The organism is Enterobacter sichuanensis, from assembly GCF_002939185.1.
In the GTDB taxonomy this organism is placed as follows: Bacteria; Pseudomonadota; Gammaproteobacteria; order Enterobacterales; family Enterobacteriaceae; genus Enterobacter; species Enterobacter sichuanensis.
Genome location: NZ_POVL01000013.1, coordinates 1 through 57,671 on the forward strand (window position 1 = coordinate 1; position 57,671 = coordinate 57,671).

Consider the following 57,671-nt stretch of genomic DNA (forward strand, 5'->3'; position numbering starts at 1 on the left):
ATATCTCTCGCTATCATCATTAACTTTATTTATTACCGTCATTCAGTTTTGAATGTCTGTTTATCCCTAATTCAACCGGATGCTTCGCATTCGGTTTTTTTTTACCTTTCTTTACGTAACCTTTCTTTTTTTGTGCTACCGCCGCGTAATTGTAACGACTATTAACTAAACGTCCGCCGGATCGCTGTCGAAAGCCCGTAATTGTCGAAAAACTTAATTTCTTGTTAATTCGTGCTATTTGCCGACTGGTGATGCGCCATATTTGTACGACTCTGACGACTTTGTACATGTCTGGAGCCCGTCTGGCGACGATATTGTCCGTTGAAAAAGTCGCCTGTTCCAGGACAGTGGCGCTGGAAATTCAGTTATTACCCTTTATACTGCCCTATCGCCACAGAGCACGACCATAACGGGTTAAAGATATCAATGAGTCAGACTGAAACTACCGCCCCGAGCAAATTCTCCCTCCTTCCCGGGAGCATCACCCGTTTCTTTCTTCTTTTGATCGTTGTGCTGTTAGTCACAATGGGCGTTATGGTCCAGAGCGCGGTGAACGCCTGGCTGAAGGATAAGAGCTATCAGGTCGTTGATATCACCCACGCCGTACACAAGCGCATTGATACCTGGCGCTACGCCACCTGGCAGATTTACGACAACATCGCGGCAGCACCGGCCTCGTCATCCGGCGACGGACTTCAGGAGACGCGGCTTAAGCAGGATGTCTATTATCTTGAGAAACCGCAGCGTAAGACCGAAGCGCTTATTTTTGGCTCTCACGACAGCGCCACACTTGAGATGACGCAGCGAATTTCAACCTATCTGGATACCCTCTGGGGCGCCGAGACGGTGCCGTGGTCGATGTACTACCTGAACGGTCAGGACAACAGCATGATCCTGATTTCGACCCTGCCGTTAAAAGATCTCTCGTCCGGGTTTAAAGAGACAACCGTGGGCAGCATTGTTGATTCCCGCCGCGCTGAGATGCTGCAGCAGGCGAACGCCCTCGATGAACGGGAAAGCTTCTCGTCCCTGCGTCGGCTGGCCTGGCAAAATGGCCACTATTTTACCCTGCGTACCACCTTTAACCAGCCGGGGCATCTGGCAACGGTCGTGGCCTTCGATTTACCGATTAATGATTTAATCCCGCCGGACATGCCGCTCGACAGCTTCCGTCTGGAGCCAGACAACAGTACCCAGAATATGCGTTCGGCACCTGATAAAGAGGCCGCAGAGAGCGTATCGATCTCCTTTAATGGCTCGAAAATAGAGATTGCCTCGTCGCTGAACTCGACCGGCATGCGTCTGGTGTGGCAGGTGCCGTTTGGCACCCTGCTGCTTGATACCCTGCAAAATATCCTCTTGCCTCTGCTGCTGAATATTGGCCTGCTGGCGCTGGCCCTGTTTGGCTACAGCACGTTTCGTTTCCATCCAGGGCGCCAGAGCGACGCTTCTGCGGTTCCGGCCGGAACCAGCAATGAGCTGCGCGTACTCCGCGCGCTGAATGAAGAGATTATTTCCGTACTGCCGCTTGGGGTGCTCGTTCATGATCAGGAGGCGAACCGTACGGTGATGAGCAATAAAATTGCCGATCATCTGCTGCCGCATCTTAATCTGCAGAACATCACCACCATGGCGGATCAGCATCAGGGCGTCATTCAGGCCACCATAAATAATGAACTGTACGAGATCCGTCAGTTCCGCAGCCAGGTCGCCTCCCGCACGCAGATCTTCATCATCCGCGATCAGGACAGGGAAGTGCTGGTGAATAAAAAGCTCAAGCAGGCGCAAAGGCTGTATGAGAAAAACCAGCAGGGACGTGCCGCCTTTATGCAAAACATCGGCGATGCCTTCAAGCAGCCGTTAAGGGCGCTGGCAAGCCAGGCGGCGGCGTTGAACACGTCTGAAAGTCATCAGCTTGCCTGCCAGGCCGACTCGCTGGTGCGTATGGTCGATGAGATCCAGCTGGCGAACATGCTGGAGAATGATTTCTGGAAGGGAACGCCAACCCTCTTCTCCATCCAGGATCTGATCGATGAAGTGGTTCCGGAAGTTCTGCCCGTGATTAAGCGGAAAGGGCTGCAGCTGCTGATCAATAACCATTTGTCCGCGAATGACGAACGCCATGGCGATCGAGAAGCGCTGCGTCGCATTCTGTTGATGATAATTCAATATGCCGTCACCACCACGCAGATCGGCAAGATCACCCTGGAAGTGAATACAGACGAGTCGGCTGAGGATCGCCTGACGTTCCGCATTCTGGACACCGGGGAAGGTGTCACAACAAGTGAAATTGATAATCTCCACTTCCCGTTCCTGAATGACACACAAAGCGATCGCTACGGCAAGGCCAATGCCCTGACCTTCTGGCTGTGCGACCAGCTGGCACGTAAGCTTGGCGGCCACCTGAATATTAAAGCCCGCGAATCCCTCGGCACCCGTTATTCTCTGCACGTGAAAATGGCCGCCAATCCGCAGGAAGAAGACGAAGAACGTCTGCTGGATGATGTCGTGGTGATGGTTGATGTGACCTCAAATGAGATCCGCAATATAGTGGTTCGTCAGCTGGAAAACTGGGGTGCGGCCTGCATCACGCCGGATGAAAGACTTGCAAGTCAAGAATTTGATCTGTTTTTAACGGATAATCCGTCTAATCTTACTGCCTCAGGCTTGCTTTTAAGCGATGATGAGTCAGGCGTGCGAAAAATCGGCCCAGGCCAGTTGCGCGTCAACTTTAATATAAGCAATGCGATGCAGGAAGCTGTACTACAACTAATAGAAGAGCAACTGGCGCAGGAAGAGATAGCGGAATCACCGTTAGGCGGCAATGAAAATGCCGAGCTTCACGCCAGCGGATACTATTCACTCTTTGTTGATACAGTACCAGATGATGTTAAGCGGTTGTATACTGAGTCCGCTGCGAATGATTTTGCAGCGCTGGCACAGACAGCACACCGGCTTAAAGGGGTGTTTGCCATGCTTAATCTGGTTCCCGGCAAGCAGTTATGTGAAACGCTGGAACATCTAATTCGTGAGAAAGATGCCTCTGGCATTGAAAAATACATCAGCGACATTGACGCCTACGTCAAAAGCTTGCTGTAGCAAGGTAGCCTAATACATGAACAATATGAACGTAATTATTGCCGATGACCATCCGATTGTACTGTTCGGTATTCGCAAATCACTTGAACAGATCGAGTGGGTGAATGTAGTCGGTGAATTTGAAGACTCTACAGCACTGATCAATAACCTCCCAAAGCTTGATGCACACGTGCTCATTACCGATCTCTCCATGCCCGGAGACAAGTACGGTGATGGCATCACGCTCATCAAATATATTAAGCGTCACTTCCCGGACATCTCGATCATCGTTCTGACCATGAACAACAACCCGGCGATCCTGAGCGCCGTGCTGGATCTGGATATCGAAGGGATTGTGCTGAAACAAGGCGCACCGACCGATCTGCCAAAAGCGCTCGCCGCGCTGCAGAAAGGCAAGAAGTTCACCCCTGAGAGCGTCTCTCGTCTGCTGGAAAAAATCAGCGCGGGCGGCTACGGTGACAAACGACTGTCGCCAAAAGAGAGCGAAGTTCTGCGCCTGTTTGCAGAAGGTTTCCTGGTGACCGAGATCGCCAAGAAACTGAACCGCAGTATTAAAACCATCAGCAGCCAAAAGAAATCAGCAATGATGAAACTGGGCGTGGACAATGATATTGCTCTGCTGAACTATCTCTCCTCCGTTACGCTGAGCGCAACGGACAAGGATTGATCCCCACTGTAAATGCCGGGTGGCGCTCGCGCTTACCCGGCCTACAGAACCCGTAGGCCCGCGCAAGCGCAGCGCCGCCGGGCAAATAAAAAAGGCCCTTACGGGCCTTTTTTATATTCTGGTTTTTCGTACCCGGTCTGCGTAAATCGACAGTGTCTGCTTCAGCACGTCCAGCGTCACCGGCTTCGACAGACAGCTGTCCATGCCTGACTCCAGACAGCGCTGCTTCTCCTCGGCCAGCGCATTCGCCGTGACGCCCACCACCGGCAACGTCAGGCCAAGCTGTCGGATGCGCTGCGTCAGGCGGTAGCCATCCATGTTCGGCATGTTGACGTCGCTAAGGACGATATCAATGTGATTTTTACTCAGCACATTCAGCGCATCCACGCCGTCATTCGCGGTTTTGCACTGGTAGCCAAGCGATCCGAGCTGGTCAGCCAGCAGGCGGCGGTTAATCGGATGGTCATCCACCACCAGAATCATCATATCGTCATTCACCGACGCCAGCGCCTCCGGTGAGGGCAACCCGCCCGCGCTGTCGCTCTCTTCCAGCTGTACCTTGTAGATCCGCGCCAGCAGGCTCAACAGCTCATGCGGCGTTGCGACACTGTGTACCCACTCCCCTGGCGCACGTTCAACCGGGATGCCAATGTGGCGACGACAGAACATCACCACGCCTCTTCCCTGCCACGGCTGTTCCAGCATCTCGTCGGTAATCAGCACATCGTCGACGTCCGGCGTCTGGCCTTCATAACCCGAGACCCGCACGCCACTGTGGGTCAGCAGTGCCGTCAGATAATCATTCAGCGAGGCATTGTGCACCGCGAGCCAGCAGCGCTTATCGCTGAGCCCGTCAACCGTCGCTTTCGCCGGATACTGCGCCGAATAGAGCGGAATACGGATGGTGAACTGGCTACCCATGCCGGGCTCGGTATCCACCGAGATATCGCCGTCCATCATGCTGACGAGTTTCTCACAAATCGCCAGCCCCAGTCCGGTGCCCTGGAAGTTACGCTGCACGCCGGTCCCCACCTGGAAGAACGGGTCAAACAGACGAACCACCTCCTTCGCCGGGATGCCCACCCCCGTGTCGCGCACGCGGATGCTCAGGTAATCCCCCGCCCGGCGGACGTGCAACACAATGCAGCCGATATCGGTGAATTTAATGGCGTTGCTGAGCAGGTTAGAGATAACCTGCTGCAGACGCATCGGATCGCCGTGCAGCGTCAGCGGTACATCCGGTTCGATAAAGCAGTAAAGCCCCAGCTGTTTACGCACCACCAGCGGCAGATAGTTGGCGCTGATATGGTTCATAACCTCGCGCGGTGAGAACTCCCGCGGTTCGATTTTTAGCTGCTCAGATTCAATTTTAGAGAAGTCGAGAATATCGCTAATGATTTTCAGCAGCAGACTGGAGGAGTTGTTCATCGCCGTCACCAGCCTGTCGACCCCTTTCGGCAGCTCTTTCGTCTGCAGCAGATCGAGGTTACCGATAATCCCGTACAGCGGCGTGCGCAGCTCGTGGCTGACCGTCGCAAGGAACATCGATTTCGACTGGCTGGCCTGCTCGGCAGCCTGGGCCATCTCCTGCAACGACTCTTCCATCTTCACGCGGGCGGAGACATCCACCAGCACGCAAATCGCCACGTTTTCATTGCGATAGCGGGAATGGACAAAGCTGATCTGCAGGTTGGTATGGGTACTGGTGAGCACGTCGACAAAGTTAACCTGCTGACCGCAGATAATCTGCGTCAACCGCTGCCGGTCCTCATGTGTCAGCATATTCAGGTAGTTATGCGCCAGCTCGTTACTCAGAATATTTGTCCCGTCCTGGGTACGCAGAATGCAGATCCCCACCGGGGCAGAGGCAACAATCTTACGGTTAAACTGCTCGTGCTCCTCCAGTCGCTGGGCGTCGCTTTCGGCGGGAATAAAGATCTTTCGCTCATACATGCGTGCCAGGGTAAACAGCGCGCCACCCGCCAGCAGGTTCAGCAGAATGGCATTCATGATAAGAATGCGTATCCGCTCGAGCACCATGTCCACCGGCAGCGAATAGACAATACTCAGCGAAGAAGGCGGCAGACTTTTCTTCAGCACCAGCTCGCGGAAGCCTGAGGTATAACCAAACCATGACCGCTCCTGCATCCATTGCGGTTCAACGTTTAAACGGTTATCGGGTCCGGCAAGGGAGATCAGCTGATGACCGTTTTCATCCAGAATGGTCACCCCCATGGGCAGGCTACCCGGGGTAAAGAAGTTTTCCATGCGAATGGTCTGCTCAATCCCCAGCAGTGCCTGCAGGCGATTGCCGAGATAGACCGGGGTCAGGGCGTAGAAATAGCCCACGCCCGTACGCGGGCCCTGGCTAACCCAGAAGATGTTATTCCCGCGCTCGTCCTGCGGCGCATTGCGATATTTCACGATGCGTTCATGCAGGCTTTTCAGCGCATCATCACGCTCAACGGGCACATCGCGCAGACCAAAATCCGCCATGCAGAGATTTTCACTGCCAATCAGGAATACGCGGTTCAGGTCATAGGCGGCGGAGAAATTATCACGCCAGTAACGCATGAACCAGGCAAGTGATTCCAGCGACCCGCGCCAGGTGTTGCTCAGCGTGGAACAATCGGAATCCGGAAACAGGGGCTGGAAGTCCGGGACTTCGGTTTTATCACTCCGGCCGCGAAGCGCAAGAATACCGTTTTCCGCCGTGAGGCGATTTTCGGCAATATACTTCAGCTCCTTCATCACGTCAGACGTTCGCTGAATGTAGCGCTGGGCCTGGTCGGAGCTTAAATTAAACTCCTGGCGGATCTCCGCTTCTTTCTGGTGCAGCGCGTTAACGATGTAAAACACCGAGAACAGGGCCACCAGCAGCCAAAGCAGGAGCGCCAGCGCCCGAAACAGATAGCGAGAAACTTTCAGCGTAGTACGAAAGGAGACGAGGTATTTCAAAGGGGCGAGGCTCCGCCGTCGGGGTCAAAAGAATGTGGTTAAGGTAGCGGTAAACGCGCCAGGTCGCAACGTTGACTTATCTGCTTGTGCAAAAGAAAAGGGCCGGAATCCGGCCCTTTTTTGCATCAGGAGACATTACTCGTCAGCGTCGTCCGCTGCATCATCATCGGTGTCGGCTTCCGGCGCGATATCATCATCACCTTCCGCGACGCTACCGTCGATGGAGTCGAGCTCTTCGTCATCCACTGGTTCAGCAACGCGCTGCAGACCTACCACGTTTTCATCTTCCGCAGTGCGGATGAGGATCACACCCTGGGTGTTACGACCCACGACGCTGATCTCAGAAACGCGAGTACGCACCAGCGTACCGGCATCGGTGATCATCATGATCTGATCCGCGTCGTCTACCTGCACCGCGCCAACAACGGAACCGTTGCGCTCGGTCACCTTGATAGAGATAACGCCCTGCGTGCCGCGAGACTTGGTTGGGTATTCCCCTTCCGCCGTACGTTTACCGTAACCATTCTGCGTGACGGTCAGGATGGCTCCTTCACCGCGCGGAATGATCAGCGAAACGACGCTGTCTTCGCCCGCCAGCTTGATACCGCGAACGCCCGTCGCGGTACGGCCCATTGCGCGAACGGCGTCTTCTTTGAAGCGCACCACTTTACCGGCGGCTGAGAAGAGCATGACTTCATCGGAGCCCGAGGTCAGATCGACGCCAATCAGCTCGTCGCCTTCGTTCAGGTTCACCGCGATGATACCGGCAGAGCGTGGACGGCTGAATTCGGTCAGCGCGGTTTTCTTCACGGTACCGCTGGCGGTCGCCATAAAGACGTTCACACCCTCTTCGTACTCGCGTACCGGCAGAATGGCGGTGATACGTTCGTTCGCTTCCAGCGGCAGCAGGTTTACGATTGGACGACCACGTGCGCCACGGCTCGCTTCCGGCAACTGATAGACTTTCATCCAGTACAGACGACCCCGGCTGGAGAAGCAGAGGATCGTGTCATGGGTGTTCGCCACCAGCAGACGGTCAATAAAGTCTTCTTCTTTAATACGTGCCGCAGATTTGCCCTTGCCGCCACGACGCTGTGCTTCGTAGTCGGTCAACGGCTGATACTTCACGTAGCCCTGGTGAGACAGGGTCACAACAACGTCTTCCTGGTTGATCAGGTCTTCGATGTTGATGTCCGCGCTGTTGGCGGTGATTTCGGTGCGACGCTCATCGCCGAACTGATCGCGGACCAGCTCCAGCTCTTCACGGATCACTTCCATCAGGCGCTCTGCGCTGCCCAGGATGTGCAGCAGCTCGGCAATCTGCTCCAGCAGCTCTTTATATTCGTCGAGCAGTTTTTCATGCTCAAGGCCAGTCAGTTTCTGCAGACGCAGATCCAGAATCGCCTGGGCCTGCTGTTCAGTCAGGTAGTACTGACCGTCACGCACGCCAAACTCAGGCTCCAGCCACTCAGGACGCGCCGCGTCATCACCCGCACGCTCCAGCATCGCCGCAACGTTGCCCAGATCCCAGGGACGGGAAATCAGCGCGGTTTTCGCTTCCGCCGGGGTTGGCGCGCGACGGATCAGCTCGATGATCGGGTCGATGTTGGCCAGCGCAACCGCCAGCGCTTCAAGAATGTGGGCACGGTCACGCGCTTTGCGCAGTTCAAAGATGGTACGGCGGGTCACCACTTCACGACGGTGACGCACGAACGCGCTCAGGATCTCTTTCAGGTTCATGATCTTCGGCTGACCATGGTGCAGTGCAACCATGTTGATACCGAAGGAGACCTGAAGCTGAGTCTGGGAGTACAGATTGTTCAGCACAACCTCACCCACCGCGTCGCGTTTAATTTCAATCACGATGCGCATCCCGTCTTTATCAGACTCGTCACGCAGCGCGCTGATGCCTTCAACGCGTTTTTCTTTTACCAGCTCGGCGATTTTCTCTATCAGTCGCGCTTTGTTCACCTGATACGGGATCTCGTGAACAATGATGGTTTCGCGGCCGGTTTTGGCGTCCGCTTCCACTTCAGCGCGGGCACGGATGTAGATCTTGCCGCGACCGGTACGGTACGCTTCTTCGATACCGCGACGACCGTTGATGATCGCCGCCGTCGGGAAGTCCGGGCCCGGGATGTGTTCCATCAGCCCTTCAATGCTGATGTCTTCATCGTCGATATAGGCCAGGCAGCCGTTGATCACTTCCGTGATGTTGTGCGGCGGAATGTTGGTTGCCATACCTACGGCGATACCAGACGAACCGTTGACCAGCAGGTTAGGGATTTTCGTTGGCATAACGTCAGGAATTTTTTCCGTGCCGTCGTAGTTATCAACGAAATCAACCGTCTCTTTTTCCAGGTCGGCCATCAGCTCATGGGCAATCTTCGCCAGACGGATTTCCGTATAACGCATTGCCGCGGCGGAGTCGCCGTCGATAGAACCAAAGTTACCCTGACCATCTACCAGCATGTAACGCAGCGAGAATGGCTGCGCCATACGGACGATAGTGTCGTACACCGCGGAATCACCATGGGGATGGTATTTACCGATTACGTCACCAACGACACGGGCAGATTTTTTGTAGGCTTTATTCCAGTCATTGCCCAATACGTTCATGGCGTATAGTACGCGACGGTGTACCGGCTTCAGGCCATCGCGGACGTCCGGCAGCGCACGGCCAACAATGACCGACATCGCATAGTCCAGATAGGAGCTCTTCAGCTCTTCCTCGATGTTAACCGGTGTAATTTCTCTCGCAAGGTCGCTCATCTAACCGCTATCCCTCTACTGTATCCCGGATTCAAAGGTCGCAAATTATAACACAGCCGAGGTGATACAGGTAAACCTATACGCTTTATTCACCGGGATTGCCTGATATACTCATTCGTCTTGCTAAATAAGGAGTAAAAGCGCCCATGAATGCCGAAAAATCCCCGGTGGCTCACAACGTTGACCACGAAGAGATTGCCAAATTTGAAGCGGTGGCCTCCCGCTGGTGGGATCTCGAAGGTGAGTTCAAACCGCTGCATCGCATTAATCCGCTGCGTCTGGGCTATATCGCGGAGCGTTCCGGCGGTCTGTTCGGTAAGAAAGTGCTTGATGTCGGCTGCGGCGGCGGTATCCTGGCTGAGAGCATGGCGCGCGAAGGGGCGAACGTCACGGGTCTGGATATGGGCTTCGAGCCGTTGCAGGTTGCCCGTCTGCATGCCCTGGAGTCGGGTATTCAGGTTGAGTATGTGCAGGAAATCGTCGAGGAACACGCGGCGAAACATGCCCATCAGTACGATGTGGTGACCTGCATGGAGATGCTGGAGCACGTTCCCGATCCGCAGTCCGTGGTGCACGCCTGTGCAAAACTGGTGAAACCGGGCGGCCAGGTCTTCTTCTCGACCATCAACCGTAATGGTAAAGCCTGGCTGATGGCCGTCGTCGGTGCGGAGTATGTGCTGCGCATGGTGCCGAAAGGGACGCACGACGCGAAGAAATTCATCAAGCCTGCGGAGTTGTTAAGCTGGGTTGACCAGACGTGGCTCAAAGAGCAGCACATTACCGGCCTGCACTACAATCCGCTGACCAATAAATTCAAACTCGCACCGGGCGTTGATGTTAACTATATGTTGCACACGACCGCCAAAAACGACTAACGTCATTCGTTATTCTTATAAAGATTGCGCGACATCATGTTGCGCAATTCTGACCACCCGTCGAAGAAATCAGCACTCGATCAAATTTTGAATTTTTTTTCTTAATTATTGACATCTCTTCCAGGCCTTACAGCATGAGGACTTAGCCTTTTTTACCCTTTCACAACCTCAATTTAACGTCAAAATCAACCCTTGTGCTGAAAAGAATCCTTACTAGAATACTCACCATATAGCGTTTTTCTTATCGCAAACCCCCTATATGTAGTATTTATCCACAGAGTTAGTCACAAGACGGTTCTGTGGATAAGCGGGGGATATTTTTTATTTCACGGACAGGTAAACCCCACATGAATCAGAGTCTGCTGGTGACAAAGCGCGACGGTACTACCGAGCGTATCAATCTGGACAAAATCCATCGAGTTCTCGACTGGGCAGCAGAAGGACTGAACAACGTATCTATCTCCCAGGTTGAACTGCGTTCTCACATCCAGTTCTACGACGGCATCAAAACATCTGATATCCACGAAACCATCATCAAAGCGGCGGCAGACCTGATCTCCCGCGAAGCACCGGATTATCAGTACCTTGCGGCACGTCTGGCCATTTTCCACCTGCGTAAAAAAGCCTACGGCCAGTTTGAGCCGCCGAAGCTGTACGACCACGTGGTGAAAATGGTTGAGCTGGGCAAATACGACACGCATCTGCTGGAAGACTATACGGAAGAAGAGTTCGAGCAGATGAACGGGTTTATCGATCACTGGCGCGATATGAACTTCTCCTATGCGGCAGTGAAGCAGCTCGAAGGCAAATACCTGGTTCAGAACCGTGTAACCGGTGAGATCTACGAAAGCGCCCAGTTCCTCTATATTCTGGTGGCCGCCTGCCTGTTCTCCAACTATCCGCGTGAAACCCGTCTGGACTACGTAAAGCGTTTCTACGATGCGGTTTCTACGTTCAAGATTTCTCTGCCTACGCCAATCATGTCTGGCGTGCGTACTCCAACCCGTCAGTTCAGCTCCTGCGTACTGATCGAGTGCGGTGACAGCCTGGATTCCATCAACGCCACCTCCAGCGCCATTGTGAAATACGTTTCCCAGCGTGCCGGTATCGGTATCAACGCCGGTCGCATTCGTGCGCTGGGCAGCCCGATTCGCGGCGGTGAAGCGTTCCACACCGGCTGTATCCCGTTCTACAAACACTTCCAGACGGCCGTGAAATCCTGCTCTCAGGGCGGCGTGCGCGGTGGTGCAGCGACCCTGTTCTACCCAATGTGGCACCTGGAAGTGGAAAGCCTGCTGGTCCTGAAAAACAACCGCGGCGTGGAAGGCAACCGCGTGCGTCACATGGACTACGGCGTACAGATCAACAAGCTGATGTATACCCGTCTGCTGAAAGGCGAAGATATCACCCTGTTCAGCCCGTCTGACGTCCCGGGCCTGTATGACGCGTTCTTCGCCGATCAGGACGAGTTCGAGCGTCTGTATACCAAATACGAAAAAGACGACAGCATCCGTAAACAGCGCGTGAAAGCGGTCGACCTGTTCTCCCTGATGATGCAGGAACGTGCCTCTACCGGTCGTATCTACATCCAGAACGTTGACCACTGCAACACCCACAGCCCGTTTGACCCGGTAGTTGCCCCAGTGCGCCAGTCTAACCTGTGCCTGGAGATCGCCCTGCCGACCAAACCGCTGGAAGACGTGAACGACGAAAACGGTGAAATTGCGCTGTGTACGCTGTCCGCGTTCAACCTGGGTGCGATTAAGAGCCTGGACGAGCTGGAAGAGCTGGCTGTGCTGGCCGTCCGCGCCCTCGACGCCCTGCTGGACTACCAGGATTACCCAATCCCGGCCGCCAAACGCGGTGCGATGGGCCGTCGTACCCTGGGTATCGGCGTGATCAACTTCGCCTACTGGCTGGCGAAAAACGGCAAGCGTTACTCTGACGGCAGCGCCAACAACCTGACCCACCAGACGTTTGAAGCCATTCAGTACTATCTGATGAAAGCCTCTAACGAGCTGGCGAAAGAGCAAGGCGCGTGCCCGTGGTTCAACGAAACCACCTATGCGAAAGGCATTCTGCCTATCGACACCTATAAGAAAGACCTGGATGCGATTGTCAGCGAGCCGCTGCATCTCGACTGGGAAGGCCTGCGCGAGTCCATCAAGACCTACGGCCTGCGTAACTCCACGCTCTCTGCCCTGATGCCGTCCGAGACCTCTTCGCAGATCTCCAACGCCACCAACGGTATTGAGCCACCGCGCGGCCACGTTAGCATCAAAGCCTCGAAAGACGGCGTGCTGCGTCAGGTGGTGCCGGATTACGAGACACTGGGTGACAACTACGAGCTGCTGTGGGAAATGCCTAACAACGACGGCTACCTGCAGCTGGTGGGTATCATGCAGAAATTTATCGACCAGTCGATCTCTGCCAATACCAACTACGACCCGACGCGCTTCCCGTCTGGCAAGGTTCCGATGCAGCAGCTGCTGAAAGACCTGCTGACCGCCTACAAATTTGGCGTGAAAACCCTGTACTATCACAACACCCGTGATGGTGCGGAAGACGCGCAGGACGACCTGGTTCCGTCAATTCAGGACGATGGCTGCGAAAGCGGCGCATGTAAGATCTAAGCACTTTGCCGGGTGGCGCTACGCTTACCCGGCCTACGATTTTGGAGGCCCGGCAAACGCAGTGCCGCCGGGCAATAAAATCTCAACAGGACTCACCGCAATGGCATATACCACCTTTTCACAGACGAAAAACGACCAGCTCAAAGAGCCGATGTTCTTCGGCCAGCCGGTCAACGTGGCACGCTACGATCAGCAAAAATATGACATCTTCGAAAAGCTGATTGAAAAGCAACTCTCCTTCTTCTGGCGTCCGGAAGAAGTGGACGTTTCCCGCGACCGTATTGACTACCAGTCGTTGCCGGATCACGAAAAACATATCTTCATCAGCAACCTGAAATACCAGACGCTGCTGGACTCCATTCAGGGACGTAGCCCGAACGTGGCGCTGCTGCCGCTGATCTCCATTCCTGAGCTGGAAACCTGGGTAGAAACCTGGGCGTTCTCCGAGACGATCCACTCCCGCTCTTACACCCATATCATCCGCAACATCGTCAACGATCCGGCGGTGGTATTTGACGATATCGTCACCAATGAGCAGATCCAGAAGCGCGCGGAAGGCATTGCCCATTACTACGACGAGCTGATTGAGATGACCAGCTACTGGCATCTGCTGGGCGAAGGCACTCACCATGTGAACGGTAAAACCATCACCGTGAACCTGCGTGCGCTGAAAAAGCAGCTGTATCTGTGTCTGATGAGCGTCAACGCGCTGGAAGCGATCCGCTTCTACGTGAGCTTTGCCTGCTCCTTCGCCTTTGCCGAGCGCAAGCTGATGGAAGGTAACGCCAAAATCATCCGTCTGATCGCCCGTGACGAAGCCCTGCACCTGACCGGTACCCAGCACATGCTGAATCTGCTGCGCAGCGGTTCGGACGACCCGGAGATGGCGCAAATTGCCGAAGAGTGCAAACAGGAGTGCTATGACCTGTTCGTGCTGGCGGCCCAGCAGGAGAAAGAGTGGGCAGACTATCTGTTCCGCGACGGCTCCATGATTGGCCTGAACAAAGATATTCTGTGCCAGTACGTTGAGTACATTACCAACATCCGTATGCAGGCGGTTGGTCTCGACCTGCCGTTCCAGACGCGCTCTAACCCTATCCCGTGGATCAACACCTGGCTGGTGTCCGATAACGTGCAGGTGGCGCCACAGGAAGTGGAAGTCAGTTCTTACCTGGTCGGTCAGATTGATTCTGAAGTGAACACTGACGACCTGAGCGACTTCCAGCTCTGATGACGCGCGTCACGCTGAGCCTTTCGGGCACCGAAGTGCTGTGCCAGGAAGAGCACCCTTCCCTGCTGGTGGCGCTTGAAGCGCATCAGGTGGAGGTGGAGTACCAGTGTCGTGAAGGTTATTGCGGCTCCTGCCGCTGCCGCCTGGTCGCAGGCCAGGTGGACTGGCTGACCGAACCGCTGGCCTTTATCAACGAAGGGGAAATTTTGCCCTGCTGCTGCCGGGCAAAAGGCGATATAGAAATCGAGATGTGATTGTGTCGGGTGACGCTTCGCTTACCCGACCTACAAAACCGCAGTTCGTAGGCCGGGTAAGGCGCAGCCGCCACCCGGCAATTTCAGCGTTTATCCTTCAAAAAACTCACCGCTTTATCCGGGAAATCCGTAAACAGTCCGTCCACGCCCGCCTGGTTGTACAACACTTCATAAAGCTGATTCACGTCCGTGGCATACGGCGGCAGCTGGTCTGCGCGCACCGTGTACGGATGGACCTGCATCTTGCTGGCATGGGCCTCTTTCACCATTGCCGTCAGCTTCACGTGGCCCGGTGTAGAGCCCTCTGCCACCAGCATGTGGTAATCCGGCCCGATACCGTCGGCGTACTGCGCAATCTGCTTCATCGCGCCCGGCTTAAACATCCAGTCGTAGTTGTAGTTTACCCACTTGCCGTCCGGCTGCTTCTCCTGGGTTTCATTCCAGTCGGTGTAGGCAATCAGCTGCACCAGATTGAGATCCATCCCCATCTTCGGCTCCAGCTCGGTTTTGATGCGCTTGAGCTCAGCGGCGTCAAAACACTGCAGATAAACCTTGTCCTTCTTGCTGGTGTAGCCGTACTGCTTCAGCACTTCCAGCGTTTTCGCGGCAATGTCTTTCCCTTCCTGGTGGTGGAACCACGGCGCCTTGATTTCCGGGTAGATGCCGATATTTTTCCCGGTTGAGTGGTTCAGCCCCTGAACAAACTCAATCTCGTCCTGGAAGGTATGGATCCGGAAGTCAGATTTGCCCATCGGGAAACGCCCCGGATAAACCTGCTTCTTCTTGCCATTTTCAATCTCGAAGCCTTCCGTGAACTTCAGCGAGCGGATTTCTGCCAGCGTAAAGTCAATGGCGTAGTAGCGGCCATCTTTGCGGGCGCGGTCCGGGAAACGCTCCGCCACGTCCGTCACGCGGTCAAGGTAGTGATCGTGCAGGACAACCAGCTGGTCATCCTTCGTCATCACCAGATCCTGCTCCAGATAATCCGCGCCCTGCGCATAGGCCATCGCTTTTGCCGGCAGCGTATGCTCCGGCAAATAGCCGCTCGCACCGCGGTGGGCGATGACGATTTTATCTGCCGCCAGCGCGGACCCGGTCATCAGGCCCGCCAGCAGCAGGCCCGTCGCTAACTGTGTTAATTTCATAACAATGCTCCTTATTGACGACGTGCCAGCACTTCCGCGTGGTGACGTTTTTCACCGATCATCACAACAACCAGCAGCAGGACCGCCAGCACGCTGCCGCCAATCATCACCATAAAGCCGCCGTCCCAGCCGAAGAAGTCAACGGTGTAGCCGACAATGGCGCTCGCCGCGACCGAACCGCCCAGATAGCCAAACAGACCGGTAAAGCCCGCCGCCGTGCCTGCCGCTTTTTTCGGTGCCAGCTCCAGAGCGTGCAGACCAATCAGCATTACCGGACCGTAAATCAGGAAGCCGATGACGATCATACAGGCCATATCAACTGATGGGTTGCCCGGCGGGTTGAGCCAGTAGACCACGGTGGCGATGGTGACCAGAGTCATAAAGAAGACGCCCGTCGCACCGCGGTTGCCTTTAAACACTTTGTCCGACATCCAGCCGCAAATCAGGGTGCCCGGGATCCCCGCATATTCATACAGGAAGTAGGCCCAGGAGGATTTATCCAGCGCGAAGTGCTTCACCTCTTTCAGGTAAGTCGGCGACCAGTCGAGAATGCCGTAGCGCAGCAGATAAACGAACACGTTGGCGACCGCGATATACCACAGCAGCTTGTTAGGCAGCACGTACTTCATGAAGATCTGCTTTGCCGTCAGCTCTTCTTCGTGCTTCTCGCTGTAATCGTCCGGGTAGTCGTTTTTGTACTCCTCAATCGGCGGCAGGCCGCAGGACTGCGGCGTGTCACGCATCAGGGCGAAGGCAATAATCGCCACCAGAATGGCGCCAAAGGCCGGCATGTAGAGCGCCGCATGCCAGTCGTTAAACCAGGCCATCCCCAGCAGGAACAGCAGAGGCGGAATGCCGCCCCCCACGTTATGCGCACAGTTCCATACCGACACGATGCCGCCACGCTCTTTCTGCGACCACCAGTGCACCATGGTACGTCCGCATGGCGGCCATCCCATCCCCTGGAACCAGCCGCAGAGGAACAGCAGCACGAACATGATGGCAATGCTGGAGGTTGCCCACGGCACAAAGCCCATAAACAGCATGACCGCGGCCGCGAGGATCAGACCCGCCGGCAGGAACACGCGCGGATTCGAGCGATCCGAGACGGACCCCATGATGAATTTGGAAAAACCGTAGGCGATGGAGATCCCCGACAGCGCGAACCCCAGATCGCCGCGCGAAAAGCCCTGCTCCACCAGATACGGCATAGCAAGCGCGAAGTTTTTGCGCACAAGGTAATACGCCGCGTACCCGAAGAAGATCCCGAGGAAAATTTGCCAACGCAGACGGCGGTATAGCGGATCAATTTCTGCCTCTGGCAGACGCGCCCGATGCGGCGCAGGTTTGAAGATACTGAGCATGACAGCCTCCGTGGCCAGCTATTGAATTTACAGGGGTTTAACTGCCCCATACTCCAGAGAGGTCGCGATGTTAAGAAATCACGGTGATTGTTACTGTGAATCAACGCACAAATTGTTACAGAAATATGACAGGATGCGCAAAAAAAGCGCATGAAATCACGTTCCACTTTCGAATTTCGCTCGTTTGTGTTCGAAATCAAACAAACCACAGTTTTCATGTGGCTAAATGATAAAAAACGAACACTGAGGGATGACAATGACAATTCACGACCCACGCTTTCGCGATGTGATTATCATTGGCGGTGGCGCAACCGGCGCCGGCATCGCACGCGATTGTGCCCTGCGGGGGTTAAGCGTCACGCTGGTGGAGCGCCATGACATTGCGACAGGCGCAACCGGACGCAATCATGGACTGCTTCACAGCGGCGCCCGCTACGCCGTGACGGACGGCGAATCAGCACGCGAATGTATCGCCGAAAATCAGATCCTGCGGCGTATTGCCCGCCACTGCATTGAGCCGACCGACGGTCTGTTTATTACTCTTCCCGAAGACGATCTCGCCTTTCAGTCAACCTTTTTGACGGCATGTCATGCGGCGGGGATTCAGGCCGAGGCCATCGACCCGGCCCTCGCGCGCCGCATTGAACCCGCCGTCAACCCTGCCCTGACGGGCGCGGTAAAAGTGCCCGACGGGACGGTTGATCCCTTTCGCCTGACGGCCGCCAATATGCTGGACGCCCGCGAGCATGGGGCGCACATCCTGACCGGGCACGAAGTAACCGGGCTGATCCGTGAAGGCCATCGCATCTGCGGCGTGCGGGTGTTTGATACGCAATACAACGAACACAGCGAGCTGTTTGCCTCCGTCGTCATCAATGCCGCCGGGATCTGGGGTCAACGTATTGCGGAATATGCTGACCTGTCGGTACGCATGTTCCCGGCGAAAGGCTCCCTGCTGATCCTCGACCACCGCATTAATAACCATGTGATCAACCGCTGCCGCAAACCCTCCGATGCCGATATTCTGGTGCCGGGCGATACCATTTCGTTAATCGGCACCACCTCCACCCACGTGGACTACAGCGAAATTGATTACAACCGCGTGACCGCCGAAGAGGTGGACATCCTGCTGCGCGAAGGGGAAAAACTGGCCCCGGTCATGGCGCAGACCCGGATCCTGCGCGCCTATGCCGGCGTCCGCCCGCTGGTGGCCAGCGACGACGATCCGAGCGGGCGTAACGTCAGCCGCGGCATTGTGCTGCTCGATCACGCCGCGCGCGATGGCCTGGACGGGTTTATCACGATTACAGGCGGCAAGCTGATGACCTATCGTCTGATGGCCGAGTGGGCGACGGATGCCGTCTGCCGCAAGCTGGGCAATACCGAACGGTGCGTGACGGCAGAACAGCCTTTACCCGGATCGCGCCAGTCTACCGAGAAAACGCTGCAAAAAATCATCTCCCTGCCCGCGCCGCTGCGCGGGTCCGCAATTTACCGCCACGGCGACAGAACGCCACAGTGGCTCGGTGAAGGACGATTGAGCCGCAGCCTGGTGTGCGAGTGCGAAGCCGTGACCGCCGGTGAAGTGCAGTACGCGGTGGAGAACCTGACGGTCAATAGCCTGCTCGATCTCCGCCGCCGCACCCGCGTCGGAATGGGAACCTGCCAGGGTGAGCTCTGCGCCTGCCGTGCCGCCGGGCTGCTGCAGCGTTTTCATACCACCACCGCCACCCAGTCGCTCGATCAGCTCAGCGCGTTTTTAAACGAACGCTGGAAGGGGATTCAGCCTGTCGCCTGGGGTGATGCCCTGCGGGAAAGCGAGTTTACCCGCTGGGTCTACCAGGGACTGTGCGGTCTTGAGAAGGAGCAACACGATGAAATTTGATGCCGTGATTGTCGGCGGCGGGCTGGCAGGCCTGCTTTGTGGAATCAAACTCACAAAGCAGGGGCTGCGCTGCGCCATTATCACCCGGGGACAGAGCGCCCTGCACTTTTCGTCAGGCTCGCTGGATCTGGTGGACGAAACCTGCCGCGAAAAGCTGCCGCCGGAGCACCCGTATCACCTGATTGGCGCGCAACATATTGACCGCTTTGCCCTGGAAACCGAAGCGCTGCTGGCAGAGTGCGGCGCACGTCTGCAGGGCAGCGCCAGGCAAAATCATCAGCGCGTCACGCCGCTTGGCACCCTACGCTCCGCCTGGCTCAGCCCGGAGGAGGTGCCCGTTGCCCCGTTCAGCGCCGCACGCGTGCGGGTGGTGGGCATCAGCGGTTTTCTGGATTTTCAGCCCCATCTCGCGGCAGCGTCACTCTGTCGCCAGGGGGTTAATGCTGACACCGCAGAGATAGAGCTGCCAGAGCTGGACGTTCTGCGCGATAACCCAAGTGAATTTCGCGCGGTGAATATCGCCCGTTTCCTTGATAACGAAGAGAAATGGCCGCTGCTGTATGAGGCACTCAGCCCGCTTGCGGCAGGATGCGATGCGCTATTGATGCCCGCCTGCTTTGGCTTAAACGACAACCGACTCTGGCGCTGGCTCTCAGACCGTCTGCCCTGCACGCTCGGTTTGTTGCCCACGCTGCCCCCTTCCGTACCCGGCATTCGCCTGCATACCCAACTCCAGCGCCAGTTTGTTGCGCAGGGTGGCGTCTGGATGGCAGGGGATGAAGTAAAAAAAATTACCCTGACGGACGGCGCGGTGAACGAAATCTGGACGCGCAACCACGATGATATCCCCCTTCGGGCCCGTTATACGGTGCTGGCCAGCGGCAGTTTCTTCAGTAACGGGCTGCTGAGTAGCCGGGAGGGCATCCGGGAAGCCATTATGGGGCTGGATGTCCGGCAGAGCGCCTCCCGCGCGGACTGGTACCAGAGCGATTTCTTCTCGCCGCAGCCCTGGCAACAGTTTGGCGTCATCGTCGATAACCGGCTACATCCGCAGCTTGCCGGTAAGCCCGTCAGTAATCTTTTTGCCATTGGCTCGCTGCTGGGTGGATACGACCCCATCGCCCAGGGCTGCGGTGGCGGCGTCTGCGCCGTTACGGCGCTGTATGCGGCAGAGCAGATTAGCCAGCGCATGGAGGCTGAACAATGAACGATACCCGTTTTGAAAGCTGCATCAAATGCACGGTGTGTACCACGGTCTGCCCGGTCAGCGGCGTCAATCCACGCTATCCAGGCCCGAAACAGGCTGGGCCGGACGGCGAACGCCTGCGCCTGAAGGACGGCAAGCTGTACGACGAAGCCCTGAAGTACTGCATCAACTGCAAACGCTGTGAAGTCGCCTGTCCATCGGATGTGAAAATCGGCGATATCATCCAGCGCGCCCGGGCGCGCTACAGCACGCAAAAACCGTCACTGCGAGACGCCATTCTGAGCCATACCGATCTGATGGGCAGCCTGTCGACACCGTTCGCTCCGCTGGTAAACGCCGCAACCGCCCTCAAACCGGTGCGTCAGCTGCTGGATGCCACACTTAAGATCGATCATCACCGCAGCCTGCCGAAATATTCTCACGGCACCTTCCGCCGCTGGTACACGTCCGTCGCGGCGAAGCAGGCGCAGTATGCCGACCAGGTGGCTTTTTTCCACGGCTGCTACGTGAACTACAACCACCCGCAGCTGGGGAAAGATCTGCTGAAGGTGCTGAACGCCATGGGAACAGGCGTACAGCTACTGAACAAGGAGAAGTGCTGCGGCGTGCCGTTGATTGCCAACGGGTTTACCGACAAAGCGCGCAGGCAGGCGCAGAGCAACGTCACGTCGCTGCGCGAAGCCATCGTCGGGAAAGGTATTCCGGTGCTGGCGACCTCCTCCACCTGTACCTTTACCCTGCGCGATGAGTACCCCCATCTGCTGGATGTGGATAACCGCGGGCTGCGCGAGCACATCGAACTGGCGACGCGTTTCCTGTGGCGCAAACTGGACAGCGGGCAGACCCTGCCGCTCAGAAAATTGCCCCTGAAAGTGGTGTATCACACGCCGTGTCATATGGAGAAAATGGGCTGGTCGCTGTATACGCTGGAGCTGCTGCGGTTAATCCCGGGTCTTGAACTGACGGTGCTGGATTCGCGCTGCTGCGGAATTGCGGGAACCTACGGCTTTAAACGGGAAAACTACGCCACGTCACAGGCAATTGGCGCCCCGCTGTTCCGTCAGATTGAAGAGAGCGGCGCGGATATCGTGGTGACCGACTGCGAAACCTGCAAGTGGCAGATTGAGATGTCCACAAGCTTACGCTGTGAACATCCGATTACCCTGCTGGCGAAGGCGCTGGGCTGAACATGGCCGGGGCGAAAGGCCCCGGCCAACGTTTTACTCAACGAACAGCGACTCGACAACGTGGATCCAGCCGTGCTCGCTGGCCACCTCTTTGCCATTCAACCAGCGGCGCAGCATGTTCAGGGCCATCATCGCACAAACCTCCTGACGCACCGCCAGGCTGTGGCGGGTGATACTCATCTTAACCCGCAGTGCCCAGGTGCCTTCCGGCGTGGCCAGCGCGAAGTTAAGGTATTCCTCATCCAGCCCCCCGACAAACAGCGCCAGTCCGGCAAAATGTTTTACCCTTCTTTCAGATGCCCAACGGGCGGTCTGCGCCAGGGTCTCCTGCTGGAACGGCACCACTTCGCTGGCCAACAGCGGCGCGTTGACGCGAGACAACTGCAGCGCCAGCAGGCCGCCGGTGAACTGCTCGCTTAAGGTCACGCTCAGCTGGCGCGACTGCAGATGCTTCGCAATCTGCGCCGGTAGCCCTTCCGTGCCTTCGAAAATCAGGCTTTCGCCCGCCACGCGCTGCACCTCAGGCCACAAGGCCAGCATCGCCTCTTTCTGCGTTGCTGGCCCGGTCAGCTTAAGCTCAATGATTGGCATGGAGGAGCGATAGCCCATGGAGACGCCCGGCGGGAGTGAGAGGTGATCGAGGCTCTGGGCCAGATCGCTTTCAGAGCGGCCAAAAGTGGTCAGGCGCAGGCAAAGCGGGGGTTCCGGCAGGGTAAAGCGCTGGCGAAGGCGCGGCAGGATCTGCTGCTCGACCATCACCTTAAATTCTGAGGGTACGCCCGGCGTAAAGAACATCAGGCAGCGGTTCAGTTGCATGGCAAACCCACATGCGGTACCGACCGGGTTATCAACCAGTTCCGCGCTGGCGGGGATCTCAGCCTGTTTGCGGTTGCTGGGGGCCATGACGCGACCGCGTTCGGCGAAAAAGCGCTCCATCTGCGAAAGCCACGCTTCATGCAGCACCAGCCCTTCGCCTTTGGCAGTCGCAGCGGCCAGCGCGCTGAGGTCGTCGCTGGTGGGGCCGAGCCCACCGTTTACAATCAGCACGTCACAGTGTTCGCTGCGTTCGCGCAGAACACTCACCAGCGACTCAAGATTGTCGCCCACGGTATTGCGGCGCGTTAACGGTAATCCTTGCTCAAAGAAAAGATCGGCAAGCCAGGCGGCATTGGTATCAATAATTTGCCCATGCAGCACTTCGTCGCCGGTGGATAACATCTCCACGTTAATCATTATGTTCTCCCGCTTATTTGGTCAGAACACTATAGCGCAAACGTGGGTAGGAGAAGAGAGAAACTGGCGCGACAGCATGCCGCGCCGGTGTGTTTAGAAGCCTGCGCTAACGCCCACGTATGGACCGTCAGCCAGCGCATTGTCGCGGTTGCCGTCTTTGCCGGCCAGGTTCAGATAACGATAGCCCGCTTCAATGGTAATCGGACGCATGATGGTCCAGCGCGCACCGGCGTTGGCCTCTTCATAGCTGTCGATACCGCTGGAAAGCGAGTCTGGTGAGTAGTAGTACTCGCCGAACAGGCCGAAGCTGTCGCCAATTTTCCACTGCAGACCACCGCCAACCGCCGCCGCGTACCCTTCGTCACCGTCGTTCGGGTTGGTGTAGATACCTTTACCGCCAACAGTCGCCAGGAACGGGCCCAGCGGAACGTTCAGACCGAGACCGAGGCTTGCCGCGTCGCCGTCGTCATCGTTATGCGTCCAGCCACCCGTCATCGCCAGACCGGAGGTTTCCGTGCCCATGCCGAAGCCCAGGTGGGTATAATCCTGACCCGCCGAACCGTTAATGCTAATGGCGTTTGCCGCCGCAGAAACAACCATCAGGCCGAAGCCCATTAATGCCACTTTTTTCATTATTGCGATCCCGCACATTTTATAGAGAAGTCCCAAAACCGCGAGATTTTAACCGGAGTCTTCCGGGGATCAAGGACTCTGCGTGCGGCAGGTCGAAAGATTGTCACTATTTGAAACGGCGCTTATCCCTTAAGTGATGCATTGACCCACTGCTGCAGCGCGCGACGGGAGACTTTGATGCCGCCATTTTTGAGCTCGGTCGGCAGCAGCAGCCAGCGGATGGGTTGCTCAAACCGCGCCAGCTTATCCCTGACCCAGTCAGGAAAACAGGCGATATCCGTTCCCGGTTCACACTCCACCACCGCCACCGGACGTTGACCAAATTCGGCGTCGTCCAGCGGGACGATAAACACCTGATTAATCTGCGGGTGTGTTGCGATAACCCGCTCAAGGCTTTCTGGCTGGATCCCTTCTCCGCCACTAAAAAAGAGGTTGTCCATACGGCCCAGAATCGTCAGGCGGCCGTCATGCCATTCACCGCGATCGCGGGTGGCGAACCATCCCTGCGCGTTGGTCAGCGGAATTAACGCACCGTCCCGCCAGTAGCCTGAGGCCATGCTGTGCGCCTTGATCCAGACCTCGCCGTTCACGATCTGCACCTCTCTGCCCGGTAGCGCAGAGCCTACGTCCGGCTCGCCGTCCGCCTCTTTCGCGCAGACGGTAGAGGCAAACTCGGTCAGGCCGTAACCGCAGAAGCTGCGGATCCCCTGCTCCCGCGCCTGTTGCGTTAACGCCACCGGAATCGCCGCTCCGCCAAGCAAAACCGCTTTCAGGGCAATGTGGCTGTCGGTATTCAGAAGACGCCAGAGCTGGGTTGGCACCAGCGAGGCGTGCGTGCAGCCGCGCAAAGCCTGCTCCAGAGGCTGTTTCTCGCGCACGGTTAACCGCGCCCCCGCCTGCAGCCAGCGCCATAAAATTCCCTGGCCGGAGACATGAAACAGCGGCAGCGAAAGCAGCCAGTCATCGTCACCGCCGTAGGGCATCAGCGACAGTACGCCGCGCGCGCTGGCAAGATGGGCCGCGCAGGTATGGACCGCCGCTTTTGGCAGCCCGGTGGAGCCTGAGGTGAGCGTCATGGACGCCAGCCGTGCCGGTTGCCACGCGACGCGGTGTTCCCCTTCACGATCGCGCATGCTCAGGGCAGGAAGAGCGTCATAGCTGCCGTCCAGCACCAGCGCAAAGCGCAGCGTCATCTGCGGGAGTAACACCTCCAGCAGCGGGCGCGGCAGTTGCGGGTTAACGGGAAGAATACGCGCGCCGCACTGGAGCAGCGCCAGCCACGCCAGCAGGGTCTGCGGATGGTTATGGGCCAGCAGCAGCACGCCGTCGCCCTCCACCACGCCCTGCTGGTGAAACCCCGCCGCGAGACGGTCGACGCGGACGCACAGCTGTTGCCAGGTAAGCACCTCGTCGTTCAGTCTCAGGGCCGGTTTATCCGCAAACTGCACGCACCAGTGACGCCAGGGCCAGTCGGCAAAACTCATAACAACGGCTCCAGCGCCCCGGAATTCAGGCACGGCAGCGTACTGCCCGGCCACGTGCGGATAAGCTGAGCCTGCATCAGGTTCAGCGTGTCGAGGCCAGGCACCGTGTCCGGCGTTAACCAGGCGGCAATACGCGCCAGCTGCGTCAGCCCAAGGCTGGATTCTATAGAGGAGCTGATCACCGCCGTCAGCCCTGCGGCGTGCGCGGCTGCAACCTGCTCGCGCACCTTCGCCAGACTGCCGGTCAGGGTCGGTTTTATCACCACTGCGCTGACGCCGGGCTCGGCAACGAAGGCAAAATCCGCTTCGCGCAGGCTTTCATCCCAGGCGATGGCAATCCCCGTTTCGCGGGCAAACGCGCGCGAATCGTCGCGGGTTTTACACGGCTCTTCCAGAAAGGCAATGCGGCTGCGGTATGCCGGGTTGACGTACTTTGCAAACTGCTGCGCCTTCAGCGGCGTCCAGGCGCGGTTCGCATCCAGACGCAGACGAAGGTCGGGGATCGCTTCCAGCAGCAGGTTGGCCACCATGCCGTCGCGTACCGCTTCGTAGAGGCCGACTTTGATTTTTGCGACCGTCTCACCCGGCATGGCGGAGAGCAACGCGAAGAGTTCGTCCGGATCGCCCGTGCAGAGCGGCGCCGCGCGATAATCGACCGCTTCCGGCAGGCTACCGTCGAGCTCCGCCAGCGCGCAGCTGATGCCAAAGGCGGCGGAAGGCACGTCCGGCAGCGGTGGATTGGCCCCCTCGCGCCAGGCATCCGCCCAGGCCACCAGCGCGGCCTGCGCTTCCTCCAGCGACTCCAGACTAAAGCCCGGCAGCGGCGACACCTCGCCCCAGCCTTCCCGCTCGCCCTGCTGCAGATGCACGAAAACGCCGTCACGGGTTTTTAACCGCCGTTCACGCAGCACCACACCCGCGTCCATCGGTATCTGCCAGCGGTAAACCTGCGCGCGACGCATTACGGGTTCCGTTTGAATTTGCTGAAGTCTGGCTGGCGTTTTTCGTTAAACGCGTTGCGCCCTTCCTGACCCTCTTCGGTCATGTAGAACAGCATGGTGGCGTTGCCCGCCAGCTCCTGCAGGCCTGCCTGGCCGTCACAGTCGGCGTTGAGGGCCGCTTTCAGGCAACGCAGCGCCATGGGGCTGTTTTGCAGCATTTCGCGACACCAGCGGACGGTCTCTTTTTCAAGGTCGGCAATCGGGACCACGGTATTGACCAGCCCCATATCCAGTGCTTCCCGGGCATTGTACTGACGGCACAGGAACCAGATTTCGCGGGCTTTTTTCTGCCCGACGATGCGTGCCATATAGGAGGCGCCCCAGCCGCCGTCGAAGGATCCCACTTTCGGACCGGTCTGGCCGAAGATGGCGTTCTCTGCGGCAATCGTCAGGTCACACATCATGTGCAGCACGTGACCGCCACCGATGGAGTAACCCGCCACCATCGCCACCACCGGTTTTGGACAGGTGCGGATCTGACGCTGGAAATCGAGCACGTTCAGGTGGTGCGTGCCCGCATCGTCCTGGTATCCGCCGTAGTCACCGCGTACTTTCTGATCGCCGCCGGAGCAGAACGCCTTATCCCCTTCGCCGGTCAGGATAATCACGCCGATATTGTCGTCGTAGCGCGCATCCGCCAGGGCCTGAATCATCTCTTTAACGGTCAGCGGACGGAAGGCGTTACGCACCTGCGGACGGTTAATGGTGATTTTGGCAATGCCGTCGGTGGATTTGTGGTAACGAATGTCGGTATAGCCTTCGGAGCAGTCTTGCCATTCAACCGGTGCATAGAGCATGTTTTCATCAGGATAGATCATAGAGTGTCCTTTATTCGAAGACGCAGTATCTGAGCCAGACTCGCGCTCACCGCTTCGGGGTTTTCCCGATGGGCGTTGTGTCCGGCGTTTGGAATGAGATGGCGAACGGCGTTCAGTTCAGCGGCAAGGGCCGCAAACTTCTCATCGCGTTCGCCACAGAGATAATCAAAAGCGAAATCGCGTGCGCTAAGCGCGGCGCGTAAATCGGGCTGCACCGCCAGCGACGTCGCCTCGAGCATCATCGCCAGCGCCACGCCGCTGTTCTGGCTGCGCAAGGTAATCAGCGCATCGCGCTGAGTGTCCGTCAGGGTGGCAAAAACGGGCTGTTGATACCAGTCAGTGAATACCTTATCCAGCGGTTCGGTGCGAAAACGTCTCGCCCAGTTGCGGTCCGATGCCAGGCGCGTATGACGCGCTTCGGCATCCTGCAGGCCCGGATGCCCGCCTTCAACTATCAGGCCCAGCACCCCCTTTGGCTGCTGGCAGGCGTGGAACATCGCAATGCGGCCGCCGAGGGAGTACCCGATGAGCCAGAAGTTAAGTATGTTGTAACTAACTAAAGTTCGGGTGAGTAATGTGCTCATATCTTCGAACCCCGCCACGCCAACCTGCCGGGATCCGCCGTGCCCCGGCAGATCGAGATACAGCCGGGGGTAGTCGCTGAGTTTTTCACCCACCTTCTGCCACTCGCGGCTGTCGCCGGAAAAGCCGTGCAGAAAAACCAACCAGGGGTAGCCTGGCTTACCGGCCTGCTGTACCGCCCGGAGGATCACAGCTGGCTCACCTGCGCCAGCAGGCTTTGCAGCGCCTGCGCACCGTCAGCCTCGTTCACCACCAGCTCAATCAGCGTCGCACCCGGCTGTTTCCAGGCGGTCGCTAGCGCGGCCCCCAGCTGCTCCCAGCTTTCCGGACGATGATATTTCAGGCTGAACATCGCTGCGGCGTGTTCGAACTGCACGTTCTGCGGCATCAGATAGAATCGCTCGCGCTCGGTCTGCGGCGTGGGCAACAGGGAGAAAATTTGCCCGCCGTTGTTGTTTACCACCATCAGCACGAACGGGGCGGACGCCTGACGCAGTAGCGCCAGCGCATTGAGATCGTAGAGCGCGGAGAGATCGCCCACGATGGCCAGCGTCGATTTCGCGCTGGCTCGCTGCACGCCCGCCGCTGTCGAAATAAGCCCGTCGATGCCGCTGGCACCACGGTTGCTGTACACCGGGTAGCCAGCTGGCAACTGTGAAAAGGCGTCAATCAAACGCACGACCAGGCTGTTGCCGACAAACAGTTGCCCCTGTTCAGGCAGGAGCTGGTGAATACGGTGCGCCAGCCCGGCTTCGCTAAATGCCTCACAATGCGCCGTTGTTCGTTCCCACGCCTGGCGCGAGAGTTCCGGGATGGCAACCGCCCAGGGTTTACGTTTTTCAGCCGGATGGAGCGTCAGCCAGGTTTCGATACTGCTGACCAGACGACGACCACGATGGTGCGCCGGGTCGAGCCGCCCTTCCAGCGCGTCCACCAGCCAGTACTCTTCGGGCGTGCAGGTCGCCTGCCACTGCAGTAACCGTTTGCCGGTTAAACTCGATCCAAGCTGGACCACAATCTGCGCCTGCGACAGCTCGGTGACCGCTTTCGCATTACCCAGCCAGAGGTCGGCGCACGGCAGCGGCTGACCGGTCTGGGAAAGCACGTCGCCAATCAGCGGCCAGCCGAGCGTTTGCGCCCATTCGGCCACCAGCTTGCCTTCCGCGGCGCTCATACGCCCGGCGACGACCACGCCGCGCTTCTGCCGCCAGAAGAACCAGTCCCGCTGTTTTGCGCTTTCAAGATGCGTCTGCTCGCGCAGCCACGGTTTCTCACTCTCCCACCAGCTACCCAGGGAATGCTGCCATTCAAGCCCCGTGTCGTCCATTTCACCGTACAACGGCTCGGCAAACGGGCAGTTGATATGCAACGCTCCGCCGCGCAACGTCTCCATGGCATGATCGACGGTAGAGACCAGCCAGCTTGCCGGAATATCCTGAGTGGGGCGAGGAAGCGATATCGTCTGCGAAGGATGAGAAGAAAAGAGCCCCGGCTGACGAATCGCCTGGTTGGCGCCGCAGTCGATAAGTTCGGGAGGGCGGTCGGCGGTGAGCAGGATCAGCTTTTCACCGGTTAACCCGGCTTCAATCAGTGCCGGATAGAGGTTTGCCACCGCGGTACCGGAGGTGACAATCACCGCCACAGGTTCTTTGCTGGCTTTCGCCAGACCCAGCGCCAGATGGCCGAGGCCGCGTTCATCGAAGTGGGTGTGATGAATCAAGGCCCGGTTTTCGGCAGCCGCCAGCGTCAGCGGCGTTGAGCGAGAACCCGGTGCAATACACACGTGCCTGACGCCATGGCGCGTCAGGGCTTCAAGGATCACCGCCGCCCAGCGTCGGTTAAAAGAACTTACTGACATGAGATTGTCCGGTATCAAGAATACGACACAGTATAAATAATAGAAAAAACTGGAATTTTGATATGAATCGGGATTGCGCGAATCTGTATTAATCCCTTAGTAGCAGAGAGCGCAATCCGGCGGCTTTGTTTTCAATCTCCTGCCACTCCTGCTCCGGGTCAGACCCGCTGACAATCCCGGCGCCGGCGTAGAGACGCAGGGAGTCCTCCTGGACGCGGGCGGAGCGCAGCGCCACGCAGAACTCACTCTGGTCAGGCGATAAATACCCGGCCGAACCGGCGTACCACTCGCGGTTAAAAGGCTCCACCTTCTGGATAAACTCGCGCGCTGGCTGTCGCGGTAATCCGGCAACGGCCGCCGTTGGCTGCAGCATGTGCAGACACTGCTCATCATCGGCCTGTTTTAGCTCGGTCCAGATACAGCGGCGCAAATGCTGCACTTTACGCAGGCGCACCACCTGAGGCGGCAGTACTTCAAGGGTCTGCGTATGGCGCTGAAGGCGCTGGCAAATATCTTCCACGACCAGCATATTTTCACGCTGGTTTTTATCATCATTCAGCAGCCACTCCCCCAGGCGCTGCGCCTGCTTATCATCGGGATGGCTGGCGACCGTACCCGCCAGGGCTTCCGTGCGCAGCAGCTTGCCGCGCCGCCGCCAGAGACGTTCGGGCGTTGAGCCGAGAAAGGAGTTGCTGGCGTCGAATACCATGCAGAAATGATAGCAATTTAAATTCAGGGCGCGGCTGGCCGCCATCAGCGCAACGGGATTAACGCGCTGTGTAAACTGCAGGTCGGTAGCGCGGGCGAGGACAACCTTTTCAAAATCACCGCGTGCGATGGTGTCTGTCGCTTTGCGGACCAGCCTCAGCCATTCGGGCTGTTGCGGCTGATGGGCTTCGTGCTCAACCTGAACGGAGAGCGGGCGGACAGGCTTTGCAGGACGGAGCTGCTGTAAGAAATCCCGTGCGGCCAGGGCATCGTCCTGCAGCGAACTGTCGCTCCACAGCTGCAGGCGCAGCGTGGCGTGACCCGCGCTACGTCGCCAGAGCAGGCGCGGTAGAAAGAGACTGCCCTGCTCCGGGTTAAACGCATTAAGGCCGCAAATGCGGGTATCACCTGCCGCGTGCTGCGCGCGTAAAAACTGCGAGGCTTCTGTCAGAGAGGAAAACCGGGTAACCGCCCCCAGCGCTGCCAGCTCTTCATCGCCGTTACGCTGTTGCCAGTAAAACTGAGGATAGCACTGCTGCGCGCCCAGCCAGGCGAGCGGATCGAAAGCGTCGTTTAACGGGAAAGAGACGTCGAAATGACGTAAACCGGGTATAGCGGGTAACGCTTGCGCAAGCTGAGTACGCAGACGTTCCAGCGCGGTGGAAATCGAATGCACGCGAACCTCTCCCTGTGAAAACGCTTAGTATACGGGGTACCATCATAAATATCAGTACCCACGTATAGGGAGTGGTTAAGCGGCCTAACGGCGGGCTAACAGCAGACCGAGTACCAGCCCTACGGCGGCCCCGACGCCAATACCCTGCCACGGTTTTTCATGCACGTAATCATCGGCACGATACACCGCTTTTTTGGCGCGGTAGTAATAGGTATCCGATGCATGGCTGACGCGATTTTTAACCTCATGCAGCGCCTGTTCGGCACGGGCTTTAAGCTCAATATATTTCTGATCGGCAGGGTCGCCCGAGGAACGTAACACCTCTTCCAGCGTTTCACTCAGTAAGGCCAGATCGTCATCGATACGGGTATCCCAGGATTGAAATGACATATTTTTCTCCATGTTAGTACACCAGTCCGCTAACTATAGCCAACGACTCGCCATTACGCCTGCTTCGCTTCCCGCGCCATACCAATGTGGGGAATGCCATCTTCGTCGTAGACTTCAGTAACCGGCACGAAACCAAAGTGGCCATAGAAGGGTTGAAGGTGCGCCTGCGCCCCCAGGTATAACGCCTTGTCTGGCCACTGTTTCTGGCACGCTGCCAGCGTTTTTTCCATCAGTTGATAGCCCAGTTTTTCACCGCGCGCGCTACCGCTGATGATGACGCGGCCAATGACCACGGGCTCGATATCATCTTCGCTTTTCAGAATCCTCGCATACGCCACCAGCTCGTTATCGCGCCAGCCGAGGATATGGCGGTTCTCGCCAACCAGATCATCGCCATCGATGTCCTGATACGGGCAGGTCTGTTCGACCACAAACACTTCACAGCGCAGTTTAAGCAGGGCATACAGCGCATTAACGGTGAGTTCACTATGGTGTAAATCTTGCCACTGGATCATGTCAGTCTCCTTCCTGGGGTTCATCACGTTATACTAAACCCCTCCCCGTTCGGCAAAGGGCTGATTGCGTTATGGAACTGATTTTTCTGGGTACGTCCGCTGGCGTGCCAACCCGCTCACGAAATGTGACGGCGATTCTGCTGGATCTCAAACATCCTACCCGCGGTGGGCTGTGGCTGTTTGACTGTGGCGAAGGGACGCAGCATCAGCTGTTACGCACCGCTTATCACCCTGGCAAGCTGGATAAAATCTTTATCACACACCTGCATGGCGACCATCTTTTTGGCCTGCCCGGGCTGCTGTGCAGTCGCTCCATGGCCGGCAATGCCAACCCGCTGACGATTTACGGGCCTGCGGGTGTGCGTGAATTTGTTGAAACCACGCTGCGCCTGAGCGGGTCGTGGACGGATTATCCGCTGGAAATCGTTGAGATTGGCGACGGTCTGGTTTTCGATGACGGGGATTATCACGTCACCGCCCACCCGCTCAATCATCCTGTGGCGTGCTACGGCTACCGCATTGAAGCGCATGACAAACCCGGCGCGCTGGATGCCGCCGCACTAATGGCCGATGGCGTCAAACCCGGGCCGCTGTTCCAGCGCCTGAAGCACGGAGAGACCGTCACGCTGGAGGATGGGCGCGTCATCAACGGTCAGGATTATCTCGCCGCCCCGCAGCCCGGCAAAAAACTGGCGATTTTTGGCGACACGGCCCCTTGCCCGGCAGCGTTAACCCTGGCGCAGGGCGTGGACGTGATGGTGCATGAAGCCACGCTTGAAACGGCGATGGAAGAAAAAGCCAACAGCCGGGGCCATAGCTCAACGCGACAGGCGGCGCAGCTTGCCCGTGACGCAGGGGTCGGCAGGCTCATCATCACCCATGTCAGCTCACGTTACGACGCACGGGGGTGTGCAGGCCTGCTGGCAGAGTGTCGCGCGCTGTTCCCGGAATGTGAGCTGGCCGAAGATTTCGCTCAGGTCAGCGTTTAGTCCTTCATTTTTCTCTCAGGATGCCGATAACGATTAAAAGGTCAGCATTTCTCTCGAGGGTAGAATGGATAATTTCCAGAAAGATATTGATGACAGGGCGAATCTGACCCTGTCGAACCGTTTTGAACTGTTGCTGTTCCGTCTCGGCACTTCTCTTAACGAAAATAAATCTGAGCTGTTTGGCATTAACGTCTTTAAACTGCGTGAAATTGTGCCGATGCCGGAGTTCACGAAACCCGCAGGAATGAAATCACCGCTGATGGGAATGGTGAATATTCGCGATCAGGTGATCCCGGTGATTGACCTGGCCGCCGTGGCGGGCTGTAAGCCCACTACCGGGCTGAACATTCTGCTGATCACCGAATATGCACGTAGCGTGCAGGCGTTCGCCGTGGAATCGGTTGAGAACATCATGCGTCTGGACTGGAAGCAGGTGCACGCCGCGGAAACCGCCGTCAGCGGGCGTTACATCACCAGTATTGCGTGTCTTGACGAGAAGACGGATACCAACGAACTGGCGATGGTGCTGGACGTTGAGCAGATCCTGTATGACATCACGCCGGCCAACCACGATCTTCATGCCACCAATCTGAAGACCACCAAATTCCATATTAAGCCGGGCGCTGTCGCGATTGTCGCGGAAGATTCCAAAGTGGCGCGCTCCATGCTGGAGAAGGGTCTGCAGGCAATGGAAATTCCGGCGCAGTTGCATATCACCGGTAAAGACGCGTGGGAGAAAATTGGCGTCCTGGCGGCACAGGCGCAGGCGGAAGGAGTGCCGATTACCGATAAGATTGCCCTGGTACTGACCGACCTCGAAATGCCGGAGATGGACGGTTTTACGCTGACGCGTAAAATCAAAACCGACCCGCTGCTGAAAGATATTCCGGTGGTGATCCACTCCTCCCTTTCCGGCAACGCCAACGAAGATCATATTCGTAAGGTGAAGGCGGACGGTTATGTGGCGAAGTTTGAGCTGAACGAGCTGTCATCGGTGATTGAGGAAGTGCTGGACCGCTCGATGAAGAAGATTGACGGGCCATTGATTAGCAGGAAACAGCTGGCTTAAATCTGGTGCGGGCTGGTGCCCTCAGCCCGGCCCTCTCCCACGGGGAGAGGGAGAAAACCATAAAAAAACCCGCCTCGGCGGGTTTTTTGCTTTTACATCAGCGGCATCGCTCGCTGCACGATATCAATCAGCGGCTGCGGATAGATACCGAAGATCAGTACCAGCAGTGCGGAGATGAGGACCACAATACCGCCGGCGCTGTACTGCCAGTTGGTTGGGGCGTCACGGTTGAGCTGCTGAGGTGCACTCAGGTACAGACTCACGGCCACACGCAGGTAGTAGTACAGACCAATCGCAGAGCCGATCACCACGCCCGCGGTCAGCCACCACAGATGCGCCTGCACACCGACAGCCAGCACGTAGAACTTACCAATAAAGCCCAGCGTCATCGGGATACCCGCCAGAGAGAGCATCATCACCGTCATCACCGCGGACAGGATCGGACGGTGCCAGAACAGACCACGGTAGGAGAACAGTGAATCGGCATCCGGGCCACGGTACGGGCTGGACATCAGGCTCACCACGCCGAACGCGCCGAGGCTGCTGAACAGATAACCGGCCAGATAGACGCCCACGGTTTCCATCGACATCTCACCGCTCTGCAGCGCAATCAGCGCCACCATCAGGTAGCCCAGATGCGAGATCGAGGAGTAACCCAGCAGACGTTTGATGTTGGTCTGGCTCAGCGCCATCAGGTTACCGAAGATGATGGAGACGAACGCGATGATGCCCAGCACCACGCGAACCGCTTCGCTGTCACCCACCGGTGCGTACAGGAACAGACGCATCACCACCCCGAAGATAGCGATTTTGCTCGCCGTCGCCAGGAAGGTAGACACCGGCGCTGGCGCACCCTGGTAGACGTCTGGCGTCCAGAGGTGGAACGGAACCAGAGAGAGTTTGAAGCCAAGGCCAACAATCATCATGCCCAGACCCGCCAGCAGCAGCGGCTCATGCAGCATGCCGTCGCCGAGGCTCTTGCCGAGCGCCATGAAGGAGAGATTACCGGACTGTGCGTACAGCAGCGCAATACCAAACAGCAGGAACGAGGATGCCGCCGCAGACAGGATGGTGTACTTGATGCTTGCTTCCAGCGAGCGCTTCTGACGGAAGGCGTAACCAATCAGACCGAACAGCGGCAGAGAGATCAGCTCAATGCCGAGGAACAGCGCAGCCAGGTGGTTCGCGTTCGCCAGCAGAATGCCGCCCAGTGCGGCAATCAGAACCAGCAGGTAAAACTCTTCTTTGTTGTCGTTGTAGCCTTCAAGCCACGGGTACGCAAAGGTACAGGTTGCCAGGCTCGCCAGCAGAACCAGACCGGTATACAGCATAGCGTAACCGTCAACGCGCATCAGCGGGGTGACGTCCATCGCCCCACCCTGGCCAACAAACCAGAGAGAGACTAACGCGGCGTTCAGGCCGATGACCGACAGCGTGGCATTCAGGAAGTGATTGCGTCGCCACGCAATGGAGAGCATCACAACCACCACCGTCAATCCGACGATCAGCAGCGGTAGCAGCGCGATCAGTTGTTGTGGAGTTATTGTCATGGCGAATTACGGCCTTGTAGTAGAAGCAGAATTAACAAACCACTGCTGGATGTTACCCATCGCGCTATGCGAGGTATCCAGAATCGGCTGCGGGAAGAAGCCCAGCAGCACCAGCAGTACGACCAGCAGCAGGATGATGAACAGCTCACGCAGCGACATCCCCGGCAGTTCTTGTGCAGCAATTTCGCTCTTCGCTTTACCGAAGTAAGCGCGGTGCAGCATCGCCAGCGAGTACACGGAAGCGAACACCAGACCAAAGGTGGAGATCACGGTAATCACCGGTACCACTTTGAAGCTGCCAAACAGAATCATAAATTCGCCGACGAAGTTACCGGTGCCTGGCATCCCCAGGGTGGCTACTGCGAAGAACATGGACAGCGCTGGCAGCCATTTAATTTTGCTCCACAGGCCGCCCATCATACGCATGTCGCGAGTGTGCAGACGTTCGTACAGCTGGCCACACAGGATGAAGAGACCGGCTGCGGACAGGCCGTGCGCAATCATCTGGATCACCGCGCCCTGGTACGCCAGCTGGCTGCCGGTGTAGATAGCAATCAGCACGAAGCCCATGTGGGAGACGGAGGTGTAGGCAATCAGACGTTTGATGTCGTACTGCGTAAACGCCATCCAGGCACCGTAGAAGATACCGATCACACCCAGCCACATGGCAATCGGTGCGAACTCAGCGGAGGCGTTCGGGAACAGCGGCAGTGCGAAACGCAGCAGGCCGTAGGCCGCGGTTTTCAGCAAGATGCCCGCCAGGTCAACGGAACCCGCCGTTGGTGCCTGAGAGTGCGCGTCTGGCAGCCAGCCGTGCAGAGGAACCACCGGCATTTTCACCGCGAAGGCGATGAAGAAGCCCAGCATCAGCAGGTATTCCACGCCGTGCGACATCGGAGTCTTCAGCAGCTCTTCGTAGTTGAAGGTCCAGACACCGGTCGCATTGTGGTGCACAAACACCAGCGCCAGAATGGCAATCAGCATCACCAGACCACTCGCCTGGGTATAGATGAAGAACTTGGTGGCCGCCGTGATACGCGTTTTACCGTCGGACGCCTTATGGCCCCACAGCGCGATCAGGAAGTACATCGGCACCAGCATCATCTCCCAGAAGAAGAAGAACAGGAACATGTCGATGGCCAGGAACACGCCGATAACGCCGCCCAGAATCCACATCAGGTTCAGGTGGAAGAAGCCCTGGTATTTTTCGATTTCACGCCAGGAGCAGAGTACCGCCAGAACGCCGAGCAGACCGGTCAGCACCACCATCAGCAGCGACAGACCGTCAATCGCCAGGTGGATCGTAATGCCGAAACGTGGGATCCACGGCAGGATAAACTCAGACTGCCACTGCGGAATGCCCGCAGACTGGGTCAGAGAGTAGCCACCCTGCAACCAGAGTTGCAGACCAAGCGCGAGCGTCAATCCCATGGTGATCAGCGCGATCCAGCGCGGCATCTTCACGCCAAAGCGTTCAGTCTGCCAGCACAGGAAGCCGCCGATGAAGGGAATTAATATTAGCCAGGGTAGTAACATGGCGATTTACATTCCTTTTTAAGGCCCCCAGCAGGGGCCTGATTTTCAACGAATTCGAATAAAATTCACTTAACGATCAACGCAACACCATCAGCAGCGCCAGCACGACAACCGCACCGATGCTCATGGACGCCACATACCAGCGCAGGTAACCGTTCTCGCTGTACAGCAGGCCTTTACCTGCAAAGCGGGAGAGGATCGCCGGGATATTCATCAGGCTGTTCAGTGGGTCGCGCTTCAGCAGCCACGCAATGCCCAGGAACGGCTTAACGAAGATCATGTCGTACAGCCAGTCGAAGCCCCACGCGTTGTACCACCAGGTGCCCAGCAGACGGCCCGGCGCACTGTTGGCAACGGAAGTCACCAGCGTACGTTTGCCCAGCCACAGCCATGCAGCGATCAGGATGCCCGCAATAGCGACCACACCGGAGGTGATTTCAAGCGTCAGAACGCGACCATGCTCAAGCTCGGTGGTGTCTGGCAGTACGCCCTGCAGCGGCGGAACAATCATCGCGCCAACGAAGGTGGACAGGACCAGCAGCACAATCAGCGGCAGGTGGTGGGTAATCCCCTTCCCTGCGTGAGCGTGAATTTGTTCTTTACCGTGGAATACGATGAAAATCATACGGAAGGTATACAGGGAAGTCATGAACGCGCCGACCAGACCCGCAACCATCAGATTGATATGACCATTCGCCATGGCACCCGCAAGGATTTCGTCCTTACTGAAGAAGCCCGCGGTGATCAGCGGCAGTGCCGCCAGCGCCGCGCCGCCCACCAGGAAGCAGACATAAACCAGCGGGATGGACTTACGCAGTCCGCCCATCTTGAAGATGTTCTGCTCGTGATGGCAGGCCAGAATGACGGAACCGGATGAGAGGAACAGCAGCGCTTTAAAGAACGCGTGCGTCATCAGGTGGAAAATCGCCGCGTCCCACGCCTGAACGCCCAGCGCCAGGAACATGTAACCAATCTGGCTCATAGTGGAGTATGCAAGAACGCGTTTGATGTCGGTCTGCACCAGCGCGGCAAAGCCTGCCAGCACCAGCGTGACCGCACCGACGATCCCCACCAGATGCAGAATTTCCGGGGTCATCAGGAACAGGCCATGGGTACGTGCAATCAGGTAGACACCGGCGGTGACCATGGTCGCAGCGTGGATCAGCGCGGAGACAGGGGTTGGACCCGCCATCGCGTCGGCCAGCCATGTCTGCAACGGCAGCTGTGCGGATTTACCCACAGCACCACCCAGCAGCATCAGCGTTGCCCACCACAGCATGTTGTTGCCTGCAGCGAAGTGCGCCGGCGCCAGTTCCACCATCTCGCGGAAGTTCAGCGTGCCCAGTTCGTTATAGAGAATGAACAGCGCGAACGCGAGGAAGACGTCACCCACACGGGTCACGACGAACGCTTTCATGGCCGCTGCGCCATTCTTCGGATCGGTGTAGTAGAAACCGATCAGCAGATATGAGCACAGGCCCACGCCTTCCCAGCCCAGATACATCAGCAGCAGGTTATCGGCCAGCACCAGAACCACCATGCTGGCGATAAACAGGTTGGTGTAGGCGAAGAAGCGGGAGTACCCCTCTTCACCGCGCATATACCAGGAGGCAAACATGTGGATCAGGAAGCCGACGCCGGTGACCACGGAGAGCATGGTCAGCGAGAGACCATCCAGCACCAGGTTGAAACCGATGTTGAAATCACCGACCGACATCCAGGTCCACAGCGGCACGCTGAAGGGCTGACGCCCGTTGTTAAAGAAGTCGATACCCGCATACGCTGTCACCAGCGCGGCCAGACCAACAGAGCCCATGCCGACGGTCGCAGACAGATTCTCAGACCAGCGGCCGCGAGAAAACGCCAGCAGCACGAAGCCAATCAGCGGAAAAATAATGGTTAAGGCAAGCATGTTCATCCACGCAACTCACTTACTGAATCGATGTTCAGATTCTGGCGGCGACGATGGAGCTGCAGCAACAGCGCCAGGCCAATACTCGCTTCAGCAGCCGCAAGGCTGATGGCGAGAATGTACATCACCTGACCATCGGTCTGGCCCCAGTAGCTTCCGGCGACCACGAAGGCCAGCGCAGAGGCGTTAATCATGATTTCCAGACCGATCAGCATAAACAGCAGATTGCGGCGGATAACCAGACCCGTCAGACCCAGAACGAATAAAATCGCAGCGAGGATCAGTCCATGTGTTAAGGGGATCATGCGCGCTCCTCCGTTTTTCTTTTCGCGCGGTCGTCAGTGCGGTTGCTCAGCACCTCGCCAGCACGCTCTTCGCGGCCAACGTGGAAGGCAACAACCAGACCTGCCAGCAGCAGCATGGAGGCCAGTTCAACCGCCAGAACGTATGGGCCAAAGAGCGTAATACCGACCTCTTTAGCGCCGATCGGCGTACCGTCGATGCCCTGATCGTTGACGCCGAGAATGGCGTATACAATCACCACCAGCATGATGGCCGACAGAATTGCCGGGCCAATCCATACCTGCGGTTTTAACCACTGACGTTCCTGCTCAATTTCAGAGCCGCCCAGGTTCAGCATCATCACCACGAACACGAACAGCACCATGATGGCCCCGGCGTAGACGATGATTTCCAGCGCACCGGCGAAGTGCGCGCCCAGCGCAAAGAACACCCCGGAAATGGCCAGCAGCGAAATGATTAAGTACAGCAGCGCATGCACCGGATTGGTGTGCGTAATCACTCGCAGCGTAGCCAGGATGGCGATAAGGCCACAGATATAAAAAGCGAATTCCATTGCCCTCTCCTTACGGTAACAGGCTCTTGACGTCGATAGGCTTAGCTTCGTTCTCTGCTTCGCCCTTATCTTTGCCGTCGATTGCCATACCCGCCATCCGGTAGAAGTTATATTCCGGGTATTTGCCCGGACCGGAAATCAGCAGATCCTCTTTCTCGTACACCAGGTCCTGACGCTTATACTCACCCAGTTCAAAGTCTGGAGTCAGCTGAATCGCCGTGGTTGGGCACGCTTCTTCACACAGACCGCAGAAGATGCAGCGTGAGAAGTTGATGCGGAAGAACTCAGGGTACCAGCGGCCATCTACCGTCTCTGCTTTCTGCAGAGAGATACAGCCTACCGGACACGCTACCGCACACAGGTTACAGGCAACGCAGCGCTCGGAACCGTCCGGGTCGCGCGTCAGCACGATACGGCCACGGTAGCGCGGCGGCAGATATACCGGCTCTTCCGGGTACATCCGGGTTTCGCGTTTGGCAAACGCGTGCAGGCCGATCATCCAGATACTGCGTACCTGAGTGCCGAAGCCTACCAGTAATTCTTTTAAGGTCATGGTCTATAGCCCCTTATGGCTGCTGCCAGAGAATGACAGCCGCCGTTACCAACAAGTTGACGAGCGTCAGCGGCAGGCACACTTTCCAGCCGAAGGACATTACCTGGTCATAACGCGGACGCGGTAACGCTGCGCGAATCAAAATGAACATCATCATGAAGAACGCGGTTTTCAGCGCGAACCAGATGAACGGCGGTAAGAACGGGCCATGCCAGCCACCAAAGAACAGCGTTACCATCAACGCGGAAATGGTGACGATACCGATGTATTCGCCCACGAAGAACAGACCGAATTTCATACCGGAATATTCAATGTGGTAACCGTCGGCCAGTTCCTGTTCGGCTTCTGGCTGGTCAAACGGGTGACGGTGACACACCGCCACGCCCGCGATAGCAAAGGTAATAAACCCAAAGAACTGCGGGATAACGTTCCAGATGTCGGCCTGGTTGTTGACGATGTCGGTCATGTTGAATGAACCGGCCTGCGCCACCACGCCCATCAGGGAGAGACCCAGGAACACTTCGTAGCTCAGCGTCTGCGCAGACGCACGCATCGCACCCAGCAGCGAGTATTTGTTGTTACTGGACCAGCCTGCGAACAGCACCGCGTAAACCGCGAGGCCTGCCATCATCAGGAAGAACAGAATGCCGATGTTCAGGTCAGCCACCACCCAGGTCGGGCTGACCGGAACGATAGCAAACGCCAGCAGCAGCGAGGTGAAGGCGATCATCGGTGCCAGAGTAAAGATCACGCGGTCCGAGAAGCGCGGGATCCAGTCCTCTTTAAAGAACATCTTGATCATGTCCGCGACCAGCTGGAGTGAACCACCCCAGCCCACGCGGTTTGGTCCATAACGGTTCTGGAACAGACCGAGCAGACGACGTTCACCAAAGCTCATGAACGCGCCGCAGGTGACCACCACCAGCAGGATAACAATCGCTTTCAGAATGCTCAGCAGGATGTCGATAAGATCCGGCGTTAACCAACTCATGCTTTTGCCTCCTGCAGATTATCAAGACGCGCACCCGCCAGAACCGGCGCGATGCCAGGCATACCCATCGGCAGACCCACCTGCCCTGCTGTCAGACTTTCAGAGATAATCAGCGGCAGGCTGATGGTCTGGCCGTCGTAGCTAAAGGCAATGTTCGCACCCGCGTTGACGCCAAGCTTCGCGGCGTCCGCCGGGTTGAGCTTGATGTACGGCTGCGGCATACGGGTCTGGAAGACCGGTGAACGCTGGGACAGCTCGTCACTACCGAACAGATGGTAGTAAGGCGCGATACGCCAGCTACCGTCCTGCGCCTGGAAGCTCGCCGGCACGGTGGTGAAGAAGTCCAGACCGGTTTCAGAGGCTTCAATCAGACGCACGCCCGGGTCACCGTGGCGCAGCGAACCGCCCACTTCAGCCTGGAACTTGTTCCATGCCTGCGGGGAGTTCCAGCCCGGCGCCCATGCGAATGGGATCTGTGAACGCGGCGCAGACGGCTGGTTGTTCCCTTCCATTGAGAAGGCGAACATGGTGTCTTTATCCTGCGGCTGGCGCGGTTCGTGTACGCTGATATTGGCACGCATTGCGGTACGACCGCTGTAACGGTGCGGTTCACGCGCCAGTTTCTGGCCGCGAATACGGAAGCTTGCTTCAGGTGCAGCATCCTTAATGCCTGCCAGCTGAGGCAGTTTTTCCACCACCGCGTCGATAACGTGGTCAAGCTGCGTCCAGTCCACTTCACGGCTCTGCACGGTGCTGTGCAGGGAGTGCAGCCAGCGCCAGCTTTCCAGCATCACGGTGTTGCTGTCGTAATATGCCGGGTCGTAAACCTGGAAGAAACGCTGCGCGCGGCCTTCGTTGTTGATAACGGTACCGTCGCTTTCTGCGAAGCTTGCCGCAGAGAGCACCAGGTGCGCTTTATCCATAATCGCGGTGCGCTGATGGTCGATAACCATCACCAGTGGCGCTTTGGAGAGCGCGGCGTCTACGCGTGCGGCAGAAGCGTGGCGATGCAGATCGTTTTCCAGCACCACAACGGCGTCAGCGGCACCGGATTCCAGTTCGCTTAACGCTTCTTCCAGCGAGCCGCCGCCAATCATACCCAGACCGATGCTGTTTACCGCACGGGCAATCATGGTTACGCCAACGTCGGCACCGCGGCCTTTCAGGGCTTTGGCAACGTTCGCTGCAGCCTGAATGATCTCGGCGCTTCCGGCGTTAGTCCCGGAAATAATCAGAGGTTTCTTCGCACCCGCCAGCGCCTGAACAATCACATCGACCTTGTTTTGCAGGTCACGATCCAGTTCAACGGCTGGGGAGTTGCTGTCCAGCGCGTGGGCAATGGCAAAGCCAAGACGCGCCTGATCTTCAACCGGTGCGCAGTAGGTCCACGCCGCGATATCGTCCAGACGGGTATTGTCTACGTTCGTCACAAACAGAGGATGCTTCGCGCGCTGGCCGATGTTGAGAATTGCCGCAATCTGCCAGTCAGCCACTTTCTGTGCCGCTGCCATTTCACGGGCTTTACCTTTCACCGCCTGACGAACCGCCAGAGCCGCACGAGCGCCGGTCTGCGTCAGATCTTCACCCAGCACCAGGACCGCATCATAGGATTCGATTTCACGCAGCGCAGGGGTATGAATACCGCCTTCACGCAGCACTTTCAGTACCAGCTGCAGACGTTCCTGCTCGCCCTGGGCGATACCGGTATAGAAGTTTTCCGCACCCACCAGCTCGCGCAGCGCGAAGTTGCTTTCGATGCTGGCGCGCGGGGAGCCGATACCGATCACTTTCTTCGACTGGCGCAGAATGTCTGCCGCGCCCTGCATCGCCTGTTCAGCGTTCAGGGTAATGAAGTCATCGCCACGGCGCTGAACCGGCTGACGCGGACGGTCTTTCAGGTTCACATAGCCATAGCCGAAACGACCGCGGTCGCACAGGAAGTAGTGGTTAACGGTACCGTTGTAACGGTTTTCGATACGACGCAGCTCGCCGTAGCGCTCACCCGGGCTGGTGTTACAGCCCAGAGAACACTGCTGGCAGATGCTTGGCGCAAACTGCATGTCCCATTTACGGTTGTAACGCTCGGAGTGGGTTTTGTCGGTGAACACGCCGGTCGGGCAGATTTCCACCAGGTTACCGGAGAATTCGCTCTCAAGCACCCCGTCCTCCGGACGACCGAAGTAAACATTGTCATGCGCACCATAGACGCCCAGATCCTGACCGTCTGCGTAGTCTTTGTAGTAACGCACGCAGCGGTAGCAGGCGATGCAGCGGTTCATTTCGTGAGAGATGAACGGCCCCAGATCCTGGTTACGGTGGGTACGCTTGGTAAAGCGATAGCGACGGAAGCTGTGACCGGTCATTACGGTCATATCCTGAAGGTGGCAGTTACCGCCCTCTTCACAGACCGGACAGTCGTGCGGGTGGTTGGTCATCAACCATTCCACAACGCTTTCGCGGAACTGTTTGGCTTCTTCGTCATCAATCGAAATAAAGGTGCCTTCGGTGGCTGGCGTCATACAGGACATCACCAGGCGACCACGCGTGTCTTCCGCGTTTTGATATTGCTTCACCGCACACTGGCGGCAAGCACCGACGCTGCCCAGCGCCGGATGCCAGCAAAAATACGGAATATCAAGGCCGAGCGACAGACAAGCTTCCAGCAGGTTGTCCGCCCCGTTGACCTCATATTCTTTGCCGTCTACATGAATCGTAGCCATTAGCATGCTTCCAGTTGGCTCAGTCGAAACCGAGCGTTAATCAAAATTCTTGTCGTTACCAGCGCGCTTTCAGCAGGTTCGGCTGAATCCCATTAATCGCATGGGTATTGCTGAACGGCTGCTTGATGCCTGCTTCGAATTCGTCGCGGAAATATTTAATCGCGCTCTGCAGCGGTTCGACAGCACCTGGTGCGTGGGCACAGAAGGTTTTACCCGGACCTAAGAATCGACACAGTTGCTCAAGTGTCTCGATATCGCCAGGCTGGCCTTCGCCACGTTCGATTGCACGCAGGATCTTCACGCTCCACGGCAGACCGTCACGGCAAGGTGTACACCAGCCGCAGGACTCACGGGCGAAGAACTCTTCCAGGTTGCGCACCAGCGATACCATGCCGATCTCGTGGTCGACGGCCATCGCCAGCGCCGTACCCAGACGGCTGCCTGCTTTACCAATGCTTTCGAATTCCATCGGCAGGTCAAGGTGAGCTTCGGTCAGGAAGTCTGTCCCTGCCCCACCCGGCTGCCAGGCTTTGAATTTCAGGCCATCGCGCATACCGCCGGCGTAGTCTTCAAGAATTTCACGTGCGGTGGTACCGAACGGCAGCTCCCAGACGCCAGGATTTTTCACGCGACCGGAGAAGCCCATCAGCTTGGTACCAGCATCTTTGCTTGAGGAGATGCCCTGATACCACTCCACGCCGTTGGCGAGGATTGCCGGAACGTTACACAGGGTTTCGACGTTGTTTACGCAGGTCGGCTTACCCCACACGCCGGAGCTTGCCGGGAATGGCGGCTTGGAACGCGGGTTCGCACGGCGGCCTTCCAGGGAGTTAATCAGCGCGGTCTCTTCACCGCAGATATAACGCCCGGCACCGGTGTGCACGAACAGCTCGAAGTCAAAACCAGTGCCCAGAATGTTTTTGCCAAGCAGGCCCGCTTCGGTGGCTTCCGCAATCGCGCGACGCAGGTTTTCTGCTGCTTCGATGTACTCACCGCGCAGGAAGATGTAACCACGGTACGCTTTCAGCGCAAACGCGGAGATCAGCATGCCTTCCACCAGCAGGTGCGGCAGCTGTTCCATCAGCAGGCGGTCTTTATAGGTGCCCGGCTCCATTTCATCGGCGTTACACAGCAGGTAACGGATGTTCATGGATTCGTCTTTCGGCATCAGGCTCCACTTCAGACCGGTGGAGAAGCCCGCGCCGCCGCGGCCTTTCAGACCCGACTCTTTCACCGCGTTAACGATGTCGTCCGGCGCCATGCCGCCGAGGGCTTTACGCGCACCGGCATAGCCGTTTTTGCTCTGGTATTCGTCGAGCCATACCGGCTGTTTGTCATCGCGCAGACGCCAGGTCAGCGGATGGGTTTCAGCAGTACGAATTACAGTTTTCATTTGTACTGCTCCAGCAGGTCAGGAATCGCTTCCGGCGTCAGATGGCTGTGAGTGTCCTCATCAATCATCATGGTCGGCCCCTTGTCGCAGTTACCCAGGCAGCAGGTTGGCAGCAGAGTAAAGCGACCATCAAAGGTGGTCTGGCCCGGCTTGATATTGAGTTTCTTCTCAATGGCAGCCTGAATGCCCTGATAACCGGTAATGTGACAGACAACGCTGTCGCAGTAGCGGATCACATGGCGGCCTACCGGCTGACGGAAGATCTGGCTGTAGAACGTGGCTACGCCTTCTACGTCACTTGCCGGAATACCCAGCACTTCTGCGATCGCATAGATCGCCCCATCCGGCACCCAACCACGCTGTTTCTGTACGATTTTCAGCGCTTCAATGGACGCCGCACGCGGGTCTTCGTAGTGGTGCATCTCGTGCTCGATGGCGGCACGCTCTGCTTCACTCAGCTCAAAAGCCTCGGTTTGTGGTTGTTGATTCTCGTGCATAATTAGCGGTCCACATCTGACATAACAAAATCGATACTACCCAGATACACAATCAGGTCTGAGACCAGACTGCCGCGAATGGCGGACGGGATCTGCTGCAGGTGCGCGAAGCTTGGCGTACGCACACGGGTACGGTAGCTCATGGTGCTGCCGTCACTGGTCAGGTAGTAACTGTTAATACCCTTGGTCGCTTCAATCATCTGGAAGGATTCTTGCGCCGGCATGACCGGACCCCAGGAAACCTGCAGGAAGTGGGTGATCAGGGTTTCGATATGTTGCAGCGTGCGCTCTTTCGGTGGCGGCGTGGTCAGCGGGTGATCCGCTTTGAACGGGCCTTCCGGCATGTTGTTGAGGCACTGCTCAAGGATGCGCAGACTCTGACGCAGCTCTTCCACTTTCAGCATCACGCGGGTGTAGCAGTCGGAAACACCGCCGCCCACCGGGACTTCAAAGTCAAAGTTCTCGTAGCCAGAGTAAGGACGCGCTTTACGCACGTCGAAATTAATACCGGTCGCACGCAGACCTGCACCTGTTGTCCCCCACTCCAGCGCTTCTTTCGCGCCGTAGGCCGCAACGCCCTGGGAACGCCCTTTCAGGATGGTGTTACGCAGCGCGGCTTTCTCATAGGAGGCCAGACGTTTTGGCATCCAGTCGAGGAACTCACGCAGCAGTCGATCCCAACCACGCGGCAGATCGTGTGCCACACCGCCGATACGGAACCAGGCAGGGTGCATACGGAAACCGGTAATCGCTTCCACCAGATCGTAGATTTTCTGACGGTCGGTAAAGGCGAAGAAGACCGGGGTCATCGCGCCGACGTCCTGAATGAAGGTGGAGATATACAGCAGGTGGCTGTTAATGCGGAACAGTTCTGACAGCATCACGCGGATGACGTTAACGCGATCCGGAACGGTAATACCTGCCAGTTTCTCAACGGCCAGCACGTATGGCATCTCGTTTACGCAGCCGCCGAGGTACTCGATACGGTCGGTATACGGAATATAGCTGTGCCAGGATTGACGCTCGCCCATCTTCTCTGCACCACGGTGGTGGTAGCCGATGTCAGGAACACAGTCGACAATCTCTTCGCCATCAAGCTGAAGAATGATACGGAAGGCACCGTGCGCAGACGGGTGGTTTGGACCAAGGTTGAGGAACATGAAGTCCTCGTTGTCGGTACCGCGCTTCATGCCCCAGTCTTCCGGCTTGAAGGTCAGGGCTTCCATCTCCAGATCCTGCTTGGCTTTGGTCAGCTCAAACGGGTCGAATTCAGTAGCACGTGCCGGGTAGTCTTTACGCAGCGGGTGGCCGGTCCAGGTCTGCGGCATCATGATGCGCGTCAGATGCGGGTGGCCGTCAAAGGTCATGCCGAACATTTCCCAGGTTTCACGCTCATACCAGTTGGCGTTCGGGAAAAGTTTGGTGAGCGTCGGCAGATGCATGTCGTTTTCAGACAATGCCACCTTGAGCATGATATCCGTATTACGGTCTATTGAGATCAGGTGGTAGAAAACGGAAAAATCCGCAGCAGGGAGACCCTGGCGGTGGGTACGCAGACGTTCATCCATGCCGTGTAAGTCAAACAGCATGACGTACGGTTTTGGCAATTTCTTGAGGAAATCGACAACTTCCAGCAATTGCTCACGCTTCACCCAAACAACGGGTACCCCGGTGCGGGTAGCCTGAACAGTAAAGGCATCCGGCCCAAAACGGTTGCGCAGTTCGCCAATGACTGGGTCATCCAGATGATCCCGTGTCTGCCAGGCGGCTTCTTGCGCGGTTAAGTCGGTCATATTGTTCACCATTGCAAATGGTCCGTGGTGACTGTTGAGCCTGGCTTCGCGCTATTTGAGTAGTGATATGCGAAGGTGTTCTCCAGGCCTACAGGCGCAAATTAAATTTCGTCAGGCGTACGCAGATTGGTGACGGCAATACGTTCACCACGTTTACGCTCGCGCTCAGACTGCATGTTCGCGCGATACACACCCTGATCGCCAACAACCCACGACAGTGGGCGACGTTCTTTACCGATAGACTCCTGCAGCAGCATCAGCGCCTGCATGTAAGCTTCCGGACGTGGCGGACAACCCGGGATGTAGACATCCACTGGGATAAACTTATCTACGCCCTGCACGACGGAATAGATGTCGTACATACCGCCAGAGTTTGCACATGCGCCCATGGAGATAACCCATTTTGGCTCCAGCATCTGGTCATAAAGACGCTGAATAACAGGTGCCATCTTGGTAAAGCAGGTACCGGCGACCACCATCAGGTCAGCCTGACGTGGGGAAGCACGCAGTACCTCTGCCCCAAAACGCGCAACGTCATGCACCGCAGTGAATGACGTCACCATTTCAACGTAGCAGCAAGAAAGGCCAAAGTTGTAAGGCCAGATGGAGTTCTTACGACCCCAGTTGACCATATCGTGCATGGCATGCTCGAGTTTGCCCATGTACACGCTTTTATTGACTTCTTGCTCCAGGGGGTCGGTTACGATCTCCTGTTTTTGCAGGGGGTAACGGTCATTCTCACCGTTAGGATCTATGCGGGTGAGCGTATAATCCATCTTATTGCCTCGCTGTTACTGCTGACGATTAGAGATACTGTTTTCCGGGTTGATATGTTCACGACGTGAACGCGCAGGCGTCCAGTCAAGCGCGCCAATACGCACCAGATAAACCAGACCGGCCAGTAGCACTAAAATGAAAATTGCGGCCTCGACAAAGCCCACCCAACCACTTTCGCGGATGGAGGTTGACCATGCGAAAAGGTAAAGCGCTTCCACGTCGAAAATGACGAAGAACATGGCTACCAGATAGAACTTGGCAGACAGGCGTAAGCGAGCGGAACCGACCGAATCAATACCTGATTCGAAAGGTGTGTTTTTGTGCCTTGCGCGGGCGCGACCGCCCAGGAACCAGCCGCCGACTAACATCAGGCAGCACAGGCCAATGGCTACAATAAGAAAGATTGCGAATGCCCAGTGATGAGCGATGACTTCTGTGGATGTTGACATACTCATTGCTTACTCATCAAAAGTGATACCAACGACACTGCTCTTGCTGGCAGATGGGCATCACATCGATTCATGGGGAGGAACAAATAACCTTACACTAACTGTCAGAAATGAGACGTAGACAGCAAAATGATGGGGTTTTTTACTCCTTTCTATAACCTATTGTCAACTTTAACAAAGGTTTCTTCACATTAAATTACATCGAGCGATTCTCATTAACATTTGGTGCCCTTTAACCCTGGTGGTTACATGACTTTCCGTCAAATGTATGTTGTTGAATCGTGTCCGTTTCGGAAGTAAAAAAAATAACCCTCCTATTTTGACAGGATTTGCCAACGATTCCTCCCCCCAAATAGGAGTATTTTCTTGATCTGAGACACGCTTTTGTTAATTCAACCTGGAAAACGGCAACATCTTTCCTGTTTTATTAACATAGGTGACATAAGGATGAAGTGAGAACAGAAAATGGATAAGTTTTGAGCGAAATGATTTACATCATTGATATATAATGGAAATTCTTAAAATCCACGCTTCCTGAGCGGGTATTAATGCGAAAAAAAAGCCACTGCATGCAAAATTCACACGAGTGGCTTTTTTTTACACTTACATTTTGTTACCAGAATTTTGAGCCAGCGATCACTCAAAGTCCCCTTCAACAATCAGAGAATCATCCCCTCCTTCGGAGGTAATGCGCTCGAACTGCCATGGGTTATGGTAGTTTTCCATCGCCTCGAACACCACGCTTGCCAGTTCATTATGACTGGACGCGTTGTGGCAGAGCAGATACTCCGTATCAGGCAGCACGGGAAGTCCATCAGATTTACCCAGCACGCGCAGATCCGGGCTCATCATCTCCACCGGGCGTGCCGTTACGCCAAGCCCGGCTTTCACTGCAGCACGAACCGCGGGTAACGTGGATGCCACATACGCCAGGCGCCACGGGATGTTGGCTTCATTCAGCGCTGTCAGCACCATATCGCGGAACGGGCTCGGGTCATCCAGGAGCACCAGTGGCACCGGCTCCCCTTTTTGCAGCACGTATTCGGCTGCGCAATACCAGTGCGTTGGGGATGTACGCAACGTCAGGCAATCAAACTGCCCGGGACGGTGCGTCGTCACCACCAGGTCGACTTTATTTTCCTTTAACATCTCAACCATAAAGGCATTACGTTTCACGCTGACATCCAGCGCAAGCTTCGGATAAACCGAACTAATGCGATTGAGAAGAAACGGCAATATGGTGTCCGCTGACTCATCAGATGCGCCTAACGTTAGCACGCCTTGAAGGTTGCTAAACATTAATGACATACATGCTTCATCATTAAAGCGAAGAATTTTCCTGGCATAACCCAGTAGCTGAATACCGTGTTCCGTTAAGAGCTTATTGCGCCCATGACGGGCAAAAAGCTCCTTACCAACCAGTTGCTCCAGCCGCTGCATTTGCTGACTCACGGCAGACTGGGTTCGGCAAACGGCGGCAGCAGCAGCTGCAAAAGTGTTGAGATCGGCGACCGCAACAAACGTTCTCAGCAGATCGAGGTCGAGATTCATTATCGGACGATTTGCATTTATCATATCTATTCACTTTCAGGTTGCTCGTGCGGAGCTGCCCGGGTTGAAGCTGTGTGTGTAACAGTTAAGCAATTCCCTCTGAAGGTTTTCCCTCGCATCCCGGCCCGGCAGACTGCCTGACAGATAGTTATTGTGCTGCTTAATATCAACAGTCAGAAAGCACGTTTCATGACGTTATTTTTATTCTCTTAAACGTTCAGGATATTTAGATGTTCGCAGGATTATGTAAATTACATTAAAGGTGTAACACCTTTTCTGCCATCTTTATCGCAGCGCTGTCAACGTAGCAGGAGATCTTTAAACCCTTCCCGCCAGAGATAACTCCAACAATAACAATCAATTAAACAGGAATAACAGTTCCAGACAGACAAAAAACATGTCTCTGGCATCTGCTTTCCTGAAAGACATCTTAACCCAAATCCATTTTATTTATAAGTCTTATTGCAATATTGAGGATTAAAGAAGACTGTTAAGCATCTAAACAAATTTTATTAAAATTAACTAAAGTTGCATTTTATAGGTTAATAATAAATAAATTTTAATTTTGATTAAGAGCATCCATTAATGCCACTTAACATTAATTTCACATGAGTAACTTTTAACCATACTGCGCTATTAAAGCAAGACGACGCTAACATTCAGATTTTACGAAAAGTCACGCAGGGTGATTGCCCCCTCATCTGGCTCACCACATATTTTTCACCAGCACAATATACAGTAATTCAGCAAATGAATAGCAGAATAAACCTTATCTTTTGCCATGCATGCAACTTTACGGCAGCAAAAGGGGCACCTGCAGCGTAAAAGATTTACCAATAATTTGCTGTCGGTACAAAATCTTCTCCTGCACACCCTTCAAAACGAAGCGAGGGGGGAGTACATTATTCCGTGCTGACTTCCACGGCAGGGAGCGGCAATAATAGCGAAAAGGTTAAAGGTTCATGTCCCCTATCGAAAAATCCAGCAAGCTAGATAACGTCTGTTATGACATCCGCGGCCCGGTTCTGAAAGAGGCGAAACGCCTTGAAGAAGAAGGCAATAAGGTTCTGAAACTCAACATTGGTAACCCTGCGCCATTTGGTTTTGAAGCGCCGGATGAAATTCTGGTTGATGTGATCCGCAACCTTCCTACTGCTCAAGGCTATTGTGATTCAAAAGGACTGTACTCCGCACGTAAAGCCATCATGCAGCACTACCAGGCACGCGGTATGCGTGATGTTACCGTTGAAGATATCTATATCGGCAACGGCGTCTCCGAACTGATTGTGCAGGCGATGCAGGCGCTGCTGAACAGCGGTGACGAAATGCTGGTTCCCGCCCCGGACTACCCGCTGTGGACGGCGGCCGTGTCACTCTCCAGCGGCAAAGCGGTACACTATCTGTGTGATGAATCTTCTGACTGGTTCCCGGATCTCGACGATATTCGCGCGAAGATCACCCCACGTACGCGCGGCATCGTGATCATTAACCCGAACAACCCAACGGGCGCGGTTTATTCAAAAGAACTGCTGATGGAGATCGTGGAGATCGCTCGTCAGCACAACCTGATCATCTTCGCGGACGAGATTTACGACAAGATCCTCTACGATGCAGCGCAGCACCACTCCATCGCCGCGCTGGCTCCGGATCTGCTGACCGTGACCTTTAACGGCCTGTCTAAAACCTACCGTGTGGCCGGTTTCCGTCAGGGCTGGATGGTATTAAACGGTCCGAAAAAACACGCCAAAGGCTATATTGAAGGGCTGGAGATGCTGGCTTCCATGCGTTTATGTGCCAACGTTCCGGCCCAACACGCAATCCAGACGGCGCTCGGCGGCTATCAGAGCATTAGCGAATTTATCGTTCCCGGTGGTCGTCTTTACGAACAGCGTAACCGCGCGTGGGAGCTGATCAACGATATTCCGGGCGTCTCCTGCGTGAAGCCAAATGGGGCGCTGTATATGTTCCCGAAAATCGACGCGAAGCGCTTCAACATTCACGACGATCAGAAAATGGTGCTCGACTTCCTGCTTCAGGAAAAAGTGCTGCTGGTTCAGGGCACGGCATTTAACTGGCCATGGCCGGACCACGTACGTATCGTCACGCTGCCGCGCGAAGATGACCTTGAAATGGCCATTAGCCGCTTCGGGCGTTTCCTCTCCGGTTATCATCAGTAGCACTCTCTTTCTGCCGGGTGGCGCAGCGCTTACCCGGCCTGCAAATTTGCATCTTCCCTCCCCACCCCGCACAATGAAGTCCTGTCGCAGTGAAGACAAAAGGTAACCTATGAGTCAGAGTCATTTCTTTGCCCATCTCTCCCGCCTGAAACTCATCAACCGCTGGCCGCTGATGCGCAATGTCCGCACTGAGAATGTGTCAGAGCACAGCCTTCAGGTGGCGATGGTCGCTCACGCGCTGGCCGCCATTAAAAACCGCAAATTCAACGGTCAGGTTAATGCTGAGCGCATTGCCCTGCTGGCGATGTATCACGATGCATCAGAGGTGTTAACCGGAGATCTGCCGACGCCGGTGAAATATTTCAACTCGCAGATTGCGCAGGAATATAAGGCCATCGAGAAGATTGCCCAGCAGAAGCTGATTGATATGGTGCCAGACGAGTTACGCGATATCTTTGAGCCGCTTATTGATGAACAGCAGTACACAGAGGAAGAGAAGTCGCTGGTAAAACAGGCCGACGCGCTATGTGCCTATCTGAAGTGTCTCGAAGAGTTGTCCGCAGGGAACAACGAATTTTTACTGGCGAAAACGCGCCTGGAAAAAACGCTGGAATCCCGCCGCAGCGAAGAGATGGACTACTTTATGCAGGTGTTTGTACCGAGCTTCCATTTATCGCTGGATGAGATTAGCCAGGATTCTCCGTTGTAATTTTTCGCCGGGAGGCGGCTTCGCCTTACCCGGCCTACGTTTCTGCGCTCATGCTAAAACGGGAATAAAACCGGTATCAACACCACGCATACCAGCATCACCAGCACGGTGAACGGCACGCCCAGCTTCACAAAATCGCTGAACCGGTAGTTCCCCGGCCCCAGAACCAGCGTGTTCACCGGTGACGACACCGGTGTCATAAATGCCGCGGAAGCGGCCATCGCCACCATCATCGCAAACGGATACGGCGACACGCCCATGGATTTCGCCATCGCCAGCGCGATGGGCGCCATCAGCACCGCCGTAGCGGTATTGGAGATAAACAGTCCAATCGTGGCGCACATGATAAACAGGCATACCAGCATCATGTACGGCCCGTATCCGCCGCCAACGTCCATCAGCCCTTTGACGACTAAATCCACACCGCCGGTTTTTTGCAGAGCAAGGGCGAACGGCATCATCCCCACAATCAGAATGATGCTTGGCCAGTGAATCGCCTTATAGGCGCTCTCGGCATCAATACAGCGAAACTTGCCCATTAACAGACAGGCAATAATGGCCGCGACCGGATTGGGGATCTCGTCGGTCAGCATCAACGCCACCATCAATACCAGGCAAAAAATCGCATGTGGCGCCTGGCTGTGCGCCGGTGAGGCATCGCTCTCTTCAACAGGCATGTTGAGCACCACAAAATCGCGGCCCTTTTGCCCGAGCTGACTTATCAGCTTCCAGTTACCGACGACGAGAAAGATATCCCCCAGCAGGATCGGCTCATCCACCACCGCCCCTTCCATCGCCACGCCATCACGCTTCAGCCCCACGACATTCAGACCATAACGGGTACGGAACCCCATTTCCCGCACGGTTTTACCCAACAGTTCCGATTCCGGGATCAGCGACACTTCGGCCATGCCAACATCCAGCGCCTGGTCTGAGAAATACTCCCCGCGTAGCACCATCGGTTCCAGCAGCTGTTCACTGCAAAACTCACGCAGATCCACCTCCGCGGTGGACATATCAATCAGCAGGACATCCCGCGCGCGGAATTCCGACACCCCGTTGACGTTGACGATGACCCGGCGAAAACGACGCCAGCGCTCAACACCAATCACATTCGCGCCGTAGCGCTCACGCAGTTTCAGATCGTCAAGCCGCTGGCCCACCATTGGCGAACCGGGGCGAATGGCCAGGCGGCGCGCCCGCCCGGTGAGGCGGTATTCTTTAATCAGATCGCGGAACGTGCGTCGTTTCCACCCTTCTTTGCTTTTGTCCTGTTTTTCGCCTTTCAGGGCAAAACGGGTCAGCAGCATGTAGACCACGCCCATCATCAGAACGACCAGTCCAAGCGGAGTCACGCTGAAAAAACTGAAGCCCTGAAAGCCTTCCCGGATCAACTCACTGTTGACGACCAGGTTCGGCGGCGTGGCCACCAGCGTCATCATGCCGCTGATCAAACCGGCAAAACTCAGGGGCATCATCAGGCGCGACGGCGAGCTCTGCATCCGCATGGAGACGCTCAGCACCACCGGGATAAAGATAGCGACCACCCCCGTTGAGCTCATAAACGCCCCCAGTCCGGCGACCGTCAGCATCAGATAGACCAGCATTTTCGTTTCGCTGTTGCCAGCCACCTTCACCAGCCACGCGCCCATAATCGTTGCCACGCCGGTGCGCACGAGGCCATCACCGATAATAAACAGGGCAGCAATCAGAATAACGTTGGGATCGCTGAACCCGGAGAAGGCTTCCGGCAGCGTGAGCGTTCCGCTCAGCACAAAGGCGACGATGACAAACAAGGCGACGGCATCCATGCGTACCTTGCCCGTGGCAAAAAGGATAATGGCGATTAAAAGCAGGCTCAGGACCCAGATCAGTTCACCGTTCACAGCATGTCCTTGTCAGTGGGAGATGAGAAATTTTGCCATAAAAAAGCCCCATCAACGTGGGGCTATATCATGGGGTTACACTTTTAGCGAGACGGTTACAACACCGTCAGGTGCTTTTGACACAGCCAGTGCAGTGAGAGAATCCAGCACCAGGTCGGCCTCCTCCAAGCGGGGGGACCCCGCCGGAACGTTCACCGCAATAACGTGGCTTCCGGCGTTCAGCCCGGCCAGTACGCCAGCCGCCGCATCTTCTACCACCACACACTCTGCGGGAGCGAGGCCCAGCAGTTCAGCCCCCAGCAAAAAGGCATCGGGTTCAGGTTTACCGCGCTTAACGCGCTCCGCCGTGATAAACACTTCCGGCTTAGGTAAACCAGCCGCCTTATGACGGGCGTGGGCGACGGGAATGGAGCCGGAGGTGACGATAGCCCACGGGATCTGCGCTTCGTTCAGATGCTCAAGCAGTTCACGCGCGCCAGGTAAAGCGGTGATCCCGTCCGTGTCCGTGGCTTCAATGTGTTCCAGGTATTTGAACTCCGCCTGAATATCGTCCTCAGAGCGTCCGGCCAGAAAGTGCCGTAGCGAGGTAATGGCCTGTTTGCCATGGATAAAATTCAGCACCTCCTGATGGTCGATGCCATGTCTGTCAGCCCAATGGCACCATGAACGCTCCACAACCGGCAGCGAATCCACCAGCGTACCGTCCAGATCAAACAGAAAACCTCTACACTGCACACGCACCTCCGTCAGGCATTAATGATTTGTTGAATTTCGTTGCTGCTTAAATGGTACTGACGCGGGCAGGCATGCCACGCGCTCAGCATACGCTGGTATTTATCCCACATTGGGGTCTGCGCGTTGAAACCGTGGGTGCCCGCGTCAAAGTGGGTATAACGCCCTTCGGTATTCACCATAAAGCGCACATAGCTCAGATAACGCGCTTCCGTTGCCGCATCAAAGCCTAAGAAGGTCACGCGGCGCTCGTCAATGGACTGCTGATCTTTGAGATTCGTCCAGGAGACGTGCAGGGCGTGATACATCTCCATAATGTCGATCACGATGCGACAGGTTTCTTCTTTCAGCTCGCCAAATTCGCGGTCGAGTTCACGCATCTGCAAACCAAAGCCGCGTTCGACAATGGTCTGCAGGCGGCTGTAGCGCGCAGCGTTATCGGGATCAAGCATAGTCATCATCTTGTACTGGTTAGACAAAATCAGACGTTGAGCATGGGTCATTTCCATCTTTCGACTCCTGTAGCGCATTGCACTTAAAAAAAAGACACGGTAACGGATTGTTACTGTGCCTTCTTTTCATCGTCGTTTCGATGATCAATCACAAGTCATCGAGGAATGTTTTATCCAGTTGCTTAAAAGCGCGCTTTAACGTGTCCGCCAGCGCCTGGTAATCCGGCTTGCCTTCCACCGGGGCGAGCGCCTGCCCGGCCTCCTCCAGTTTTCCGCGGACTTCATAAAACCAATGTAAAATAGAAGGTGGCAGTGGGGTGACAGAACGTTTTCCTAACCACCACAGACCCTGCATTGGCAGGCTTAGCGCGAAGAGCGCCGTTGCGACAGCAGGACCAAGCTGTCCACCCAGCGCAATCTGCCAGCACAGCGTAAAGACAGCGACGGGTGGCATAAAGCGAATCGCATGGCGCGTGGCGCGGATAGTGCGATTCTCAATGAACATGGGCGCAAGGCGCTTTTCCATTGGCCACGTCTTTGCGTAATGCTGTCCCCGACGAAACAGACTGAAGAAATTTACGGACGGGTTCTCTGGTGTCGACATGGCTGTACCTCAACTTCACATATAAAAATTAAAATTTTCGTGCAAAACCACAACAAGCTATGACAACGTTCAAAATATTTTGTCATCTCTACCCCGTATCGGGTATCCTGTGCCAGCCTGATAGGGCCATAGACGAGAATCATTAACTCGTCAAATTATTGCACATTATGCCATTGGCTGAAAATTGTGCAAAATGGCATAAAATCATAGTTATTTCTTCCATCATGCCACAATGTTCGTTTGGCATGATGTTAATCATAAATGTCTGAGTCATCATGCGTTACGCTGTTAGACTCACTGACGTTTTTTTAGCCACGTATCAATAATAGGTACTTCCATGTCGAGTAAGTTAGTACTGGTTCTGAACTGCGGTAGCTCCTCACTGAAATTCGCCATCATCGATGCGCTCAACGGTGACGAATACCTCTCTGGTTTGGCCGAATGTTTCCATCTGCCTGAAGCACGTATCAAGTGGAAGATGGACGGCAGCAAACAAGAAGCGGCTTTAGGTGCAGGCGCCGCTCACAGTGAAGCGCTGAACTTTATCGTTAACACTATTCTGGCACAAAAACCAGAACTGTCTGCTCAGCTGACTGCGATTGGTCACCGTATCGTCCACGGCGGCGAAAAATACACCAGCTCCGTCGTGATCGACGAATCTGTTATTCAGGGCATCAAAGACTCTGCCTCTTTTGCACCGCTGCACAACCCGGCGCACCTGATCGGTATCGCTGAAGCGCTGAAATCCTTCCCGAATCTGAAAGACAAAAACGTGGCCGTCTTCGACACTGCGTTCCATCAGACCATGCCGGAAGAGTCTTACCTCTATGCCCTGCCTTACAGCCTGTACAAAGAACACGGCGTACGTCGTTATGGCGCACACGGCACCAGCCACTTCTATGTGACTCAGGAAGCCGCAAAAGTACTGAACAAGCCGGTTGAAGAGCTGAACATCATCACCTGCCACCTGGGCAACGGTGGTTCTGTTTCTGCTATCCGCAACGGTAAATGTGTAGATACCTCCATGGGTCTGACCCCGCTGGAAGGTCTGGTGATGGGTACCCGTTCCGGTGACATCGATCCGGCGATCATCTTCCACCTGCACGACACCCTGGGCATGAGCGTTGACCAGATCAACAAAATGCTGACTAAAGAGTCTGGCCTGCTGGGTCTGACCGAAGTCACCAGCGACTGCCGTTACGTTGAAGACAACTACGCAGAGAAAGAAGACGCTAAACGTGCAATGGACGTTTACTGCCACCGTCTGGCGAAATACATCGGCTCTTACACTGCGCTGATG

Annotated in this window: 46 protein-coding genes (1 of these 46 running past the window's edge); 14 read left to right on the top strand and 32 right to left on the bottom strand. The window is 56.3% G+C overall.

Translation table 11 applies throughout. From position 1 onward, the window contains the following. Positions 1-426 precede the first annotated feature (426 nt). Together rcsD and rcsB are read left to right on the top strand one after the other, a co-directional pair. A complete protein-coding gene (rcsD, locus tag C5687_RS07995; RefSeq protein WP_025757208.1) occupies positions 427-3,099 on the top strand; it encodes a phosphotransferase RcsD in 2,673 nt (890 codons plus the stop codon). 16 nt (positions 3,100-3,115) lie between these two features. Further along, positions 3,116-3,766, top strand: a complete 651-nt coding sequence (gene rcsB / locus C5687_RS08000; protein ID WP_003859405.1) for a response regulator transcription factor RcsB — start codon at positions 3,116-3,118, stop codon at positions 3,764-3,766. Positions 3,767-3,877: 111 nt separating this feature from the next. Here the strand turns inward: rcsB and rcsC are convergent, their stop codons facing one another. Both rcsC and gyrA read right to left on the bottom strand, forming a co-directional pair. Next, positions 3,878-6,724 carry a two-component system sensor histidine kinase RcsC gene (rcsC, locus tag C5687_RS08005; RefSeq protein ID WP_025757207.1) on the bottom strand — a complete coding sequence of 949 codons (2,847 nt, stop codon included), beginning with the start codon at positions 6,722-6,724 and terminating at the stop codon, positions 3,878-3,880. A 135-nt stretch (positions 6,725-6,859) separates the two neighbouring features. Next, positions 6,860-9,496: a DNA topoisomerase (ATP-hydrolyzing) subunit A gene (gyrA, locus tag C5687_RS08010; RefSeq protein WP_095441342.1), complete on the bottom strand. Its 2,637-nt coding sequence runs from the start codon at positions 9,494-9,496 to the stop codon at positions 6,860-6,862. 146 nt (positions 9,497-9,642) lie between these two features. Between gyrA and ubiG the strand changes: the two genes are divergently transcribed. The 4 genes from ubiG (at position 9,643) to yfaE (ending at position 14,489) form a co-directional block, all read left to right on the top strand. Continuing rightward, positions 9,643-10,371 carry a bifunctional 2-polyprenyl-6-hydroxyphenol methylase/3-demethylubiquinol 3-O-methyltransferase UbiG gene (gene ubiG / locus C5687_RS08015; RefSeq protein WP_104556716.1) on the top strand — a complete coding sequence of 243 codons (729 nt, stop codon included), beginning with the start codon at positions 9,643-9,645 and terminating at the stop codon, positions 10,369-10,371. 347 nt (positions 10,372-10,718) lie between these two features. After that, positions 10,719-13,004, top strand: coding sequence for a class 1a ribonucleoside-diphosphate reductase subunit alpha (nrdA, locus tag C5687_RS08020; protein WP_025757204.1), 2,286 nt, complete (start codon positions 10,719-10,721; stop codon positions 13,002-13,004). 100 nt (positions 13,005-13,104) lie between these two features. After that, complete coding sequence (gene nrdB / locus C5687_RS08025; RefSeq protein ID WP_045286072.1) at positions 13,105-14,235, top strand: class Ia ribonucleoside-diphosphate reductase subunit beta; 1,131 nt, start codon at positions 13,105-13,107, stop codon at positions 14,233-14,235. Further along, positions 14,235-14,489, top strand: a complete 255-nt coding sequence (gene yfaE, locus C5687_RS08030) for a class I ribonucleotide reductase maintenance protein YfaE (RefSeq protein WP_025757202.1) — start codon at positions 14,235-14,237, stop codon at positions 14,487-14,489. The genes nrdB and yfaE overlap by 1 nt, the downstream gene beginning before the upstream one ends. Positions 14,490-14,572: 83 nt before the next feature. Here the strand turns inward: yfaE and glpQ are convergent, their stop codons facing one another. Continuing rightward, positions 14,573-15,634: a glycerophosphodiester phosphodiesterase gene (glpQ, locus tag C5687_RS08035; RefSeq protein ID WP_047959136.1), complete on the bottom strand. Its 1,062-nt coding sequence runs from the start codon at positions 15,632-15,634 to the stop codon at positions 14,573-14,575. An 11-nt stretch (positions 15,635-15,645) separates the two neighbouring features. Next, complete coding sequence (gene glpT / locus C5687_RS08040; protein ID WP_025757200.1) at positions 15,646-16,998, bottom strand: glycerol-3-phosphate transporter; 1,353 nt, start codon at positions 16,996-16,998, stop codon at positions 15,646-15,648. A gap of 256 nt (positions 16,999-17,254) precedes the next feature. On the opposite strand from glpT, the gene glpA reads away from it, so the two are divergent. Genes glpA through glpC form a run of 3 tightly spaced genes read left to right on the top strand, consistent with a single transcriptional unit; the run spans position 17,255 to position 21,277 of the window. Further along, positions 17,255-18,883, top strand: a complete 1,629-nt coding sequence (glpA, locus tag C5687_RS08045; RefSeq protein ID WP_059385214.1) for an anaerobic glycerol-3-phosphate dehydrogenase subunit A — start codon at positions 17,255-17,257, stop codon at positions 18,881-18,883. After that, positions 18,873-20,090: a glycerol-3-phosphate dehydrogenase subunit GlpB gene (gene glpB / locus C5687_RS08050; protein ID WP_025757199.1), complete on the top strand. Its 1,218-nt coding sequence runs from the start codon at positions 18,873-18,875 to the stop codon at positions 20,088-20,090. Before glpA ends, glpB begins: the two co-directional genes overlap by 11 nt. Then, complete coding sequence (glpC, locus tag C5687_RS08055; RefSeq protein ID WP_104556717.1) at positions 20,087-21,277, top strand: anaerobic glycerol-3-phosphate dehydrogenase subunit GlpC; 1,191 nt, start codon at positions 20,087-20,089, stop codon at positions 21,275-21,277. Before glpB ends, glpC begins: the two co-directional genes overlap by 4 nt. A 33-nt stretch (positions 21,278-21,310) precedes the next feature. On the opposite strand, the gene C5687_RS08060 is transcribed toward glpC, so the two are convergent. The 10 genes from C5687_RS08060 to C5687_RS08105 all read right to left on the bottom strand — a co-directional run bounded on the left by C5687_RS08060 (position 21,311) and on the right by C5687_RS08105 (position 31,175). Next, on the bottom strand, positions 21,311-22,510 hold the full coding sequence (locus tag C5687_RS08060) for a nicotinamide mononucleotide deamidase-related protein YfaY (protein WP_047959140.1): 1,200 nt from the start codon (positions 22,508-22,510) through the stop codon (positions 21,311-21,313). Positions 22,511-22,603: 93 nt separating this feature from the next. Beyond that, positions 22,604-23,143: a YfaZ family outer membrane protein gene (locus tag C5687_RS08065; protein WP_025757196.1), complete on the bottom strand. Its 540-nt coding sequence runs from the start codon at positions 23,141-23,143 to the stop codon at positions 22,604-22,606. A 122-nt stretch (positions 23,144-23,265) separates the two neighbouring features. Then, complete coding sequence (gene menE, locus C5687_RS08070) at positions 23,266-24,627, bottom strand: o-succinylbenzoate--CoA ligase (protein ID WP_095451873.1); 1,362 nt, start codon at positions 24,625-24,627, stop codon at positions 23,266-23,268. After that, positions 24,624-25,589: an o-succinylbenzoate synthase gene (gene menC, locus C5687_RS08075; RefSeq protein WP_104556718.1), complete on the bottom strand. Its 966-nt coding sequence runs from the start codon at positions 25,587-25,589 to the stop codon at positions 24,624-24,626. The genes menE and menC overlap by 4 nt, the downstream gene beginning before the upstream one ends. Next, positions 25,589-26,446, bottom strand: coding sequence for a 1,4-dihydroxy-2-naphthoyl-CoA synthase (gene menB / locus C5687_RS08080; protein WP_047959144.1), 858 nt, complete (start codon positions 26,444-26,446; stop codon positions 25,589-25,591). Before menB ends, menC begins: the two co-directional genes overlap by 1 nt. Beyond that, a complete protein-coding gene (gene menH / locus C5687_RS08085; protein WP_095451875.1) occupies positions 26,443-27,219 on the bottom strand; it encodes a 2-succinyl-6-hydroxy-2,4-cyclohexadiene-1-carboxylate synthase in 777 nt (258 codons plus the stop codon). Before menH ends, menB begins: the two co-directional genes overlap by 4 nt. Further along, on the bottom strand, positions 27,216-28,886 hold the full coding sequence (gene menD / locus C5687_RS08090) for a 2-succinyl-5-enolpyruvyl-6-hydroxy-3-cyclohexene-1-carboxylic-acid synthase (RefSeq protein WP_095441334.1): 1,671 nt from the start codon (positions 28,884-28,886) through the stop codon (positions 27,216-27,218). Before menD ends, menH begins: the two co-directional genes overlap by 4 nt. Positions 28,887-28,974: 88 nt before the next feature. Next, positions 28,975-30,270 (bottom strand): isochorismate synthase MenF, encoded by a 1,296-nt coding sequence (gene menF / locus C5687_RS08095; RefSeq protein ID WP_104556719.1) that lies wholly within the window; start codon positions 30,268-30,270, stop codon positions 28,975-28,977. Between the two features lie 84 nt (positions 30,271-30,354). After that, positions 30,355-30,660: a stress response protein ElaB gene (gene elaB / locus C5687_RS08100; RefSeq protein WP_008500219.1), complete on the bottom strand. Its 306-nt coding sequence runs from the start codon at positions 30,658-30,660 to the stop codon at positions 30,355-30,357. A gap of 53 nt (positions 30,661-30,713) precedes the next feature. Then, positions 30,714-31,175, bottom strand: coding sequence for a GNAT family N-acetyltransferase (locus C5687_RS08105; RefSeq protein WP_025757189.1), 462 nt, complete (start codon positions 31,173-31,175; stop codon positions 30,714-30,716). A 71-nt stretch (positions 31,176-31,246) separates the two neighbouring features. On the opposite strand from C5687_RS08105, the gene rbn reads away from it, so the two are divergent. Then, positions 31,247-32,164 carry a ribonuclease BN gene (gene rbn, locus C5687_RS08110; RefSeq protein ID WP_104556720.1) on the top strand — a complete coding sequence of 306 codons (918 nt, stop codon included), beginning with the start codon at positions 31,247-31,249 and terminating at the stop codon, positions 32,162-32,164. 64 nt (positions 32,165-32,228) lie between these two features. Beyond that, a complete protein-coding gene (locus C5687_RS08115; protein ID WP_045286087.1) occupies positions 32,229-33,233 on the top strand; it encodes a chemotaxis protein in 1,005 nt (334 codons plus the stop codon). Positions 33,234-33,325: 92 nt separating this feature from the next. Here the strand turns inward: C5687_RS08115 and nuoN are convergent, their stop codons facing one another. The 14 genes from nuoN to lrhA all read right to left on the bottom strand — a co-directional run bounded on the left by nuoN (position 33,326) and on the right by lrhA (position 49,835). After that, positions 33,326-34,783 (bottom strand): NADH-quinone oxidoreductase subunit NuoN, encoded by a 1,458-nt coding sequence (gene nuoN / locus C5687_RS08120; RefSeq protein WP_023312531.1) that lies wholly within the window; start codon positions 34,781-34,783, stop codon positions 33,326-33,328. Positions 34,784-34,789: 6 nt separating this feature from the next. Beyond that, positions 34,790-36,319, bottom strand: coding sequence for an NADH-quinone oxidoreductase subunit M (gene nuoM, locus C5687_RS08125; RefSeq protein WP_025757186.1), 1,530 nt, complete (start codon positions 36,317-36,319; stop codon positions 34,790-34,792). Positions 36,320-36,395: 76 nt separating this feature from the next. After that, positions 36,396-38,237 (bottom strand): NADH-quinone oxidoreductase subunit L, encoded by a 1,842-nt coding sequence (nuoL, locus tag C5687_RS08130; RefSeq protein WP_104556721.1) that lies wholly within the window; start codon positions 38,235-38,237, stop codon positions 36,396-36,398. Further along, the gene (gene nuoK, locus C5687_RS08135; protein WP_003861496.1) at positions 38,234-38,536 is read right to left on the bottom strand and encodes an NADH-quinone oxidoreductase subunit NuoK; all 303 of its coding nucleotides are present in this window, start codon (positions 38,534-38,536) and stop codon (positions 38,234-38,236) included. The genes nuoL and nuoK overlap by 4 nt, the downstream gene beginning before the upstream one ends. Further along, entirely contained in the window at positions 38,533-39,087 is a 555-nt protein-coding gene (gene nuoJ / locus C5687_RS08140; RefSeq protein ID WP_008500212.1) for an NADH-quinone oxidoreductase subunit J, read from the bottom strand. Before nuoJ ends, nuoK begins: the two co-directional genes overlap by 4 nt. Positions 39,088-39,097: 10 nt before the next feature. Further along, positions 39,098-39,640, bottom strand: coding sequence for an NADH-quinone oxidoreductase subunit NuoI (nuoI, locus tag C5687_RS08145; RefSeq protein ID WP_003861491.1), 543 nt, complete (start codon positions 39,638-39,640; stop codon positions 39,098-39,100). Positions 39,641-39,653: 13 nt separating this feature from the next. Then, on the bottom strand, positions 39,654-40,631 hold the full coding sequence (nuoH, locus tag C5687_RS08150; protein ID WP_008500211.1) for an NADH-quinone oxidoreductase subunit NuoH: 978 nt from the start codon (positions 40,629-40,631) through the stop codon (positions 39,654-39,656). Continuing rightward, positions 40,628-43,351, bottom strand: a complete 2,724-nt coding sequence (gene nuoG, locus C5687_RS08155) for an NADH-quinone oxidoreductase subunit NuoG (protein WP_047959149.1) — start codon at positions 43,349-43,351, stop codon at positions 40,628-40,630. Before nuoG ends, nuoH begins: the two co-directional genes overlap by 4 nt. A 55-nt stretch (positions 43,352-43,406) precedes the next feature. After that, positions 43,407-44,744 carry an NADH-quinone oxidoreductase subunit NuoF gene (nuoF, locus tag C5687_RS08160; protein WP_008500209.1) on the bottom strand — a complete coding sequence of 446 codons (1,338 nt, stop codon included), beginning with the start codon at positions 44,742-44,744 and terminating at the stop codon, positions 43,407-43,409. Continuing rightward, positions 44,741-45,241 carry an NADH-quinone oxidoreductase subunit NuoE gene (gene nuoE / locus C5687_RS08165; protein ID WP_003861486.1) on the bottom strand — a complete coding sequence of 167 codons (501 nt, stop codon included), beginning with the start codon at positions 45,239-45,241 and terminating at the stop codon, positions 44,741-44,743. Before nuoE ends, nuoF begins: the two co-directional genes overlap by 4 nt. Positions 45,242-45,243: 2 nt before the next feature. Beyond that, the gene (gene nuoC, locus C5687_RS08170; RefSeq protein WP_025757183.1) at positions 45,244-47,046 is read right to left on the bottom strand and encodes an NADH-quinone oxidoreductase subunit C/D; all 1,803 of its coding nucleotides are present in this window, start codon (positions 47,044-47,046) and stop codon (positions 45,244-45,246) included. A gap of 89 nt (positions 47,047-47,135) precedes the next feature. Further along, entirely contained in the window at positions 47,136-47,810 is a 675-nt protein-coding gene (gene nuoB, locus C5687_RS08175) for an NADH-quinone oxidoreductase subunit NuoB (RefSeq protein ID WP_003861482.1), read from the bottom strand. Positions 47,811-47,825: 15 nt separating this feature from the next. Next, positions 47,826-48,266 carry an NADH-quinone oxidoreductase subunit NuoA gene (gene nuoA / locus C5687_RS08180; RefSeq protein WP_014171000.1) on the bottom strand — a complete coding sequence of 147 codons (441 nt, stop codon included), beginning with the start codon at positions 48,264-48,266 and terminating at the stop codon, positions 47,826-47,828. 630 nt (positions 48,267-48,896) lie between these two features. Further along, positions 48,897-49,835 (bottom strand): transcriptional regulator LrhA, encoded by a 939-nt coding sequence (gene lrhA / locus C5687_RS08185; protein ID WP_045286090.1) that lies wholly within the window; start codon positions 49,833-49,835, stop codon positions 48,897-48,899. Between the two features lie 938 nt (positions 49,836-50,773). Here lrhA and alaA point away from each other — a divergent pair. Further along, on the top strand, positions 50,774-51,988 hold the full coding sequence (gene alaA / locus C5687_RS08190; RefSeq protein WP_003861471.1) for an alanine transaminase AlaA: 1,215 nt from the start codon (positions 50,774-50,776) through the stop codon (positions 51,986-51,988). A gap of 109 nt (positions 51,989-52,097) precedes the next feature. Next, on the top strand, positions 52,098-52,697 hold the full coding sequence (gene yfbR, locus C5687_RS08195) for a 5'-deoxynucleotidase (protein WP_045285782.1): 600 nt from the start codon (positions 52,098-52,100) through the stop codon (positions 52,695-52,697). Positions 52,698-52,750: 53 nt separating this feature from the next. Here the strand turns inward: yfbR and C5687_RS08200 are convergent, their stop codons facing one another. The 4 genes from C5687_RS08200 to yfbV all read right to left on the bottom strand — a co-directional run bounded on the left by C5687_RS08200 (position 52,751) and on the right by yfbV (position 56,371). Continuing rightward, positions 52,751-54,583 (bottom strand): SLC13 family permease, encoded by a 1,833-nt coding sequence (locus tag C5687_RS08200; protein ID WP_059385206.1) that lies wholly within the window; start codon positions 54,581-54,583, stop codon positions 52,751-52,753. Between the two features lie 75 nt (positions 54,584-54,658). Then, positions 54,659-55,318 carry a sugar phosphatase gene (locus C5687_RS08205; RefSeq protein WP_025757179.1) on the bottom strand — a complete coding sequence of 220 codons (660 nt, stop codon included), beginning with the start codon at positions 55,316-55,318 and terminating at the stop codon, positions 54,659-54,661. 11 nt (positions 55,319-55,329) lie between these two features. Then, on the bottom strand, positions 55,330-55,824 hold the full coding sequence (locus C5687_RS08210) for a YfbU family protein (RefSeq protein WP_008502874.1): 495 nt from the start codon (positions 55,822-55,824) through the stop codon (positions 55,330-55,332). Between the two features lie 91 nt (positions 55,825-55,915). Beyond that, a complete protein-coding gene (yfbV, locus tag C5687_RS08215; protein ID WP_045285783.1) occupies positions 55,916-56,371 on the bottom strand; it encodes a terminus macrodomain insulation protein YfbV in 456 nt (151 codons plus the stop codon). Positions 56,372-56,708: 337 nt separating this feature from the next. Between yfbV and ackA the strand changes: the two genes are divergently transcribed. Then, positions 56,709-57,671: the 5' portion of an acetate kinase gene (gene ackA, locus C5687_RS08220; protein WP_025757177.1), read on the top strand. Its footprint extends 240 nt past the window's final position; only the first 963 of its 1,203 coding nucleotides appear in the window; its start codon is at positions 56,709-56,711; its stop codon lies beyond the right edge, outside the window.

What these genes read in the sequence shown, in the direction of transcription:
- menD (WP_095441334.1), bottom strand. Translation starts at nt 28,886, where the DNA reads ATGTCAGTAAGTTCTTTTAACCGACGCTGGGCGGCGGTGATCCTTGAA.
- rcsB (WP_003859405.1), top strand. Translation starts at nt 3,116, where the DNA reads ATGAACAATATGAACGTAATTATTGCCGATGACCATCCGATTGTACTG.
- glpQ (WP_047959136.1), bottom strand. Translation starts at nt 15,634, where the DNA reads ATGAAATTAACACAGTTAGCGACGGGCCTGCTGCTGGCGGGCCTGATG.
- C5687_RS08060 (WP_047959140.1), bottom strand. Translation starts at nt 22,510, where the DNA reads ATGATTAACGTGGAGATGTTATCCACCGGCGACGAAGTGCTGCATGGG.
- C5687_RS08210 (WP_008502874.1), bottom strand. Translation starts at nt 55,824, where the DNA reads ATGGAAATGACCCATGCTCAACGTCTGATTTTGTCTAACCAGTACAAG.
- nuoN (WP_023312531.1), bottom strand. Translation starts at nt 34,783, where the DNA reads ATGACAATAACTCCACAACAACTGATCGCGCTGCTACCGCTGCTGATC.
- nuoG (WP_047959149.1), bottom strand. Translation starts at nt 43,351, where the DNA reads ATGGCTACGATTCATGTAGACGGCAAAGAATATGAGGTCAACGGGGCG.
- nuoC (WP_025757183.1), bottom strand. Translation starts at nt 47,046, where the DNA reads ATGGTGAACAATATGACCGACTTAACCGCGCAAGAAGCCGCCTGGCAG.
- nuoL (WP_104556721.1), bottom strand. Translation starts at nt 38,237, where the DNA reads ATGAACATGCTTGCCTTAACCATTATTTTTCCGCTGATTGGCTTCGTG.
- C5687_RS08115 (WP_045286087.1), top strand. Translation starts at nt 32,229, where the DNA reads ATGGATAATTTCCAGAAAGATATTGATGACAGGGCGAATCTGACCCTG.
- yfbR (WP_045285782.1), top strand. Translation starts at nt 52,098, where the DNA reads ATGAGTCAGAGTCATTTCTTTGCCCATCTCTCCCGCCTGAAACTCATC.
- nrdB (WP_045286072.1), top strand. Translation starts at nt 13,105, where the DNA reads ATGGCATATACCACCTTTTCACAGACGAAAAACGACCAGCTCAAAGAG.
- glpC (WP_104556717.1), top strand. Translation starts at nt 20,087, where the DNA reads ATGAACGATACCCGTTTTGAAAGCTGCATCAAATGCACGGTGTGTACC.
- nuoH (WP_008500211.1), bottom strand. Translation starts at nt 40,631, where the DNA reads ATGAGTTGGTTAACGCCGGATCTTATCGACATCCTGCTGAGCATTCTG.
- menC (WP_104556718.1), bottom strand. Translation starts at nt 25,589, where the DNA reads ATGCGTCGCGCGCAGGTTTACCGCTGGCAGATACCGATGGACGCGGGT.
- nuoJ (WP_008500212.1), bottom strand. Translation starts at nt 39,087, where the DNA reads ATGGAATTCGCTTTTTATATCTGTGGCCTTATCGCCATCCTGGCTACG.
- nuoI (WP_003861491.1), bottom strand. Translation starts at nt 39,640, where the DNA reads ATGACCTTAAAAGAATTACTGGTAGGCTTCGGCACTCAGGTACGCAGT.
- lrhA (WP_045286090.1), bottom strand. Translation starts at nt 49,835, where the DNA reads ATGATAAATGCAAATCGTCCGATAATGAATCTCGACCTCGATCTGCTG.
- nrdA (WP_025757204.1), top strand. Translation starts at nt 10,719, where the DNA reads ATGAATCAGAGTCTGCTGGTGACAAAGCGCGACGGTACTACCGAGCGT.
- nuoE (WP_003861486.1), bottom strand. Translation starts at nt 45,241, where the DNA reads ATGCACGAGAATCAACAACCACAAACCGAGGCTTTTGAGCTGAGTGAA.
- alaA (WP_003861471.1), top strand. Translation starts at nt 50,774, where the DNA reads ATGTCCCCTATCGAAAAATCCAGCAAGCTAGATAACGTCTGTTATGAC.
- yfaE (WP_025757202.1), top strand. Translation starts at nt 14,235, where the DNA reads ATGACGCGCGTCACGCTGAGCCTTTCGGGCACCGAAGTGCTGTGCCAG.
- nuoF (WP_008500209.1), bottom strand. Translation starts at nt 44,744, where the DNA reads ATGAAAACTGTAATTCGTACTGCTGAAACCCATCCGCTGACCTGGCGT.
- rcsD (WP_025757208.1), top strand. Translation starts at nt 427, where the DNA reads ATGAGTCAGACTGAAACTACCGCCCCGAGCAAATTCTCCCTCCTTCCC.
- C5687_RS08105 (WP_025757189.1), bottom strand. Translation starts at nt 31,175, where the DNA reads ATGATCCAGTGGCAAGATTTACACCATAGTGAACTCACCGTTAATGCG.
- glpA (WP_059385214.1), top strand. Translation starts at nt 17,255, where the DNA reads ATGACAATTCACGACCCACGCTTTCGCGATGTGATTATCATTGGCGGT.
- ubiG (WP_104556716.1), top strand. Translation starts at nt 9,643, where the DNA reads ATGAATGCCGAAAAATCCCCGGTGGCTCACAACGTTGACCACGAAGAG.
- glpT (WP_025757200.1), bottom strand. Translation starts at nt 16,998, where the DNA reads ATGCTCAGTATCTTCAAACCTGCGCCGCATCGGGCGCGTCTGCCAGAG.
- glpB (WP_025757199.1), top strand. Translation starts at nt 18,873, where the DNA reads ATGAAATTTGATGCCGTGATTGTCGGCGGCGGGCTGGCAGGCCTGCTT.
- nuoA (WP_014171000.1), bottom strand. Translation starts at nt 48,266, where the DNA reads ATGAGTATGTCAACATCCACAGAAGTCATCGCTCATCACTGGGCATTC.
- C5687_RS08065 (WP_025757196.1), bottom strand. Translation starts at nt 23,143, where the DNA reads ATGAAAAAAGTGGCATTAATGGGCTTCGGCCTGATGGTTGTTTCTGCG.
- rbn (WP_104556720.1), top strand. Translation starts at nt 31,247, where the DNA reads ATGGAACTGATTTTTCTGGGTACGTCCGCTGGCGTGCCAACCCGCTCA.
- nuoK (WP_003861496.1), bottom strand. Translation starts at nt 38,536, where the DNA reads ATGATCCCCTTAACACATGGACTGATCCTCGCTGCGATTTTATTCGTT.
- nuoM (WP_025757186.1), bottom strand. Translation starts at nt 36,319, where the DNA reads ATGTTACTACCCTGGCTAATATTAATTCCCTTCATCGGCGGCTTCCTG.
- menE (WP_095451873.1), bottom strand. Translation starts at nt 24,627, where the DNA reads ATGAGTTTTGCCGACTGGCCCTGGCGTCACTGGTGCGTGCAGTTTGCG.
- nuoB (WP_003861482.1), bottom strand. Translation starts at nt 47,810, where the DNA reads ATGGATTATACGCTCACCCGCATAGATCCTAACGGTGAGAATGACCGT.
- gyrA (WP_095441342.1), bottom strand. Translation starts at nt 9,496, where the DNA reads ATGAGCGACCTTGCGAGAGAAATTACACCGGTTAACATCGAGGAAGAG.
- menB (WP_047959144.1), bottom strand. Translation starts at nt 26,446, where the DNA reads ATGATCTATCCTGATGAAAACATGCTCTATGCACCGGTTGAATGGCAA.
- yfbV (WP_045285783.1), bottom strand. Translation starts at nt 56,371, where the DNA reads ATGTCGACACCAGAGAACCCGTCCGTAAATTTCTTCAGTCTGTTTCGT.
- elaB (WP_008500219.1), bottom strand. Translation starts at nt 30,660, where the DNA reads ATGTCATTTCAATCCTGGGATACCCGTATCGATGACGATCTGGCCTTA.